General features: G+C 54.7%; 58 protein-coding genes and 1 pseudogene (1 of these 59 running past the window's edge). 23 read left to right on the forward strand and 36 right to left on the reverse strand.

Annotated features, from left to right (window positions below):
* The 3 genes from NUX24_RS08345 to yjiA all read left to right on the forward strand — a co-directional run.
* Nucleotides 1-1,725 (forward strand): carbon starvation CstA family protein (locus NUX24_RS08345; RefSeq protein WP_257830879.1); only part of this gene is annotated, 1,725 nt, incomplete at its 5' end.
* Nucleotides 1,726-1,790: 65 nt separating this feature from the next.
* Complete coding sequence (locus tag NUX24_RS08350) at nt 1,791-1,994, forward strand: YbdD/YjiX family protein (protein WP_003856610.1); 204 nt, start codon at nt 1,791-1,793, stop codon at nt 1,992-1,994.
* A gap of 10 nt (nt 1,995-2,004) precedes the next feature.
* The gene (gene yjiA / locus NUX24_RS08355; protein ID WP_257830882.1) at nt 2,005-2,958 is read left to right on the forward strand and encodes a GTPase; all 954 of its coding nucleotides are present in this window, start codon (nt 2,005-2,007) and stop codon (nt 2,956-2,958) included.
* A gap of 62 nt (nt 2,959-3,020) precedes the next feature.
* On the opposite strand, the gene NUX24_RS08360 is transcribed toward yjiA, so the two are convergent.
* Nucleotides 3,021-4,379: an esterase-like activity of phytase family protein gene (locus NUX24_RS08360; RefSeq protein WP_257830884.1), complete on the reverse strand. Its 1,359-nt coding sequence runs from the start codon at nt 4,377-4,379 to the stop codon at nt 3,021-3,023.
* A gap of 411 nt (nt 4,380-4,790) precedes the next feature.
* Here NUX24_RS08360 and NUX24_RS08365 point away from each other — a divergent pair, with 411 nt between their 5' ends.
* Nucleotides 4,791-5,336, forward strand: coding sequence for a YfaZ family outer membrane protein (locus tag NUX24_RS08365; RefSeq protein ID WP_047651642.1), 546 nt, complete (start codon nt 4,791-4,793; stop codon nt 5,334-5,336).
* Between the two features lie 54 nt (nt 5,337-5,390).
* Here the strand turns inward: NUX24_RS08365 and NUX24_RS08370 are convergent, their stop codons facing one another.
* A complete protein-coding gene (locus tag NUX24_RS08370; RefSeq protein WP_257830887.1) occupies nt 5,391-6,761 on the reverse strand; it encodes an NAD-dependent succinate-semialdehyde dehydrogenase in 1,371 nt (456 codons plus the stop codon).
* A gap of 151 nt (nt 6,762-6,912) precedes the next feature.
* On the opposite strand from NUX24_RS08370, the gene NUX24_RS08375 reads away from it, so the two are divergent.
* The 3 genes from NUX24_RS08375 to NUX24_RS08385 are packed head-to-tail and all read left to right on the forward strand — an operon-like array spanning nt 6,913 to nt 9,632.
* Nucleotides 6,913-7,656, forward strand: coding sequence for an AraC family transcriptional regulator (locus tag NUX24_RS08375; protein ID WP_257830889.1), 744 nt, complete (start codon nt 6,913-6,915; stop codon nt 7,654-7,656).
* Nucleotides 7,657-7,703: 47 nt separating this feature from the next.
* Nucleotides 7,704-8,357 (forward strand): LysE family translocator, encoded by a 654-nt coding sequence (locus NUX24_RS08380; RefSeq protein ID WP_257830890.1) that lies wholly within the window; start codon nt 7,704-7,706, stop codon nt 8,355-8,357.
* Nucleotides 8,358-8,360: 3 nt separating this feature from the next.
* The gene (locus tag NUX24_RS08385) at nt 8,361-9,632 is read left to right on the forward strand and encodes a DUF445 domain-containing protein (RefSeq protein WP_257830892.1); all 1,272 of its coding nucleotides are present in this window, start codon (nt 8,361-8,363) and stop codon (nt 9,630-9,632) included.
* On the opposite strand, the gene NUX24_RS08390 is transcribed toward NUX24_RS08385, so the two are convergent.
* The 6 genes from NUX24_RS08390 to NUX24_RS08415 all read right to left on the reverse strand — a co-directional run bounded on the left by NUX24_RS08390 (nt 9,629) and on the right by NUX24_RS08415 (nt 14,955).
* On the reverse strand, nt 9,629-10,705 hold the full coding sequence (locus tag NUX24_RS08390; protein ID WP_047651646.1) for a DUF2955 domain-containing protein: 1,077 nt from the start codon (nt 10,703-10,705) through the stop codon (nt 9,629-9,631). The two genes, NUX24_RS08385 and NUX24_RS08390, sit on opposite strands and share 4 nt — an antisense overlap.
* Complete coding sequence (locus NUX24_RS08395; protein ID WP_257831150.1) at nt 10,695-11,762, reverse strand: HlyD family secretion protein; 1,068 nt, start codon at nt 11,760-11,762, stop codon at nt 10,695-10,697. Before NUX24_RS08395 ends, NUX24_RS08390 begins: the two co-directional genes overlap by 11 nt.
* Nucleotides 11,759-12,229, reverse strand: a complete 471-nt coding sequence (locus NUX24_RS08400; RefSeq protein WP_047651649.1) for a MarR family winged helix-turn-helix transcriptional regulator — start codon at nt 12,227-12,229, stop codon at nt 11,759-11,761. The genes NUX24_RS08395 and NUX24_RS08400 overlap by 4 nt, the downstream gene beginning before the upstream one ends.
* 147 nt (nt 12,230-12,376) lie before the next feature.
* Entirely contained in the window at nt 12,377-13,072 is a 696-nt protein-coding gene (locus tag NUX24_RS08405; protein WP_257830896.1) for a helix-turn-helix transcriptional regulator, read from the reverse strand.
* Nucleotides 13,073-13,140: 68 nt separating this feature from the next.
* Entirely contained in the window at nt 13,141-13,464 is a 324-nt protein-coding gene (locus NUX24_RS08410; RefSeq protein WP_257830898.1) for an antibiotic biosynthesis monooxygenase, read from the reverse strand.
* A 75-nt stretch (nt 13,465-13,539) separates the two neighbouring features.
* Entirely contained in the window at nt 13,540-14,955 is a 1,416-nt protein-coding gene (locus NUX24_RS08415; RefSeq protein ID WP_257830900.1) for an aldehyde dehydrogenase family protein, read from the reverse strand.
* Nucleotides 14,956-15,055: 100 nt separating this feature from the next.
* Here NUX24_RS08415 and NUX24_RS08420 point away from each other — a divergent pair, with 100 nt between their 5' ends.
* On the forward strand, nt 15,056-15,958 hold the full coding sequence (locus NUX24_RS08420) for a LysR family transcriptional regulator (RefSeq protein ID WP_257830902.1): 903 nt from the start codon (nt 15,056-15,058) through the stop codon (nt 15,956-15,958).
* Here NUX24_RS08420 and NUX24_RS08425 read toward each other — a convergent pair.
* Nucleotides 15,945-16,424 carry a carboxymuconolactone decarboxylase family protein gene (locus NUX24_RS08425; protein WP_014882392.1) on the reverse strand — a complete coding sequence of 160 codons (480 nt, stop codon included), beginning with the start codon at nt 16,422-16,424 and terminating at the stop codon, nt 15,945-15,947. The genes NUX24_RS08420 and NUX24_RS08425 overlap by 14 nt on opposite strands.
* 102 nt (nt 16,425-16,526) lie before the next feature.
* Between NUX24_RS08425 and NUX24_RS08430 the strand changes: the two genes are divergently transcribed.
* Complete coding sequence (locus NUX24_RS08430) at nt 16,527-17,915, forward strand: PLP-dependent aminotransferase family protein (RefSeq protein WP_257830906.1); 1,389 nt, start codon at nt 16,527-16,529, stop codon at nt 17,913-17,915.
* A 41-nt stretch (nt 17,916-17,956) separates the two neighbouring features.
* Here the strand turns inward: NUX24_RS08430 and NUX24_RS08435 are convergent, their stop codons facing one another.
* Entirely contained in the window at nt 17,957-18,118 is a 162-nt protein-coding gene (locus tag NUX24_RS08435; protein WP_193805122.1) for a DUF1127 domain-containing protein, read from the reverse strand.
* Between the two features lie 176 nt (nt 18,119-18,294).
* Between NUX24_RS08435 and NUX24_RS08440 the strand changes: the two genes are divergently transcribed.
* Nucleotides 18,295-19,710 (forward strand): PLP-dependent aminotransferase family protein, encoded by a 1,416-nt coding sequence (locus tag NUX24_RS08440; RefSeq protein ID WP_257830910.1) that lies wholly within the window; start codon nt 18,295-18,297, stop codon nt 19,708-19,710.
* Between the two features lie 98 nt (nt 19,711-19,808).
* Here the strand turns inward: NUX24_RS08440 and foxA are convergent, their stop codons facing one another.
* The gene (gene foxA, locus NUX24_RS08445; RefSeq protein ID WP_257830912.1) at nt 19,809-21,899 is read right to left on the reverse strand and encodes a ferrioxamine B receptor FoxA; all 2,091 of its coding nucleotides are present in this window, start codon (nt 21,897-21,899) and stop codon (nt 19,809-19,811) included.
* 139 nt (nt 21,900-22,038) lie between these two features.
* Nucleotides 22,039-22,992: an AraC family transcriptional regulator gene (locus NUX24_RS08450; RefSeq protein WP_257830914.1), complete on the reverse strand. Its 954-nt coding sequence runs from the start codon at nt 22,990-22,992 to the stop codon at nt 22,039-22,041.
* Between the two features lie 258 nt (nt 22,993-23,250).
* Between NUX24_RS08450 and NUX24_RS08455 the strand changes: the two genes are divergently transcribed.
* Nucleotides 23,251-23,436 carry a hypothetical protein gene (locus tag NUX24_RS08455; RefSeq protein WP_042717348.1) on the forward strand — a complete coding sequence of 62 codons (186 nt, stop codon included), beginning with the start codon at nt 23,251-23,253 and terminating at the stop codon, nt 23,434-23,436.
* Between the two features lie 38 nt (nt 23,437-23,474).
* On the opposite strand, the gene NUX24_RS08460 is transcribed toward NUX24_RS08455, so the two are convergent.
* On the reverse strand, nt 23,475-24,596 hold the full coding sequence (locus NUX24_RS08460) for a cupin domain-containing protein (RefSeq protein ID WP_257830919.1): 1,122 nt from the start codon (nt 24,594-24,596) through the stop codon (nt 23,475-23,477).
* Between the two features lie 135 nt (nt 24,597-24,731).
* On the reverse strand, nt 24,732-25,334 hold the full coding sequence (locus NUX24_RS08465; RefSeq protein WP_024909504.1) for an ATP-dependent Clp protease proteolytic subunit: 603 nt from the start codon (nt 25,332-25,334) through the stop codon (nt 24,732-24,734).
* Between the two features lie 88 nt (nt 25,335-25,422).
* On the opposite strand from NUX24_RS08465, the gene NUX24_RS08470 reads away from it, so the two are divergent.
* Both NUX24_RS08470 and NUX24_RS08475 read left to right on the forward strand, forming a co-directional pair.
* Nucleotides 25,423-25,818: a VOC family protein gene (locus tag NUX24_RS08470; RefSeq protein ID WP_214577121.1), complete on the forward strand. Its 396-nt coding sequence runs from the start codon at nt 25,423-25,425 to the stop codon at nt 25,816-25,818.
* 124 nt (nt 25,819-25,942) lie between these two features.
* Nucleotides 25,943-27,190, forward strand: a complete 1,248-nt coding sequence (locus NUX24_RS08475) for a hypothetical protein (RefSeq protein ID WP_257830925.1) — start codon at nt 25,943-25,945, stop codon at nt 27,188-27,190.
* Between the two features lie 41 nt (nt 27,191-27,231).
* On the opposite strand, the gene NUX24_RS08480 is transcribed toward NUX24_RS08475, so the two are convergent.
* Together NUX24_RS08480 and NUX24_RS08485 are read right to left on the reverse strand one after the other, a co-directional pair.
* Nucleotides 27,232-28,626 carry an MFS transporter gene (locus tag NUX24_RS08480; RefSeq protein ID WP_257830928.1) on the reverse strand — a complete coding sequence of 465 codons (1,395 nt, stop codon included), beginning with the start codon at nt 28,624-28,626 and terminating at the stop codon, nt 27,232-27,234.
* 62 nt (nt 28,627-28,688) lie between these two features.
* Nucleotides 28,689-29,765, reverse strand: coding sequence for a cellulase family glycosylhydrolase (locus NUX24_RS08485; protein WP_257830930.1), 1,077 nt, complete (start codon nt 29,763-29,765; stop codon nt 28,689-28,691).
* A 185-nt stretch (nt 29,766-29,950) separates the two neighbouring features.
* Between NUX24_RS08485 and NUX24_RS08490 the strand changes: the two genes are divergently transcribed.
* Nucleotides 29,951-30,958 (forward strand): LacI family DNA-binding transcriptional regulator, encoded by a 1,008-nt coding sequence (locus NUX24_RS08490; RefSeq protein WP_257830932.1) that lies wholly within the window; start codon nt 29,951-29,953, stop codon nt 30,956-30,958.
* Here NUX24_RS08490 and fosA read toward each other — a convergent pair.
* The gene (gene fosA, locus NUX24_RS08495; protein ID WP_257830934.1) at nt 30,944-31,369 is read right to left on the reverse strand and encodes a FosA/FosA2 family fosfomycin resistance glutathione transferase; all 426 of its coding nucleotides are present in this window, start codon (nt 31,367-31,369) and stop codon (nt 30,944-30,946) included. The genes NUX24_RS08490 and fosA overlap by 15 nt on opposite strands.
* A 199-nt stretch (nt 31,370-31,568) precedes the next feature.
* Between fosA and trpS the strand changes: the two genes are divergently transcribed.
* Nucleotides 31,569-32,570, forward strand: coding sequence for a tryptophan--tRNA ligase (trpS, locus tag NUX24_RS08500; RefSeq protein WP_257830937.1), 1,002 nt, complete (start codon nt 31,569-31,571; stop codon nt 32,568-32,570).
* An 86-nt stretch (nt 32,571-32,656) separates the two neighbouring features.
* Here the strand turns inward: trpS and NUX24_RS08505 are convergent, their stop codons facing one another.
* The 3 genes from NUX24_RS08505 to NUX24_RS08515 form a co-directional block, all read right to left on the reverse strand.
* Nucleotides 32,657-32,920: a hypothetical protein gene (locus tag NUX24_RS08505; protein ID WP_096927824.1), complete on the reverse strand. Its 264-nt coding sequence runs from the start codon at nt 32,918-32,920 to the stop codon at nt 32,657-32,659.
* Nucleotides 32,895-33,425, reverse strand: coding sequence for a DUF2778 domain-containing protein (locus tag NUX24_RS08510; protein ID WP_023295850.1), 531 nt, complete (start codon nt 33,423-33,425; stop codon nt 32,895-32,897). The genes NUX24_RS08505 and NUX24_RS08510 overlap by 26 nt, the downstream gene beginning before the upstream one ends.
* A gap of 167 nt (nt 33,426-33,592) precedes the next feature.
* Nucleotides 33,593-34,060: a type I toxin-antitoxin system SymE family toxin gene (locus NUX24_RS08515; RefSeq protein ID WP_257830941.1), complete on the reverse strand. Its 468-nt coding sequence runs from the start codon at nt 34,058-34,060 to the stop codon at nt 33,593-33,595.
* A 300-nt stretch (nt 34,061-34,360) separates the two neighbouring features.
* Between NUX24_RS08515 and NUX24_RS08520 the strand changes: the two genes are divergently transcribed.
* On the forward strand, nt 34,361-35,230 hold the full coding sequence (locus NUX24_RS08520; RefSeq protein WP_257831152.1) for a phosphorothioated DNA-binding restriction endonuclease: 870 nt from the start codon (nt 34,361-34,363) through the stop codon (nt 35,228-35,230).
* A 296-nt stretch (nt 35,231-35,526) separates the two neighbouring features.
* On the opposite strand, the gene NUX24_RS08525 is transcribed toward NUX24_RS08520, so the two are convergent.
* The 12 genes and pseudogenes from NUX24_RS08525 to NUX24_RS08580 all read right to left on the reverse strand — a co-directional run bounded on the left by NUX24_RS08525 (nt 35,527) and on the right by NUX24_RS08580 (nt 42,081).
* Nucleotides 35,527-35,898, reverse strand: a complete 372-nt coding sequence (locus tag NUX24_RS08525; protein WP_257830943.1) for a toxin — start codon at nt 35,896-35,898, stop codon at nt 35,527-35,529.
* A gap of 38 nt (nt 35,899-35,936) precedes the next feature.
* Nucleotides 35,937-36,302 carry a type IV toxin-antitoxin system YeeU family antitoxin gene (locus NUX24_RS08530; RefSeq protein ID WP_257830945.1) on the reverse strand — a complete coding sequence of 122 codons (366 nt, stop codon included), beginning with the start codon at nt 36,300-36,302 and terminating at the stop codon, nt 35,937-35,939.
* Between the two features lie 28 nt (nt 36,303-36,330).
* Nucleotides 36,331-36,549 (reverse strand): annotated as a pseudogene (locus NUX24_RS08535) (DUF987 family protein); the annotation flags it as partial.
* Nucleotides 36,546-37,088: a DNA repair protein RadC gene (gene radC / locus NUX24_RS08540; RefSeq protein WP_169330390.1), complete on the reverse strand. Its 543-nt coding sequence runs from the start codon at nt 37,086-37,088 to the stop codon at nt 36,546-36,548. The gene radC and the pseudogene NUX24_RS08535, both read right to left, overlap by 4 nt.
* A gap of 12 nt (nt 37,089-37,100) precedes the next feature.
* Complete coding sequence (locus NUX24_RS08545) at nt 37,101-37,544, reverse strand: antirestriction protein (RefSeq protein WP_001093282.1); 444 nt, start codon at nt 37,542-37,544, stop codon at nt 37,101-37,103.
* Nucleotides 37,545-37,574: 30 nt separating this feature from the next.
* Nucleotides 37,575-38,396: a DUF932 domain-containing protein gene (locus NUX24_RS08550; RefSeq protein ID WP_257830950.1), complete on the reverse strand. Its 822-nt coding sequence runs from the start codon at nt 38,394-38,396 to the stop codon at nt 37,575-37,577.
* A 98-nt stretch (nt 38,397-38,494) separates the two neighbouring features.
* Entirely contained in the window at nt 38,495-38,725 is a 231-nt protein-coding gene (locus NUX24_RS08555) for a DUF905 domain-containing protein (protein ID WP_063925496.1), read from the reverse strand.
* Nucleotides 38,726-38,796: 71 nt separating this feature from the next.
* Nucleotides 38,797-39,246, reverse strand: a complete 450-nt coding sequence (locus tag NUX24_RS08560) for an IrmA family protein (RefSeq protein WP_257830953.1) — start codon at nt 39,244-39,246, stop codon at nt 38,797-38,799.
* Nucleotides 39,243-39,695 (reverse strand): YfjS/YafY family lipoprotein, encoded by a 453-nt coding sequence (locus NUX24_RS08565; RefSeq protein ID WP_241515461.1) that lies wholly within the window; start codon nt 39,693-39,695, stop codon nt 39,243-39,245. The genes NUX24_RS08560 and NUX24_RS08565 overlap by 4 nt, the downstream gene beginning before the upstream one ends.
* Before the next feature lie 36 nt (nt 39,696-39,731).
* Nucleotides 39,732-40,301: a hypothetical protein gene (locus NUX24_RS08570; protein ID WP_000722972.1), complete on the reverse strand. Its 570-nt coding sequence runs from the start codon at nt 40,299-40,301 to the stop codon at nt 39,732-39,734.
* The gene (locus NUX24_RS08575) at nt 40,301-41,005 is read right to left on the reverse strand and encodes a YafY family protein (RefSeq protein WP_000083853.1); all 705 of its coding nucleotides are present in this window, start codon (nt 41,003-41,005) and stop codon (nt 40,301-40,303) included. Before NUX24_RS08575 ends, NUX24_RS08570 begins: the two co-directional genes overlap by 1 nt.
* A 200-nt stretch (nt 41,006-41,205) precedes the next feature.
* On the reverse strand, nt 41,206-42,081 hold the full coding sequence (locus NUX24_RS08580) for a GTPase family protein (protein WP_169330393.1): 876 nt from the start codon (nt 42,079-42,081) through the stop codon (nt 41,206-41,208).
* A gap of 652 nt (nt 42,082-42,733) precedes the next feature.
* On the opposite strand from NUX24_RS08580, the gene NUX24_RS08585 reads away from it, so the two are divergent.
* From NUX24_RS08585 to NUX24_RS08595, 3 genes are all read left to right on the forward strand, one after another.
* On the forward strand, nt 42,734-43,417 hold the full coding sequence (locus NUX24_RS08585; RefSeq protein WP_000141342.1) for a hypothetical protein: 684 nt from the start codon (nt 42,734-42,736) through the stop codon (nt 43,415-43,417).
* A gap of 260 nt (nt 43,418-43,677) precedes the next feature.
* Complete coding sequence (locus NUX24_RS08590) at nt 43,678-44,295, forward strand: hypothetical protein (protein WP_000741681.1); 618 nt, start codon at nt 43,678-43,680, stop codon at nt 44,293-44,295.
* Nucleotides 44,296-44,468: 173 nt separating this feature from the next.
* Nucleotides 44,469-45,197: a DUF2971 domain-containing protein gene (locus tag NUX24_RS08595; RefSeq protein WP_049023534.1), complete on the forward strand. Its 729-nt coding sequence runs from the start codon at nt 44,469-44,471 to the stop codon at nt 45,195-45,197.
* Nucleotides 45,198-45,575: 378 nt separating this feature from the next.
* Here NUX24_RS08595 and NUX24_RS08600 read toward each other — a convergent pair whose 3' ends face one another.
* A complete protein-coding gene (locus tag NUX24_RS08600) occupies nt 45,576-46,493 on the reverse strand; it encodes a hypothetical protein (RefSeq protein WP_257830962.1) in 918 nt (305 codons plus the stop codon).
* A 415-nt stretch (nt 46,494-46,908) separates the two neighbouring features.
* Between NUX24_RS08600 and NUX24_RS08605 the strand changes: the two genes are divergently transcribed.
* From NUX24_RS08605 to queD, 4 genes are all read left to right on the forward strand, one after another.
* Nucleotides 46,909-47,487, forward strand: a complete 579-nt coding sequence (locus tag NUX24_RS08605) for an inovirus-type Gp2 protein (protein WP_241515494.1) — start codon at nt 46,909-46,911, stop codon at nt 47,485-47,487.
* A gap of 107 nt (nt 47,488-47,594) precedes the next feature.
* On the forward strand, nt 47,595-47,801 hold the full coding sequence (locus NUX24_RS08610) for an AlpA family transcriptional regulator (protein ID WP_241515502.1): 207 nt from the start codon (nt 47,595-47,597) through the stop codon (nt 47,799-47,801).
* Nucleotides 47,802-47,917: 116 nt separating this feature from the next.
* A complete protein-coding gene (locus tag NUX24_RS08615; RefSeq protein WP_374693103.1) occupies nt 47,918-48,244 on the forward strand; it encodes a putative zinc ribbon protein in 327 nt (108 codons plus the stop codon).
* A gap of 299 nt (nt 48,245-48,543) precedes the next feature.
* The gene (gene queD / locus NUX24_RS08620; protein ID WP_169330404.1) at nt 48,544-48,906 is read left to right on the forward strand and encodes a 6-carboxytetrahydropterin synthase QueD; all 363 of its coding nucleotides are present in this window, start codon (nt 48,544-48,546) and stop codon (nt 48,904-48,906) included.
* Between the two features lie 56 nt (nt 48,907-48,962).
* Here queD and dpdD read toward each other — a convergent pair whose 3' ends face one another.
* The 3 genes in view from dpdD to dpdJ are tightly spaced (each overlapping or abutting the next) and all read right to left on the reverse strand, a layout consistent with a single transcriptional unit that may run on beyond the window.
* Complete coding sequence (gene dpdD, locus NUX24_RS08625; RefSeq protein WP_169330405.1) at nt 48,963-51,218, reverse strand: protein DpdD; 2,256 nt, start codon at nt 51,216-51,218, stop codon at nt 48,963-48,965.
* Nucleotides 51,215-51,757: a phospholipase D-like domain-containing protein DpdK gene (dpdK, locus tag NUX24_RS08630; RefSeq protein WP_001097549.1), complete on the reverse strand. Its 543-nt coding sequence runs from the start codon at nt 51,755-51,757 to the stop codon at nt 51,215-51,217. Before dpdK ends, dpdD begins: the two co-directional genes overlap by 4 nt.
* Nucleotides 51,754-55,136 carry the 3' portion of a protein DpdJ gene (dpdJ, locus tag NUX24_RS08635; protein ID WP_257830968.1) on the reverse strand. The gene runs 1,147 nt beyond the window's last position, so the window shows 3,383 of its 4,530 coding nt (coding positions 1,148-4,530); the start codon falls outside the window, past its right edge — the gene reads right to left on this strand; the stop codon is at nt 51,754-51,756. The genes dpdK and dpdJ overlap by 4 nt, the downstream gene beginning before the upstream one ends.

Here is a 55,136-nt window from a genome sequence, read left to right on the forward strand (position 1 = left end):
GGGGTCTATCTGCTGGTGACGCTGCTGTCGCTGGGCGTGGTGGCGCGGCCTGAGCTGGCTGAAATGCGTAACCCGTCAATGGCAGGCCTGATGGTGAAAATGCTCGGCCCCTGGGGCGACGTGGTGAAAGCGCTGGCGGAAAGTCCGTGGGGTGTCTTCACCGTCTGCTCAACCGTGCCGATTGCGTTGTTCATGGGTATCTACATGCGCTTCCTGAGACCGGGACGCGTAGGTGAAGTGTCGGTGATTGGTATCGTGCTGCTGGTGGCCTCCATCTACTTCGGCGGCGTGATTGCGCACGACCCGTACTGGGGCCCGGCGCTGACCTTCAAGGACACCACCATTACCTTCGCGCTGATTGGCTATGCGTTTATCTCCGCGCTGCTGCCGGTCTGGCTGATTCTGGCCCCGCGTGACTACCTCGCGACTTTCCTGAAAATCGGCGTTATCGTCGGTCTGGCGATCGGCATCCTGGTGATTAACCCGGACCTGAAAATGCCTGCGGTAACCCAGTACATCGACGGAACCGGCCCGCTGTGGAAAGGCGCCCTGTTCCCGTTCCTGTTTATCACCATCGCCTGCGGTGCGGTCTCCGGCTTCCACGCCCTGATTGCGTCCGGTACCACGCCTAAGCTGCTGGCGAACGAGAAAGACGCGCGTCTGATCGGCTACGGCGCGATGCTGATGGAGTCCTTCGTGGCGATCATGGCGCTGGTTGCAGCCTCCATTATCGAACCGGGTCTCTACTTCGCGATGAACACCCCGCCTGCAGGCCTCGGCATCACCATGCCAAACCTGCACGAGATGGGCGGCGACAACGCGGCGCTGATTATGGCGCAGCTGAAGGACGCCAGCGCACACGCGGCGGCGACCGTCAGCTCCTGGGGCTTCGTGATTTCGCCAGAGCAGATTATGCAGACGGCGAAGGACATCGGCGAACCGTCCGTGCTGAACCGCGCCGGTGGTGCACCGACGCTGGCCGTGGGTATCGCACACGTATTCCACAAGGTGCTGCCGTGGGCGGACATGGGCTTCTGGTACCACTTCGGTATTCTGTTCGAAGCGCTGTTCATCCTGACCGCGCTGGACGCCGGTACCCGTGCGGGCCGCTTCATGCTGCAGGACCTGCTCGGTAACTTCGTGCCGTTCCTGAAGAAAACCGACTCTCTGGTAGCGGGCATTCTGGGTACGGCGGGCTGCGTAGGCCTGTGGGGCTACCTGCTGTATCAGGGCGTTGTCGACCCGCTCGGCGGCGTGAAGAGCCTGTGGCCGCTGTTCGGTATCTCTAACCAGATGCTCGCAGCCGTTGCTCTGGTGCTCGGTACCGTGGTCCTCGTGAAGATGAAGCGCACCAAATACATCTGGGTAACCGTTGTTCCTGCGCTGTGGCTGCTGCTCTGCACCACCTGGGCCCTTGGCCTGAAGCTGTTCAGCGCCAACCCGCAGTTGGAAGGCTTCTTCTTCATGGCTAACCAGTACAAAGAGAAGATTGCCGCAGGCGGCGCGGATCTTACCGCGCAGCAGATTGCCAACATGAACCATATCGTGGTGAACAACTACACCAACGCGGGTCTGAGCATTCTGTTCCTGGTGGTGGTGTACAGCATCATCTTCTACGGCATCAAAACCTGGCTGAACGTGCGCAACGCCGACGGCCGTACGGATAAAGAAACCCCGTACGTGCCGGTGCCGGAAGGCGGCGTGAAGACCTCTTCACACCATTAATCCAGCCTGTAACCGTAGGCCCGGTATGCGTAGCGCCACCGGGCTTTTTCTTATCAGGACACCTTATGTTTGGTAACTTAGGCGAAGCCAAAAAATACCTCGGTCAGGCGGCGAAAATGCTGATTGGCATTCCGGACTATGACAACTACGTTGAGCATATGAAGACCAACCATCCGGATAAGCCGTACATGACCTACACCGAATTCTTCCGCGAGCGGCAGGAAGCGCGCTACGGCGGAAGTGGAGAAGGCGGCGTCCGCTGCTGCTAAAGGAGAGACCATGACCCCGATTGCCGTTACCCTGCTGACCGGTTTCCTCGGCGCCGGTAAAACCACCCTGCTGCGCCACATCCTGAACGAACAGCACGGCTTCAAAATCGCCGTCATCGAAAACGAATTTGGCGAAGTCTCCGTAGACGATCAGCTGATCGGCGATCGCGCCACCCAGATCAAAACCCTGACCAACGGCTGCATCTGCTGCACCCGCTCTAACGAGCTGGAAGATGCCCTGCTGGACCTGCTCGACAGCCGCGACCGTGGCGAGATCGACTTCGACCGTCTGGTGATCGAGTGCACCGGCATGGCCGACCCCGGCCCGATTATTCAGACCTTTTTCTCTCACGAGATCCTCTGCCAGCGCTACCTGCTGGACGGCGTGATTGCCCTGGTGGATGCGGTCCACGCCGACGAACAGATGAACCAGTTCACCATCGCCCAGTCTCAGGTGGGCTACGCTGATCGCATTCTGCTGACCAAAACCGACGTGGCGGGCGAAAGCGAAAAACTGCGCGAGCGCCTGACGCGCATCAACTCCCGCGCGCCGGTTTACACGGTGACGCATGGCGACATCGATCTGTCCCAGCTGTTCAACACCAACGGCTTTATGCTGGAGGAGACCGTTACCGCGAAACCGCGCTTCCACTTTATGGGAGACAAGCAAAACGACGTGGCGTCGATAGTGGTGGAGCTGGACTACCCGGTGGACATCAGCGACGTGTCCCGCGTCATGGAGAACCTTCTGCTGTCGTTTGCCGACAAGCTGCTGCGCTACAAAGGGATGCTGTGGATTGACGGCGAGCCGAACCGCCTGCTGTTCCAGGGCGTGCAGCGCCTGTACAGCGCCGACTGGGACAGACCCTGGGGCTATGAAGCGCCGCGCAGCGTGATGGTGTTTATCGGTATCCAGCTGCCGGAAGAAGAAATACGGGCGGCGTTTGCAGGGCTGAAGAAATAACCGCACCGAACATCCCCTCTCCCCTATGGGGAGAGGGCTAGGGTGAGGGGTAAGCCCTGGTATTATTTCACCGCCTCCGGCACCGTCACAATCCACAGCTCGCTGTCCGACTCCGGCTTCTTCAGCGGCTTCACGCTGAGCGTGGTTTCCACCGGCTTATCATCCAGCGTCAGCTTGCCTTCCGCGTTCACCCGATAATCCTTGAGCTTCTTGCCCTCGACCGGGTTTTGCATCGCCACCTTCACGCCAAAGTCATTATCGTTCGCCACCGCAAACGTTTTGCTGTCGATCAGCGCCAGCCCTTCGGCCTTCTCCTGCTGCCAGCCCAGCGCGCGCAGGTCGACAACCTGCGTTTTTGCAGCAAGCGTTATGCCCCGCTGCGCCAGGGTTTTCTCATCATCAAACTCCGGGTATTCGCCCGGCTTGTCGAAGGCGGTCAGGTCGCTCGCCTTGCTGAGATCCACCTTGTAAATCAGGTTACGCATGCCGTCGTTTTTATCGCTTCCCTGCTCAATCAGCAGGATGTGCTGGTCATCGAGCGCCACGATGTCGCCGATTTTGGCGTCGCTGTTTTTGCTGTAGGCCGCGCTGTCGATGGGGTAACCGTACATCGCCGTTTTGCCGGTCGCCGGGTCGAAGCTCACCAGACGGGTAAACAGCGCCTGCTTTTTGCTCTTACCGTCGATATCCAGCGTGCTTTGCACGGCGGCGATAATCCGCCCGTCCGGCATGCGGGTCAGGCCTTCAAAGCCCCGATTCGCCTGGCGCCATTTGATAATGTTTGGCAGACCGCCCGCGATGGATTTCTCCCCTTCCGCGGCCTGCGGCCCGTGGATCGCCAGGATCTTCCCTTTGCTGTCGACGTTAATCAGGAACGGGCCATACTCGTCGCACAGCCAGTAGCCGCCTTTGCCGTCCGGGGTGATGCCTTCTGTGTCCAGGCCACGGTTGTCACCCTTCAGGATCTTGAGGGTGTCGCTGAACGCCACTTCATTGGTGGAACCAATCACGCCGCTTTGCAGCGGCAGACCGTTGATCTCGCCTTTATCATCATGCAGCGGGCGGGCATCGACAGCCTCCGCTTTGCCGTTCTGAACGCGGATGGTCATCAGCAGCGGCGCGAAATCTGGCGTGACAAATATTTTGGCTTCGTTTTTACCCATTTTTGGCGCATCGGCGTTTGGACCGCGATCGGTCACGGTCGCAAAGATCAGGGCGTCGCCCTGCTTGCCGGTAAACAGCAGGCCGGAGCCAATGCCCACGGGGAGTCCGTTCGGAAAGGCGCTGGCAAACGCGCCGCTGTAGCTCACGTGGGAGCCTTCAGGGAAGCTGACGACATAGCGCTCAGCAGTAGGCTGCGCCGCCAGGCCAGAGAAAGAGAGCGCACAGCCGATTAGCACAGGAATAATTTTTCTTTTCATATTGTTAGCATCCAGTTAGTGAAGCCAACAACGTAAAGAATAAACGTGTCAGAAAAATGACATGGAAGGGACACTGACCAACGCAGCAGCACGTATATCCCTCTTCAGAAATGTAAACTTACGTCTTTATCTATGACAACTGAAACATTTTTGGAAATTATTAGAAACTTAATTAATTCATCTCAAAGGGCTTTTTTCCCCTCGTTCAAACCTCGTTTAGCAAACTCTTTAAACTTTTACTAAACGCGAATTTAATTGCTATTGACGGTTCGCCAAACAAACAATTCAGTAACAGATAAAAACTAAATAACTAACAAAATCAGCATAAAACCACGACATGCATCACATTTGCAGTCATAAACATCACTTGTTAAGGTGCCCTCAGATTAATTTAATGACGAGGAAAAACTCATGAAAAAGCTTAACGTTCTCATCCTTTCCGCTCTGACCGCTGTCTCTGGCTCCGCACTGGCGATGGGTGGCAGCATTGAGCAGGGTAAAAACTTTACCAACCTGAATGTGGAAATGGGTAAATCGACCTCCGGTCTTTACACCGAAGGTAACTGGCTTAAAAACACCGATGACGGAACCCAGACCGGCGGCGTGGGCGCAGGCTACAACCTGGAAGTGGGCCCGGTCATGCTGAATGCAGGTGCGAAAGCGATCTACATCGGCCCGAAAAAAGGCGATAACGGCGTGGCGTTCCCAATCGGCGGCGGCGTGAACGTGGCACTGACCGACAGCATCAACGTCTTCGGTGAAGGTTACGTTGCGCCAGACGGCCTGAACAACAGCGTGAAAAACTACGTGGAAGCTAATGGCGGCGTAAGCTGGACCCCAATCAAACCGGTTACGCTGAAAGTGGGTTACCGCCACGTGAGCGTTGACGGCAAAGACGGTCGTCCAAACCACACGCTGATCGACGGCGCATACGTGGGCGGCGGCGTGAGCTTCTAAGCCGACGAACAAACAAAAAAACCTGCCAGATGGCAGGTTTTTTTGTCTCGGGTATTACTTGTGTACCACCACCAGCTTCTGGTTCACAAACTCTTTGATCCCCAGGTCCGACAGCTCGCGTCCGTAGCCCGATCGCTTCACGCCGCCGAACGGCAGCTCTGGTGCGGTATCGGTAAGCCAGTTGATATACACCATCCCGGTTTCAATCCGTGACGCCATTTTCTTCGCGCGCTCGATATTCTGACTAAATACCGCGCCGCCCAGGCCGTAGTGGGAGTCGTTCGCCAGCGCGACCGCCTCGTCGTCGCTTTTCACCACGTACATCTGCGCCACAGGGCCGAAAAACTCCTCGAAGTACGCCGGGTTATCGCGCGAGATATTCGTCAGGATCGTTGGTTCGAAGAAGCTCCCGTCGCGCTGAACCGGTTTGCCGCCATAGTGCAGCGTGGCACCGTTTTTCACCGCCTCGTTAACCTGTTTGGTTAGCGTTTCCAGAGCATCTTTAGACGACAAAGGCCCCAGCGTGGTGCTTTCCTCCAGCGGATCGCCAATCTTCACCTGCTTAAATGCCTCGGTGAATTTGCTCAGGAAGGCATCCGCAATCTTTTCATGCAGGATAAAGCGCTTCGCCGCGGTGCAGACCTGCCCGGCGTTGTTGAGCCGCGCGTTAACGCCAATTTTCACGGCCTTCTCAAGGTCTGCGTCATCCAGCACCACGAAGACGTCGTTACCGCCCAGCTCCAGCGTAGATTTCTTGATGTGCTTCGCCGCCTGCGCGGCCACCACGCTGCCCGCCTTTTCGGAGCCGGTTAATGCGGCGCCCTGCACGCGATCGTCGGCAATGATGTTCGCCACCTGCTCGGACGAAATAAACAGGTTGGTCCACGCCCCTTCCGGCGCGCCCGCCTCGCGCACCAGATGGGCAAAGGTCTCGGCGCAGTGCGGCACGATGCTGGCATGCTTGGCGATGACAGGGTTACCCGCCGCCAGGTTCGGCGCCAGAACGCGCATCAGCTGGTAATACGGGAAGTTCCACGGCTCGACGGCCATCAGCACGCCGATGGGGTGATGCTCAACCCACGCTTCCCCAAGCTCCGAGTCGTACTTCACCGGGGCCAGGAACCGCTTCGCGTTATCGGCGTAGTAGCGGGCTATTTGTGCGCACAGCTTCACCTCGCCGCGGCTCTGTTCGATGAGCTTACCCATCTCCTGGCTGGCGATTTTAGCCAGATCCTCCACGCGCTCGTCGATCAGATCGGCAAGCTTATGGAGCACCGGCAGGCGCTGGCTGATATCGCCTTTCGCCCACTCCGAATGGTAAAGCGCATCGGCCGCCCTGAGCGCCGCTTCGATATCCGCGTCGGTATGTGAGGGGTATTCTTTGATGAGCTGGTTAGTGGCAGGATTTACTGTCTGATAAGCCATGTCGAATCTCCTTGTTTTACCGCTTAGGGTATTAAGGGTAGTCAACATGACTGACCGTGGGCGTAAAGTTGGGTATATCCGGAAGGTTCTTAATGAAGCGCTGCCGGACGGTTCGCTGACGTGGTATAAAAAACCTTCAGAAGGAGCGCCCATGACCGATACCCGACACGTCCGTCAGACATTTCACCGCGCCTCAGGCCTTGAGCTGCGCAGTACCTGGCAGAGTACGCAGGCGTACAAACGCCATAGTCACCCTCAGCTTTCCATCGGCGCGATTGTGGAGGGCCAGACCTGCTGCGTGTGTCACGACAGAGATTACATCCTTAACCCCGGGGACCTCATCGTGATCCCGGCCTGCGCGCCGCACAGCTGTAACCCCGTCGCCGGGCAACCGCGCAGCTACCATATGCTCTACATCGACACCGGGCTTCCGCTGGCGCTACAGGTGATTCGTAGCCCAACCCTTTTTGCCCATTACCTGGACGTTGTCGAGAGCCTGTCTCAGGCATCACTGGAAACGCTGCTTTCTGCCCTTCCCCGCGCCGCGGATAACGCTGACGCGCTTCGCGCAACCAGCCAGCAGATTCAGCAGGCGTTTCTTTCCGATATCACCTGCCCGCCTTCCCTCGACGAGCTTGCTCAACGCTTCTCGCTGCGCAAGGAGACGCTGATTCGCACCTTCCGGCAGGACACCGGCCTGACGCCGGGCAGCTTTCTCAACATCTCCCGCGTGGAGTTCGCCAAAGCGCGGCTGCGCGCCGGGGATGATATTGCCGACGTTGGCTACCAGAGCGGCTTTGCCGACCAGAGCCATTTTCATAAGACCTTCGTCAGCTATACCGCCGCCACGCCGCGCCAGTACGCCACCGGCCGATCAATATCTGACAATAAATAGGTTCTGCAGCGCTGTAGCCTGACCTCGGATTATTAACCGAGGTCGCTATGGAACTGTTATTCCCTTCCGCTTTTCTCGCGCTGGCGCTGGCGCATTTTGTCGCCCTGTTAAGCCCGGGCCCGGATTTCTTCCTGCTGGTGGGCTACGCCGCGCGCTACCGACTGCGGGGTAGCGCCGGATTGTGCGTCGGCATCGCCGCGGGCAACGGGCTGTATATCTTACTGGTGATTATCGGCTGGAGCGCGCTGCGCCAGTTTACGTGGCTGTTTACGCTTATCGAGCTTTGCGGAGCGCTGTACCTGCTGTGGATCGGCTCACATCTGATTCGCAGCCGCCAGCAGGCGCTGGCGCTGAATGAAACCCACCAGCGCTGCCCTTCGCTGCGCAGACAGATCCTGCTGGGGCTCGGTTCGGCGCTGTTAAACCCGAAGAACGCGCTGTTCTATCTGGCGCTGATGACTGCGCTACTGGGGCCGGACGTCACGCTGCTTCAGCAGGCGACCTGCGGCGTCTGGATGGTGATGGTGGTGCTGGCGTGGGATTTAGCGCTGGTGTCGCTGTTGGGGCTGCCCGTGGTTCAAAAGAAGCTCAGCCGTTCGCTGTGGTGGATTGAGCGCACGGCGGGAGTGGTGCTGATGGGGTTTGGCGGGTGGGTGCTGTGTCGGTTTTTGCACTTTCCCCCCGCTTGCCTCTATCCTTAACCCATGGAAAAAATAGCTGAACTCAAACGCGCCAAGATGCTGGCGCTGTCGCTGCTGCTGGTTGCCGCCGCGGCCTTTATCACCACCCTGTTCCTGCCGCAGACCTTCTGGGTGCGCGGCGTAGAGGCCATTGCCGAGGCGGCGATGGTCGGCGCGCTGGCAGACTGGTTTGCCGTGGTTGCGCTTTTCCGCCGGGTGCCCATTCCGTTTATCTCGCGCCATACGGCGATTATCCCGCGCAATAAAGACAGAATTGGCGACAATCTCGGCCAGTTTGTGCAGGAGAAGTTTCTGGATACCCAGTCGCTGGTTGCATTGATTCGCCGCTATGAACCTGCGCAGATGATCGGCGCCTGGTTCAGCAAGCCCGACAACGCCCAGCGCGTCGGGCTGCACTTGATGCAGGTGATGAGCGGTTTTCTCGAACTCACCGACGACGGACGCATTCAGCGCCTGCTCAAACGGGCGGTGCATAAGGCCATCGACAAGGTCGATTTCACCGAAACCAGCGCCGTGATGCTGGAGAGCATGACCAAAAACAACCGCCACCAGGTGCTGCTGGATGCCATCATCAACCGCCTGATTACCCTGATTCAGCGGGAAAGCACGCGGGACTTTATTGCCGATCAGATTGTCCACTGGCTGAAGACCGAGCATCCGCGCAAGGCGATGGTGCTGCCCACCGAGTGGCTGGGCGATCAAAGCGCGGAGATGGTATCGAACGCGGTGAACACGCTGCTGGACGATATCAGCCACGACCGCACGCACCAGATCCGCCAGGCGTTTGACCGCGCCACGCTGAAGCTTATCGACAACCTGAAAAACGATCCGGAGATGGCGGCAAAAGCCGACAACATCAAGCACTACCTGAAAAACGACGAGGCGTTTAACCGCTATCTGGGCGAGATGTGGGCCGACCTGCGCCAGTGGCTGAAGGCGGATATGCAAAGCGAGGACTCGCGCGTGAAGCAGCGCATCGCCAACGCCGGGCTGTGGTTTGGCGAAACGCTGTCTAACGACGCCAGCCTGCGGGCGTCGCTGAACGAGCATCTGGAGCAGGCCGCGCACCGCCTCGCGCCGGATTTCGCCGCGTTCCTGACCCGCCACATCAGCGACACGGTCAAAAGCTGGGATGCCAAAGACATGTCCCGCCAGATTGAGCTGAATATCGGTAAAGATCTGCAGTTCATCCGCGTCAACGGCACGCTGGTGGGCGGAACGATTGGCCTGATTCTGTTTTTACTCTCGCAGCTGCCTGCCGTGCTGGGGCATTAATCCGCCCTGGGCGGCGCGATGACGTAGCGCGTCGCCTCGAAGCGGTTGAGGATCAGGTGCACCAGAAAGACCATCGTCAGCGTCGCCACCAGCGAAAAGGTGACGGAGGTGATGCGATAGAGATCGCTGAACACCAGGTCAGTGTCCGGGTGCATGTTCTGCCCGAACATAATGCCGATGGTGGTGATACTGGAGAACCCTACGCCCGCCCCCACCTTTTCCATCACGTGGAGTCGTGCGCCAAACGCCAGCCCGAGGCCGATCAGCGGCATCATCAGCAGCATATGGCTGCTGTGATCGTAGAGGATCAGCTGCACCACCAGAATGTAGAGACAGCCCAGCACCACGCCGACCACGCGCCAGATCGAGCTCATCACCGAACCGCGATAGTGCATGGGGAACAGGATCAAAATCCCCGCCATTAGCGCCGAAAGCGAATCGCTTAGGTCGCTAATCTGAAACACCACGAATATCAGCGTCGCGACGGTGCCGGAGAGCAGCGACTCGTGGCGCACCCGGGCATCGTCTTTCTCGATCAGCGGCGGCGGCCTGCGGGGCTCCACGTCCGGCAGGAGATAGTTCATCAGCGCGCTCAGGCACACCGCCATCACGCTCGCTTCGATGTTGGAAAACAGCAGCGTGTGCCAGTTGGTCGTGGGGTAGCTCATAAAGTTGAGCATCACGCTCTGGCACACCACGCCCATTGAGCCAAACAGGAACAGCGGCCCTTTGCTCATAAAGCGAAAGCGCATCACGTACAGGGCAAACACCACCAGCGTCATGATGACCGGCCATTGCGACAGATAGCCGATGATGAAGATCATTTCGACACAGTTTAACGCGGCGCTGAAGATAAACTGCTTCGCCACGTGGCGGTTAAACACCGGTACCAGCGACAGCAGCATGATCGGATAGACCACAAAAAACACGCCGTAGCTGGTGTTGTAAAAGCTGGAGATGCTCAGCGCAATCATCCCGGCAAAGACGATGCGCAGGGTCTGGCGAAAGTCGTTTGCCGTATAGACGATGTTGCCGTGCGGGGTAAACACCCGCGCCAGGGTGCTAATAGACATAGTGAAGCAGGCTCACCAGGTGGATCTGCATCCCCGAGAAGAAGCGCGCAAACGGCCCTTCGCTGTTGTAGAGCTGCACGGTAGCGCGCGCGCCGGTCGGCAGATGCTTCGGCAGCGGCTCATCCAGCGTCACGTGAATGCGCATGCGCTGGGCGTCACGCACCCAGCGGTTGGAGGTTTCCGGCTCGGACAGTTGACCGTTAACGGCCTCCTGACCCGCCAGTATCCCCGCGTCGCTGCTGGTCACGTGGGCGCGGAAAACGTGCCCCGGGAAGGCGTCAAACACCACGGCCGCATCGGTGCCCTGATGGGTATGGCGCAGGCTTTTTTCGCGAAAATCGGCCACGATATCGGTCTGGTTGTTCACCAGCGCCAGCGCGGCGGAACCGGAAGAAGCGTAGAAGCCGGGGCTCAACTGCAGGTTGCTGACCGTGCCGTCCGCCTGGGCGTAAACCTTCGTCCAGCCAAGGTTAAGCTCTGCCTCATCCAGCGCGTTGCGGTATTTTTGCAGCGTCACGTTGCGGTGCTCGTCCCGCTCGCCGCGCTGGATGTGCAGGTTCTGGATGTTGGCCTGAATTGAGCTGACGGACTGTTCACTGCTCTGCCAGGTCGTGCGCACCTTATCCAGATCGGCCTGCGAGACGTTCTGCAGCGTGCTCAGCTTCTGGTAGCGGTCAAAGGTCACTTTGTCGTTACGCGCGGTCAGCACGGCGGTTTTCAGGCTGGCCTGCGCGGCGGCGATCTGCGCGTCCAGCTGTTCATTGGACAAGCGTGCCTGCTCGAGCGCGATTTGCGCCGCTTCCACCTTATTGCGAAACGGCGTGTCGTCGAGCTCAAACAGCAGATCGCCTTTCTTCACCTGGCTGTTGTTGTGGACATGTACCGCCGCCACGTAGCCGGAGACGCGCGGAGAAACCGGCGTCACCACGCGCATCACGGTGGAGTCCGGCGTCAGCGGGATCCAGATATCCGCGACGATAAAATAGACAAACATCAGCAGGAAAGAGGCAATACTCACCCTTACCCAGCGGGCAAACTTTTGTTCAGGGGTCATTATTTTTCGGTCTTGTTATCTTCTTCGCGGATTGTCCGCAAATTGCAGGCGAATTGATTCAGGGTGGCGCTGAAAATGTCGATATGTTCGGGCGCGATGTTTTGCGATACGCGCGCCTGATAGGTCTCAATCACCTGAGTGAGCCGTTTTAATATGGCTTTTCCCTCAGGCGTCAGCGTCAGAAGCCGGATGCGCTTGTCATAAGGCGATACGGCGCGCAGCAGGTAACCCTGCTTTTCCAGCTGTGTCAGGGTGCGCATCAGCGGCGGCAGTTCGATGCCCTGCACCTCCGCCAGCTCACTCATCGAGACGTTATCCCCGAGCTGATGAAGCTGCATCATCACCGTCCAGCTCGACTGGGTTAACCCGGTATCGAGAATGGCGTCGTCGATCACCGCACGCCACTGGCGCACGATCATCGCCATCCGCATGCCCATTGGCCTGCGGCTAAACAGCTCTTCTTCGCTCATAGGGAAACCTCTCGTCACACGCAGGCAAGATAATAGTTATCAGGGTAACTATCAAGAAACGAGAGGCGAAAGAGCAGGAATTGCGAAACGACGTCTCCCTCTTCCCGTGGGAGAGGGGCGGAGTGAGGGCTTCAGCCCGCAGCGAATTTAACGGCTAAAAAGTCTCTTAACAGCAGCCCTACCTGAAGCCGTCACCACCACCTCCCTGTATCCCGCCACCCGCTGGATCCAGCCTTTATTTTCAAGATGGTCGAGCAGCGCCGCGCCCGCCTCACCGCCAAGGTGAAACCGCCGTTCGCTCCAGTCCAGGCAGGCGCAGCAGGCCTTCCGGCGCGGATGAGCGCTTAACGAAATGCCGAGCTTCAGGAACTGCTCCCGGCCATACAGCGTGAGCACTGAACCGTCAGCCTCCAGCCAGCCTTCCGCCTGCATGAAATCATAGATTTGCACCGCAATCCTTCCGGCAAGATGGTCGTAGCAGGTTCGGGCCTCGCGCATGGCTTTCGGCGCGGTAGTTTCCGGCGGGGTGATGCGGCTCCAGGAAAGCCCCATCATCTGCTCCACCAGCTCCGCCACGTCGTGCCCCGCCAGACGATAATAGCGGTGCCGTCCCTGCGAAAGACAGGCGATCAGTTGCCCCTCCACCAGCCGGGCGAGATGACCACTGGCGGTCGACGGCGCAACGTCTGCCGCCGCGCTCAGCTCGGTGGCCGTCCACGCCCGCCCGTCCATCAGCGCACACAGCATCTTTACGCGCGACGGATCGGCCATTGCGGCCGCCACCGCGGCAATGGCCTGTTCCAGCGCCGCGCCGTTCTCAGGAGGTAGGCTCGTTTTTAACATGTGTCGCCCAGGGTTCGGTGATCTCTGCGGCCAGCTTATCATTATCCGTCGGCAGAATGAGGTCAACGTCATACATTCGCGTGCCCTCCGGTTTCGGAACTGTACTCCCGCACCAGCTGCGCTACCCGAATGCGATAGTACGCGAAAATCGACTCCCGCCCTTCGGCCTGCGCTGCCTGATGGAAAACGTTCTGCTTCCAGCGGCGGACGGCCTCTTCATCCCGCCACCAGGAAAGCGACAGGATTTTGCCGTCGGTCATCAGGCTCTGGAACCGTTCGATATCAATAAAGCCGTCGATGTCCGCCAGCAAAGGTTTGAGTTCGGCGGCGAGCTGCAGATAGCGCGCCTGATGGGCAGGCGCGGCTTCGGCTTCGAAAATGACTGCAATCATGACGGTCTCTCCATAGTGATGTTGAGGAGAGAATGCAGGATGGATAAGCACAATGCTTCGGTAAAGAGCGAAGTTTTAGCCCACAATCGACCTCGGCTCCATAAACGCCCGAATCCCCCACTCGCCCATCTCGCGCCCCACGCCGGAGTGCTTAAACCCGCCGAACGGCGCTTTCGGTTCATGGGCAAGCGTGTTCACCAGCACGCGACCGGAAACAATCTGCTGCGCCACGCGTCGCGCGCGGTCCACATCGCCGCCCAGCACCATCGCGCTCAGGCCGTAGTCGGTGTCGTTGGCAATGGCGATCGCCTCCGCCTCGTCACGATAAGGGATCGCGCACAGCACCGGGCCGAAAATCTCGTCACGGGCGACCGTCATCCGGTTGTTCACGTCGGCAAACAGCGTCGGGCGCACAAACCAGCCGTCCTGCGTGCCTTCCGGCCGCCCTTCGCCGCCCGCCAGCAGGCGTGCGCCCTCTTCGAGACCTTTACGGATATAGCCCTGCACCCGATGCCACTGCTTCTCGCTGACCATCGGGCCGACGTCCGTCGCGCTATCGCGCGGATCGCCGGATTTCACCGCCGCCACGGCATGCGCCAGCGCGGCTTCGATCTCCGCCTTGCGCGCCTGCGGCACCAGAATGCGCGTTCCGGCCACGCACGCCTGCCCGCTGTTCATAAATCCGGCCTGAATCACCACAGGGATCGCCTGCGCCAGATCAACATCATCCAGCAGGATCGTCGGCGATTTACCGCCTAACTCCAGGGTAACGCGCTTAAAGCTCTCCGCCGCGTTGCGCAGGATCGCCTTGCCGGTATTCGTCGAGCCGGTAAACGAGATTTTTGCCACGTCGGGATGACGGCTGAGGATCTCACCTACCGCCTCGCCGCGCCCGGTGACGATGTTAAACACGCCCGGAGGCAGCGCGGCATCGCGCAGCGCTTCGGTGATAATCCGGGTTTGCAGGGCGCTCATTTCGCTCGGTTTGATGACTGCCGTACAGCCCGCCGCCAGCGCGGCCGCCAGCTTGCCGCAGATAAACCCCGCGTCGCTGTTCCACGGCGTGATAAGCCCGGCCACGCCAAGCGGCGTCATCTGCACCGTCGCTGCGCCTGCGGGGATGACGAACTCAAACGCCTCCAGCGCCTCAATGGCCTGAGCAATCACCTCCGCCGGATAGCTGGCCATCCACGCCGAGCGCGAGGCGGGCGCGCCGTACTCTTCAATGACCGCTTCAAGCAGATCGTCATGGCGTGCGGCCACGGCGGCGTGCATACGTTTTAGCGCCGCGATGCGTTCCGGCTTTGTGGTCTGCGACCACGCCGGAAACGCCGCTTTCGCCGCCGCAATAGCGCGCTCCGCGTCAACCTCATCCGCCAGACGAACCTGGCCGATGACCTGCGCCGTCGCCGGGTTGTACAAATCAAACCACTCGGTGCCATGCGGGGTAACAAATTCGCCGTTAATAAAGATCTGTTCGATGATGTGCATATAAACCTCCTCAGGCTATGTGAGCACAGTCTGTCACGGCTTCTCCGTTGCGATAATCCACGCTATGCTGCAAGGGTTGTTTCGATTTTCAGGATAATCTATGCATCGTTCAGGTCTGACAGAACTGGAAGTGGTGATGGCCGTCGTGCGGCGCGGCAGCTTTCGCGGCGCGGCGCAGGAGCTGGGAATGTCCGCCACGGCGGTAAGCAACGCCATCGCCGGGCTGGAGAGCCGCCTTGATACCCGACTCTTTAACCGCACCACCCGCAGCGTGGCGCTCACCGACGCCGGACAGCGCTACGTGGCGCGTATCGGCCCGGCCCTGCAGGAGATCCGTCTCGCCAGCGAAGAGATCCACAGCGACACCGGGGAACCCGCCGGCACGCTGCGTCTGAACGTGCCGAACCATATCGGCACCCTGTTTCTGGACCAGCTGCTGATCGACTTTATGATCCGTTATCCCAAGATGCGCGTAGAGACGGTCAGCGAAGCGCGGATGATCGACATCGTCGCGGAAGGCTACGACGCGGGGATCCGCCTTGAGGAGTCCGTGCCGCAGGACATGATCGCCGTGCCGCTGACCGGGGAGATCCGCCAGCTGGTCACCGCCACGCCGGGCTATTTTGCCCGTCACGGTATTCCGCAAACGCCGGACGATCTGCTGCAGCATCAGGGGATCGGCATGCGCATGGCCCACGGCGGGATCTACCGCTGGGAGCTGGCGCGTCGGGGTGAAACGTATGCCCTTGCCGTGCCGCCGCGCTTTGCGACGTCCGATCTGTTTGCCTCGATCCGTGCGGTAAAAGCGGGATTAGGGGTGGGATTTTTGCCGGAACTGTATATCCGGGAAGAGCTTGAGCGTGGAGAACTGGTGAGCGTCCTGAACGACTGGGCGCAGCCCTTTGCCGGACTGCGCCTGTACTACCCTGGCCATCGCCACGTTCCGCCAGGGCTACGGGCGCTGGTGGCAACGATCCGCGAGCGCGGGATTATTCCAGGTTAGCTTTGTTTAGCCCATAAGCCGCGTCCAGCGAGCCCGGCGCCATGCGGGAGGTGATCCCCAGACGGTTCCAGGCGTTGATCGCCACGATAGCGAAGTTCAGCTCTGAAATCTCCACGTCCGAGAAGTGTTCCGCCACGCTGCGGTACAGCGCGTCGCTTACCCCGTGAACGCCAATCTGAGTCAGCGCTTCGGTGAAGGCCAGCGCGGCTTTCTCGCGGGCGCTGAAGAGCGGGGATTCGCGCCAGGCCGCCAGATGGTACAGGCGCAGCTCGCGCTCGCCGGCGATTTTGGCCTCTTTCGAGTGCATATCCAGGCAGAAGGTGCAGCCGTTCAGCTGCGATACGCGAATGTCGATCAGGTGCTTCAGCGCCGGGTCGATGGAGGTTTTTGCCACCTCCATGCTCAGGGCAGACAGCGCGTTGGCGAGGGCGGGTGTAACTTTGTGGTGGTTAACGCGAGTGCTCATTGTCTTTCCTCTTTTTTGTGCGGCATGTGTCATGCGATTAGGCAAATCTACGCCGTTCATGACATAGTAAAAAGACACAAAAAGCGTGAAATGAGGTAGGACATGAAGCCGGGCTATCACGAGATTTATTCCCGCTATCGCGACAACATCACGCGCGGCGTGCTGAAGCCGGGCGACAGGGTGCCTGCTATCCGCGTGCTGGCGGAAGAGCTGAAGGTGGCGCGTAAAACCGTCGAAACGGCGTATGCCATTCTGACGGGGGAAGGGTATCTGGTGAGCCAGGGCGCGCGCGGCACGCGGGTGAATCCGGATCTTCTGCTGCCCGCGCAGAACGCCTCCGCGGAACAGCCCACCGGCACGCTCCCGGCATCGCTCATCAGCCAGCGGGAACGAGCTGGGTTTCTGCGTCCCGGCATCCCTGCCCTCGACAGCTTTCCGTATAAAAAATGGCTGCTGCTGGCAGGCCAGGCGACGCGCGCCATGCGTCAGGAGGAGATGCTCAACCCGCCGGTGCTAGGCTGGTATCCTCTGCGCCAGGCCATCGCCAGCTATCTCAACATCTCGCGCGGGCTCTCCTGCAGCGCCGAGCAGGTGCTGATCACCAGCGGCTACAGCGGCAGCCTGCGGTTGATCCTCGACACGCTTGCCAGCCGCAGCGACAAGGTGGTGTTTGAAGATCCGGGCTATTTTATGGGCCAGCAGTTGCTCAAGCGGATCGTGCCGCGCCTGCACACGGTACCGGTCGATCGCTGCGGTATCGACACGGAATACCTGCTCCGTCACCATCGCGATGCGCGTTTTGCCATCGTCACCCCGTCGCACCAGAGCCCGCTGGCGGTCACCCTCTCGCTGCCGCGCAAGCAGCAGCTGCTCGACTGGGCCAGCCAGAACGAGGCGTGGATTATCGAAGACGATTACGACGGGGAGTTTCACTACACCCGCAAGGTGCTGCCGTCGCTGAAAAGCCTGGACCAGCACGACCGGGTGATTTTTATGGGCACCTTCAGTAAAACCATCATGCCGTCGCTGCGCATGGGCTACGTGGTGATGCCCGCCAGCACCGTCGGGGCCTTTACCGACTGCGCGGACATTACCACCAGCGGCCAGCCGGTGCTGACGCAAAAGATCCTCACCGCGTTTCTCAACGAAGGGCATTTTTTCCGTCACCTGAAAAAGATGCGCGCGCTGTATCAGACCCGCCGCGACTGGATGATTGCCGCCCTGCGCGAGGTGTATGGCGATCTGTTTTTCACCGAGCAAAACGACGGCGGGATGCATATCGTGGCGTTCCTGACCAAAGGCAGCGGTGACCGGGAGATCGCCCGCTGCTGGCAGGAACAGCAGCTGCAGGTCAATGCGCTTTCGGAGTGGTATCGCGGGTCGGGCAAACGCTACGGGCTGGTGATGGGTTATAACAACGTGCGGTCGTATGAAGAGGCGGTGGAGTTGCTGGAAAGGCCGAAGCGGCAGACGCTTGCGCTGTTGAGCTGAACATCGCCGGGTGCGCTACGCTCGCCCGGCGATGACGTGGCTCATACATCATATCGCGACAACCCGACGTCCTTGAGCTGCTCGTCGCTCATCCGGCTCAGGATGCGGCGGGTGCGGTTGATGCGATACCAGTTGCAGATCGTTTTGCCGATCCAGACAAACACGACAAACGGACGTTTTGAACGATTTTCGTAGAATTCCATGATGCTCTCCTCGCTGTACCAGTGGGGTTATCATCCTGGAAATCGACCTGTGCAATACAGACTCAAAAACACCTTTTGTTTAACATACAGATCCGCTAAAACAGTATCTGCATGCCAATTTTTACGGCAATCTGTACTGGTTTTACAATCTGTATGGTGAAAACAAAGGATACAGCATGACGCGCTATCAACATCTGGCCAACCTTCTGGCAGAACGCATTGAACAAGGGCTGTATCGCAGCGGCGAACGTCTGCCGTCGGTGCGCACGCTGAGCCAGGAGCACGGCGTGAGCATCAGCACCATACAGCAGGCCTATCAGATCCTTGAAAATCTCCAGCTGATCACCCCTCAGCCACGCTCCGGCTATTTTGTCTCACAGCGCAAGGCCCAGCCGCCGGTTCCGGCCATGACGCGCCCGGTGCAGCGCCCCGTGGACGTTACCCAGTGGGATGAGGTGATGATGCTGCTGGACGCCCGCGCCGACAAAGAGATGATTTCGTTTGGCGGCGGCTCGCCGGACATTAACCAGCCGAGCCTGAAGCCCCTGTGGCGCGAGATGAGCCGCATCGCGCAGCATAACCCTGCCGAGATGCTGAGCTATGACGTGCTCGACGGCCGCCTGGAGCTGCGCGAGCAGATCGCCCGCCTGATGCTGGACGGCGGCTCGACCGTGGCAGCGAACGAGATTGTCATCACCAATGGCTGCCACGGCGCGCTGTCGATTGCCCTGCTCTCGGTGTGCAAGCCGGGAGATATCGTGGCGGTGGAGTCGCCGTCGTTTCACGGCACCATGCAGATGCTGCGCGGGTTTGACATCAAGGCGATTGAAATTCCTACCGATCCCGAGACCGGGATCAGCATCGAGGCGTTAGAGCTGGCGCTGGAGCAGTGGCCGATCAAGGCCGTTATCCTGGTGCCCAACTGCAATAACCCGCTCGGGTTTATCATGCCGGAAGCGCGGAAAAAGCAGGTGCTGGCCCTCGCCCAGCGGCACGATATCGTGATTGTCGAGGATGATATATACGGCGAGCTGGCGGCGGAGTACCCGCGCCCGCGCACCATTCATTCGATGGATATCGACGGCCGCGTGATCCTCTGCAGCTCGTTTACCAAAACCGTGGCGCCGGGCCTGCGCGTCGGCTGGATTGTGCCAGGACGCTACTACGACCGGGTGATGCACATGAAATACGCCGCCGGTGGGTTTAACGTGCCGGGCACGCAGATGGCGGTGGCAGCGTTTATTCGCGACGGCCATTACCATCGCCACGTGCGCCGTATGCGTCAGATTTACCAGCAGAATATGGAAACCTACACCTGCTGGGTGCGGCAGTATTTTCCGGCAGAGATTTGCGTCACGCGCCCGCAGGGCAGCTTCCTGCTATGGATTGAGCTGCCGGAAAACGTGGATATGGTGTGCGTCAGCAAGCAGCTGTGTCGGCTGAAGATTCAGGCCGCGGCCGGGTCGCTGTTTTCCGCCTCCGGGAAGTACCGCAACTGTCTGCGGATCAACGTGGCGCTGCCGCCAACGGACAAAAATCGCGAGGCGCTGAAGAAGATGGGTGAAGCGATTGTGATTGCGATGGAGGAGTAGTGCGGTTTTTTGCCGGGTGGCGGCTTCGCCTTACCCGGCCTACATCTTATCGCCCGTAGGCCCGGTAAGCGAAGCGCCACCGGGCGCTGGCTAACGGCTCAGAACTTCCACGAAACGCTGCCCAAGATGCTGCGTTCTGCGCCAAAGTAGCAGTAGGAAAGCGAGTTACACGCCGCCACGTACCGCTTGTCCGTCAGGTTGTTGACGTTCAGCTGCGCGCTGACCCCCATCAGCCCAATCTTTGACAGGTCGTACCCCACCACCATATCAATCAGCGTATACGACGGCAGCGTATGGGTGTTCTGACGATCGCTGGTGACGCCGTTCACATAGCGTACGCCAGAACCCACGGTCAGGCCGTCAAGCGGACCCGTTTTGACGTCGTAGCTCAACCAGGCGCTGGCCATGTTACGCGGGGCATAAACCGCGCGTTTTCCCTGCTCTTCCGGGCTACTTTTCTTATAGCGAATGTCGGTATAGGTATACGCGGCCTGCATGCGCAGGCTGTCCGTCAACTGTCCAATCGCTTCCAGCTCAACCCCTTCGGACTCAATTTCGCCGATCGAACGGTACGGATCGGTTGGCTCCTCCTTGGTGGCGATGTTCTTCTGATTGATACGGAACACCGAGGCGCTGAACTGGCTGTTCATCCCCTCAGGCTCATATTTCACCCCGGCTTCCCACTGCTTGCCCTTCATCGGCTCCAGGATATTGCCCTGCTCGTCTGCAAAGCTGGTCGGCGTAAAGGCGGTTGAGTAGCTCACGTAGGGTGCCACGCCGTTATCAAACAGATACAGCAGCGCCGCGCGACTGCTGACGTTGTGCTTATCCAGATCGCTGCGGGTATGGTTAAAGCTGTCGATATTCGACACGCTGACCCGGTCGTAACGCCCGCCTAGCGTCAGACGCCAGCGATCCAGGGACATCTGATCCTGCAGGTAATACCCCGTCTGGCGCAGCTTGTGCTTTTCCTGGCTGTACTGCGTAATATAATCCGGCTTCGCGCCATAGACCGGATTGAAGGCGTCGATCGGCGGAAATCCGCCGTAATAACCCGTCACGTTATTCGTGCGATCCTGGTAATCCATCCCGATCAGCACGCGGTGGTTCACCGCCCAGGTGTCAAAGCTGCCGTCGATCTGGTTATCCAGCGTGATGGCATTCATCTTCTCGTCGGATCCCGAATAGCCGCGGTTAAGCTCGGTTTCATTCAGCCAGCCTGCGGCATAAACCTGGTTCAATTCCACTTTGGTATGCGCATAGCGCAGCTTCTGACGCACCGACCAGCCGCTGTCAAACATGTGCTCAATGTTGTAGCCCACCATGTTTTCACGACGATCGTATTTGTCATAATCATCCTCGCCTTCAAAGAAGGTGTTGGAGATTTTCTTGCCGTAGTGCGGTACGACAGTCCCTTCATACGGCAGGCCCGAGTGGCTGCCGCCTTCCGGATCGCGGTGCAGATAGGCCATCAGTTCCAGACGGGTATTGTCAGTGATGCGCCAGGTCAGGCTCGGCATCAGCGCGTAACGCTCTTCCTTCAGCGGATCGAATTGGGAATCGGCATAGCGGGTCATCCCGCTGAGGCGCACCGCCACGCGGTCGTTATCGTCAACCGCACCGGTGACGTCGAACATCGCCCCGCGCTGGTTATTGTTCCCGGCGAACAGCTTGATCTCCCCGCCCGGATCGAACGACGGTTTACGGGACGTAAGAGCCACAATCCCACCCGGCGATGAGCGCCCGTACAGCACGGAGGCCGGGCCGCGCACAACTTCTACGCTCTCAAGGAACCAAGGATCGATCGCCAGCGAGCTGTGGGAGTTGGTGTCTCCCATCATCTTCAGGCCATCGAGATAGATGTTATCCAGGCTGCCGTCGGAGAAGCCGCGCAGCACGATATAGTCGAAGCGGTTTGAGGCACCGATCTGATTACTGTAGACCCCCGGCGTGTAGCTCACCGCCTGACGCACGCTGGTTGCGCCCTGCTCCTCGAACTGCTCGCGCGTGACGATAGATACCGACTGCGGGGTTTCGATATCAGGGGTTTCAAGCTTAGTGGCCGCAGACTGCATTTGCGACGTCACCACCACTGTATCCGTTTTTTGGGCATCCTGCGCCAGCGCAGGAAAAACGACACTTCCGGTAACCCATCCCACCAGCAGTGCCAGACGCGTTTTAGCAAACATAACTCTCTCCAGAGATAATTCTTATTGTTAATAAGAATTATTACCTTTTTGAGAGAGCAAACGGCTATGCGTGCCGCCAGGTTACCTATGCGCGATGACAAACCGCACGGGAAGCGTTAGCAGGAAAGGGAAAAGTGCATTACTGCGTTTTACGTACCTCACCGGGCGAAATACCGTAGCGGCGACGATATGCGGTAGAGAAATTTGTGGCATGCTGGTAGCCGCACATCCACGCCGCCTGCTGTACGCTATAGCCTTCCAGCAGATAGCGCCGGGCCAGCGCGAGACGACAGTCGCGGAGATAATCAAACAGCGTGCAGCCATAGCGCTGGCGGAACTTGCTGCGCAGGCTGCTTTGGCTCATTGCCGCGAGGGCGGCTAGCTCGGCAAGGGAGTGATTCTGCTCAGGCGACTGTTCCAGCATGCACCGTACGCGTTCCAGACGCGCATGCTCCGGTCGACAGGGACGGTGTTGCTGGTACTGATTCAGGCCATGGCCAAGCAGCTGATACATCAGCCCCTCTAGCAGCAGTCTGCGTGATAACGCGCATACGCCCTGCTGCTGTGCATGCTGAATGCCGGAGAGCACGAATCCGGGAACGTGCCAGACAACGGCAGGCGCATTCCGGCTTTGCCACTCCAGCAGCAATGTTTCCAGCAGGCTTTCACGCCTGGCGTCATTCGGGTACACGCCAAACGAGAGCGTCTTCAGGGTACTGTCCGCATCGTGCCGCGCGCTCATAATCTGCTCTTCACTGAGGCAGGCGCTGAAGGCCATACCCGACCGCACGACATACTCGTTACCGCGGAGCGTTAGCGTGACGCACCCTTCCAGCACGACCAGCATATAGAGCGGGCTCCTGTGGCGAGAGGTCGTTTCGTAAGGTTGTAACACGCGAACGTCGGAGTGGGTCAGGGAAACGCCCGAGGAGAGCGTCATCTCTTCCACGTCCCCCTGGAGAACGGGACTGCGGGTGGCGACTGCATCTTTTAGCTGGGGAAAACGATAGTCGATGCCATAGCGCTCGCCGAATAGCTGAAAATCCTCAACAAAAAACAGGCGTTTCGCTGATGTATTTTCACTCTGGAGCATAATGCCACGCCTGCATGGGGAAAAGGACAGGTCAAACAGTACCATTCACAGGGGATGGCGGCAATCTCTGGGCTTAACGGGATTATGCACCCGTATAAGTCGAAAGATTATTACTGCCCATAAGGAAGAAAATATCCCCTTTTCATTTTCGTACCCGTTGAAAATGAGAGAAATAAAAAATTAAGAATGAGATGAATTATTACCGGATGGTTATTTCTCTTTCATAATTAAATTAACGCAACCAACGAGGAGGTATTTATGACGATTCGCAATAATCGGACAGAAATTTCACTGGCTCTTGGTGAAGCGGTATTAGACATCGTCCAGAAAGGCCATGAAGTGTCGCGAGCAAATCTGGCGCAGGCGATGAAAATAAAAGCTGAAAAAGAGCGCGATGACGAACGACTTCTGAACTACTGGAAGGCGTGTAATATGCTGGTCTAAACGAGGCGGCGTTGAGCCTCACTCAACGCCGCCCTCCACTACTCGTCGAAGTACCAGTACCCCTGGTTAATCAGCCCGGTAAGCTCTTCAACAAACGCCGGGTTTTTCAGCGCATCGCCCAACTCGGCCAGACCGAGTTCGGTGTAGCGGCACAGCGCATCCGCGCCCTTCGCGTCTACCGTCTCCAGCTGTTCGCTGTTGATAAAGAAGCTACCGTTAACGTTCAGCACGCGCAGGCCACTCAGGCGAGACAACGTTTCGCCGCCCTGCAGCGCGTCCAGCACCTCTTCCGGCGCGTACGGCGGCTCGGCGGCGGCGATATCAAGCTCGTGGCGCGGCGTCGAGACAAAGCTACCGAACCACTTCGTGAAATCATCAGGCTTACCGATCATGTCGATCATCATCTGACGAATGCGATCGAGCTCGTACTGCTCCACGCGGCCCGGGTGTTCGCGACAGGTCAGATCCGGATCGCTGTAGTGCTCGCCGCCCAGATCGTTTTCCAGCGCATAATCGGCGAAGCTGCTGATCAGATCGCGACCGTTCGGCCCTCGGAAACCGACGGAGTAGTTGAGCGCCGTCTCATGGGTAAAGCCGTCGTGCGGGAATCCAGGCGGGATGTAGAGGATATCGCCCGGGGCCAGATCCTCGTCGATAATCGGCTCGAACGGATCCACGTGCAGCAACGCCGGATGCGGGCAGAACTGACGCATCGGCAGCTTGTCACCCACGCGCCAGCGGCGGCTGCCCATCCCCTGAATGATAAACACGTCGTACTGGTCGATATGCGGACCCACGCCGCCGCCCGGCACGGAGAAGGAGATCATCAGGTCATCCAGACGCCAGTCCGGCAGAACGCGGAACGGACGCACCAGCTCCGCTGCGGGCATATGCCAGTGGTTCACCGCCTGCGCCAGCAGCGACCAGCCGGTTTCGCCCAGATCGTCAAAGTGCTCAAACGGACCATTGCTGGCCTGCCATTTGCCGTTGAAATGGCTCACCAGACGGCTATCGACTTCCGGCTCCATCGCCAGCCCTGCCAGCTCGTCCGGGGTAATCGGGTCGACAAAGTTCGGGAAGGCATTTTTCAGCACTACGGGTTGTTTTTGCCAGTATTTCTCAAGAAATTCCGGCCAGTTCAGGTTCAGTTGATACGCCATGGGTAGCACCAGTGAGAGGGGAAACAGGCGCGATTATAGGCAAGAAGGCGGAGGGGGAACTTGTCATGGGTCAAACGAGGGCGTGTAGGTCGGGTAAGGCGAAGCCGCCATCCGACTCAAACACGCCGCGAAAACTTAATCCAGCTTCAGCTCGTCATAATGGGTAATCAGTTTGCCCACGATGCCGTAGTCCAGCGCTTCTGCCGGAGACATCCAGAAGTTGCGATCGGTGTCTTTTTTCACTTTTTCCAGCGGCTGGCCGGTCGCGTCGGCGATCAGCTTGTTCACGCGATCCAGCATGCGGATGATCTCGCGCGCTTCGATCTCAATATCCGTTGCCTGACCGCGCACGCCGCCCAGCGGCTGGTGGATCATAAAGCGGGTATTTGGCAGCGAGTAGCGGTGCTCTTTCTTCGCCGCCAGGAAGATGGTGATCCCGGCGCTCGCCACCCAGCCGGTGCCGATGACGTGCACTTCCGGGCGGATGAACTTGATGAAGTCGTGGATGGTATCGCCCGCTTCCACGTGGCCGCCCTGGCTGTTGATGTACAGCTTGATCGGATCGTTGCTGACGCTTTGCAGCAGGATCATCTGGGTGATGACCTTCTGCGCCAGCTCCTGGTTGATCTCACCGGAGATCACAATCGAACGGGACTCCAGCAGTTTTTGCTGCAGAGCGCCCGCGCCGTTTGACCCTTCCGCTTTTTCCTTGTCGCTTTCTTTCAGTGTGTAGTGCATTGTTATGTCCTCAGCTTGTAGCGCTCAAAACCAGAGTGTAGCCTGTTTTACCGGTGAAAGTCCTCACAGACAAATAACGAGAGAGCTGATGAATATTGCCCATGTCGCACTCTGGACCCGCAGCCTGAACGCCCAGGTTCAGTTCTGGGAAACGGTTTTTAATGGCCGCAGTAACGAACGCTACGTCAGTAAAAATCGTCCCGGTTTCGAATCACACTTTATTACGCTGGATAACGGGCCGACCATCGAGCTGATGACGCTGCCGGATCTGCCGGATGCTCCTGCCCACCCGGAGTTTATCGGCTGGGCGCATATCGCCATCAACGTCGGCAGCAAAGCGCAGGTCGACAGCATGGCCGAGCGGGCGCAGGCAAACGGCACGCTGCTCAGCGCACCGCGCATGACCGGAGATGGATTTTATGAAGCGGTCATTGCCGATCCGGACGGAAACCGGATTGAGCTTGTGGGTGAGTCCACCGGTTAAGCGATCGTCACTGTTCTGTACAATGCAGAAAGGAAACGCCCTCGATTTTTATCACATATTTTGGGGGCTGGAAATTAAGGCTTATCACGTCTTATGATGCCCCTAAACAAAGGGGGCATCCAGGATGAAGGCCGATTTTCTAAAAATCATTAACCGTAAAATTTTCATTGCCATTATAACCTCGTCCACTTTCGTGACAGGGTGTACATTTAGCGTCATATGGTTCTATCTCGCTAACATTGATCGGCTGGATATACTTTATGATGCGCTGAGCGTGACTAGCGCCCTCGGCATTATATTTGGTTTCACTCTGCTTTCCCTGTTCGGCTTCAGTATCGTTATATTTATTTCGTCTTTCTTACTGTATTTAATCTTCTTATCGAATGAACAATCCTTAAAGCATTATGATGGTTTACCCTCACGACTCGCGAATGTGAGTCTGGTAAATAGCATCATGATTTGCATTGTGTTTATCAGTAGCATTAGTGTTTATTATTTTCTTAACTGGAACGGACCTGGAGTTACAATAGTGGCAATCGGTCTGCTTCTGTTAACGACATGGAGTATGTCGAGATGGCAAATTTTCACCCCTGCGTATGTTAAAATTGATGACACGCTGGAAAAGAAATACCTTAAAACATGGCCGATTAAGTTCGGGTTACCTGCGTTATTGCTCATTCCTGCGTGTGTTCAAGTCCTCCCTCTTCTGTTCGTGACCAGCCAGCTTGATTTTAACAGTGAAACGAGCATGCTCGCGCAATTAGCCATTTTCACCGGCCTGTCAGTGGTCCTGGCCGTGGTCGGCATTTTCCCTGGGATGATCCTCGTAAGTGAACAGAAAAACATCATCCAGATGATAACCACAATAGTGATTGTCATTCCGGCCCTAGTGTTTCTGATGACGATTTTCTTTAGACCCACTCCGAACTTGATTATCAACATGACCCTCAATCTTTCAGGCATCAGTGACTGGCGTACTCACCAGTATTACATCGAGACACAGACGCATCCACACGCCATGTTTGACGGAGCAACGTGGAACACCCGTTACTATAAAGATATCCCGTCAAGATTTTTTATCACTGGGGTAAATATCTTTTCACTGGGTAATATACAGCTCATATGCCCAGACCAGATTAACGCAGCAAGATCGGCAAGTCTGAAAACAACGGCGGATGATTTCGAGGCTTATGATCTCCGTATTAAAGCGCTGAAGCGAACAGCCATGAAATGTATCCCATTCAAAAAAGAACAGATCCATCAATGGGATTCACCGATCTCCGAACCTGTATTTTATCAAAAAGTAAAATCGACAAGCAGTAATAGCATTCTGGATCTCCTGAAGGAGATAAAACCGCCACACGCATCGTAATATAAGAGACCAGACACCTGCCATGCCGGTGTCTGGCAGCATTAATTTACCTGCATAGGACGAAGGCCCTGCTCTTCGCTACCCCGCTCCCCTTCCCTAATCAACCTGCGCGCCGCCAGCAGCCGACAAATCTCCGCGTGCTTCTCCTCGGTAAAGGTAAAGCGCGACATAAAGCCCATTCGGATCAGCGACCCTATCGCTGGCAGCAGACAAATCCCGAAGAACAGCCCCGACAGCACGCCTTCGCTCTGGATTTGCGCCTGCGGCACGTAGCCGATCATCGTCAGAAACACGCCGATTAACCCGCCGCCCACCGCCACCGACATCTTGCCGGTAAAGGTCTGCCCGGAGAAGGTGATCGCCGCGCAGCGCTTGTGGGTGTGGTACTCCGCGTACTCGATGGTGTCGGCAATCATCGACGAGGTGAGGATGTTGGTCATCATCACGAACAGCGTGCTCAGGCCGAGCAGAATAAACAGCATCGTCACCTGCTGATACCCGACAAACCACATCACCACGCGCACCGCCACGTCCAGCCCGCAGAGGATCATAAACAGCTTCCGCTTCTGCATCCGCCTCGTCAGCATCGGCGCGACCAGGCACAGCACCGCCGCCACGATCCCCATCACGCCAATCGCCATCTGCAGGCTGCCGTCGCCCAGGTTGTTGATAAAGAAGTAGATATAGAGACCGCCCGCCACGTTGTGGAACACGCAGAAAAAGAACGACAGCAGGACGATAAACAGCGGCTTGTTCTGGCGCAGGTTGTGGAAGGTATCGCGAATGGTCACCTTTTCCGGGCTCGGCGGCACGCGCTCTTTGATCTGCATAAAGCCGTTGAGCATCAGCGGCAGGCCCACCAGCATCATCACCAGCGCCGCCATAAAGTAGCCTTTGTCATTGCTGTACTGTGCAAAATAGGCCGCCAGCTTCGGGAAGAAGATGTTGGCGCAGGCAATCCCCGCGTTCACCCCGAGCATCGCCGCCGTTACCGCGCGGGTGCGCTGCCCGGAGTCGTTGGTCATCACCGACGACATCGACCAGAACGGGATATCGGAGATGGCGTACAGCGTCCCCCACAGGATGTAGGTCACCCCGGCGTAGAGGATTTTGGTGGTCATGTCCGCTTCGATTTTATAGAACGACAGCAGCGTGACGCCGGTGATCAGCAGCGGGGCGATCAGCAAAAAGTGGCGAAACTTGCCGAACCGGCTGTTAATGGTGTCCATAATGCTGGCAAACAGCGGATCGTGAACCGCGTCCCAGGCGCGGGCAATCAGGAAGATGGTGCTCGCCGCCAGCGCCGAGATCCCCAGCACGTCGGTGTAAAAATAGTTAATAAACGAACCCACTAAACCAAAGCTAAAACACTGACCTAAACCATAACCAAAATAGGACCACAGCTCGCGAGACGGTATTTTCATTGTCGTTGCCATTGTTAAATGCCTGCCTGGTTGCCCGGCGGTGGTCCACCGGGTCGATATTATTAGCCCTTAACTTACGGGGCGATCTTGCGCAGCTGCTGCATTAATGCAATTTCACGGCGCGAGAACGGAATGCCGTTCTCCTCGAACACGTCGTGGAACCAGAGGCGGCAGTAGTCCGTGGACTCCTTCATCACCACCGGCCACGGCAGCCACGTCTGGGTTTTGCCGCGCACCAGCCCCCACTGGTACGGCGCGACCTTCGCCGCGTACATCAGCGGGAGCTGCTCTTCGATGGTGCTGCCCACGTGGCGCGCCAGCCATTCGGTGCAGAACAGCGGGCGACCGAGCTTTTGCAGCTGCTGAATAATCGCCGTCATGCGGCCGGTGTGGGTGTAGGCGTGGAAGCTCACCACGTCCGAGAGCGCCAGCGCGGTCTGGTCCAGCGGATGCTGAAAGAACGTCTCGCCCTCCTCTTCCGGCGGCAGGCGCCACGCGCAGACGGTGAGCGGCTGGGTTGGATCCTCCTCACGCACCCACCGGAACGCCAGCTTCATTAACTCGTGCGCGCAGGTCTCCAGCTTCGCGTCGTACTGCACCTCCTGCGTGCCGGTGGCGAAAATGCCGCGGTTGCCCGGCTCGTTATAGAGATCCCACAGCAGCACGCGCTTATCCTCGCGGAACTGGCGGACAACGTCGCGGATATAGCGCTCAATGTCTGCCCAGCAGTCAGGATCGCACACCCTGTCGCGCCCCGGACTCGCCGCCGCCTGGCTGTTGTGCTTGCCCGGCACGGGCGGCTTTTGCGGGCCGAGGTACGGCTCGTCGCCGGAGAAGCCGCAGTCGTCCATCAGGGTCAGCATGGTGCTGAAGCCATGACCGTCGGCCATCGTCAAAAAGCGATCGATGCGCGCCATCAGCCCGTCGCGGTCGTGCTCCCAGACGATAAACGGCAGGTTGATGCGCAGCGTGTTATAGCCCGCCTCCACCGCCCAGCCCAGCTCGCGGTCGATGGTTTCGGCATCGAAGGTTTCAGCCTGCCAGATATCGGTCCAGTTCACCGCCGTCGACGGCAGATAGTTAAACCCGCACAGCCAGCCTTTTTGCTGATACCACGCCTGTGCCTGCTCCCTACTCCACTGCTCTTTCATTACGCGTCCTCTTACTGATAATATTTAGCTAATAAATATTAGTTGCAGGATAAATGCGCAAATCATGGCGTGAAGAAAAGCGATGCCCCTCACAAAGTTCACGCTTCGATGAATGAGAAACGTGATCGACGGCGCGTAAGCGTGCGGTTAGGGTATGATGCGAAGTCGCGAAAGGGAGAGGACGGATGAAGCGAAAAACAAAAGTGACGATGAACGATATTGCGCGGGCGGCGGGCGTGTCGCAGGCGACGGTATCGCTGGTGCTTAACCAGTCCCGCAACATCAAGCTCAGCGACGACACCCGCCAGCGGGTGATAAGCGTGGCTACCGAGCTCGGCTACGACCGCCTCCCCGCCGTTCACGCCCCGCGCAACCAGGAGGAGATCGCCCTGCTGGTGAGCTCCATGCAGAGCTTCGACCCGTTTATCGACGCCATCAGCCAGGCGCGGGAAGCGGCGTGGCGCAACGAGACCCTGCTCACCGTCTACGACTATGGCGACGACATCGAGCTGGCGCTAAACATCATCCGCCAGCTGGAGAAGCGCAACTGCATCGGGATTATTCTCGCGTCTCCGGTCACCACGCTGGTAGACATGACGGCGTTTCAGGACTGCACCCGCATCCCGCTGGTGCTGCTCAACCAGCGCGACCCCGGCTCGCCGCTGCTGCCGTCGTTTATCCCGGACGACTACGCTAACGCCTTCCAGGTGACTAAACACCTCATCACCTGCGGGGCCACGCGCATCGCCCACATCACCGGCGAGAGCTGGATGGAGGCCTCGCGCCAGCGTCTGGCGGGCTACCAGGCGGCGCTGCAGCAGGCCGGACTCGCGTGCGACGACGACCTGGTGCGGCAGACCAACTGGCAGTTCAGCGAGTCCTTTACCGCGACGGCTTCGCTGCTGGAACTGGCCGAGCGCCCGGACGCCATCTTCTGCGCCAGCGACTGGCTGGCGATCGGCTGCTATCAGGCGCTGGCGGTGAACGGCGTGCGCATCCCGCAGGATATGCTGCTGGCGGGCTACGACGACCAGAAGATTTCCGAACAGCTCACCCCGCCGCTGACCAGTATCCAGTTACCCTACAGCGAGCTGGGACGGCTGGCGGTGGAGTACCTGTGCAATCAGGAAGATGCCGCCACGCACGTGACGCTGGCGGGCAGGCTGAAGGTGCGCGCCTCAAGCCTCGTCTGAGGTAAACACCATGCCCGCGTAGGGCTTCTCGCGACACGCCGCCAGCCGCGCGGCGAGGCTGCCCACGTGCAGCTCCAGCTTGTGCCCGTCCGGGTCGAGAAAATAGAACGACGCCCCCTCGCTTTTGTTCTGCTTCCAGACGGTGACGCCCGCCTGCTCCAGCCTTTGCGAGAAGGGTTCAAAATCTCCTTCCGCGACGGTAAACGCGTAGTGGGTGTAGTCGCTCTCCTGCGGCGGCACGTACTGGCGCGCCTCGTCGTACGACAGACAGACCCACAGATCGCCGCAGGTGAGATAGGCCCCGGTATTCCAGCGGGCGTGCAGGGTCAGGCCCAGCAGCTCGTGCCAGAAGGTGACGCTTTTTTGCAGGTCGCTGACCGCGAGGGTCAGATGGTTGAGAGATTGCAGCATGACGTGCCCTTTTGTTTTTCGCGCCGGACGTGATACGGTAAAAGCATGAACATAAACCACGCCGTGCTCACCGTAAACCGCTGGTGGCTGCCTTCTTAAAGGCGGCACGGAGTAGTTTTCCCCATTTTCAGATAGCCGCCGAAAGGCGGCTTTCTCACATCTAAGACCCCTTTCGGCATTACAACGTTAAGGAGTCCTTATGAACACGCAAACCATCCTCACCGGCGACCGCCCAACCGGCCCGCTGCACCTTGGCCATTTCGTCGGTTCGCTGCGCCAGCGCGTGGCGCTCCAGCAGACGCACAACCAGTTTGTGCTGATTGCCGACCTGCAGGGGCTGACCGACAACGGTAGCAACCCGCAGAAGATCCGCGACAACATCCCCGAAGTGCTGGCTGACTACCTCGCCGCCGGCATCGACCCGAACCTGACCACGATCTGCCTGCAGTCCGCCCTGCCCGCCCTCGCCGAGCTGACGATGCTGTATATGAACATTGTCACCGTCGCCCGCGTGGAGCGTAACCCGACGGTGAAAAACGAGATTGTGCAGAAGGGTTTCGCCCGCTCGCTGCCGGTCGGGTTTATGGCCTACCCCATCAGCCAGGCGGCGGACATCACCGCGTTTAAGGCCGAGTGCGTGCCCGTCGGCGACGACCAGCTGCCGATGATTGAGCAGACCAACGAGATTGTGCATAAGATGAACAGCCTGCTGCCCGCCCCGGTGCTGCGCCACTGCAAGGCGATGTTGAGCGACACCAGCCGCCTGCCCGGCATCGACGGCAGCGCCAAGATGTCGAAATCGCTGGGCAACACGCTGCACCTTTCGGCCAGCGAAGAGACGATCCATCGTGCGGTCAGCGCCATGTACACCGACCCGAACCACCTGAAGGTGAGCGACCCGGGGCAGATTGAGGGGAACGTGGTGTTTACGTACCTCGACGCGTTTCATCCGGACAAGGAGAAAGTGGCGGCGATGAAGGCGCGCTATCAGGCGGGCGGGCTGGGCGACCGGGCGTGCAAGAACGAGCTGGAGGGGTGTTTGCAGGAGCTGATTGCGCCGATGCGGGAGCGGAGGGCGATGTATATGCAGGATAAGGGCGAGCTGATGGCGATGCTGAAGCGCGGGACGGAGCGGGCGCAGGGGGTGACGCAGGAGACGTTGGGGGAGGTGAAGGTTGGGTTGGGGGTGCCGGTGTTTTGATGAGGTGAGTTGATTGAGGTTGGGCGGTGGAGTGTGGGATTGGCATTACGCCGCTTAATTGTTTTAGAAAGCGGCTGTGAAATATTTCATCCCTGCCTCAGATTGCATATCTTCCGAATGGCGAACATCAGTAGCGCGGTAACGACGACCATCATCCCACCCAACACCCACAGGAATGATGGGTCTGCTTCACCATCAGCAAACCCCAGACCGGTGCGATTTAAAAAATCATTGCTGGTTTGAGACAAGTAATCGAGCAAGCCTCCCAGAGGAAACAGGACGATAAAGAAGGAAGCAATGAGGCATGCCAGACCAATAAGGATATTATTTTTTAACTTTGCATGAAGCATAATCAGCCCTTCCTGTCACATCAATACGTCCATATGCCATCAACCCTTTACCACCAGGAACACGAATCTTCTTACGTGCAAGCAAAGATTGTCTGACCAGTTGAAAATCAGGGATATTATAGAACGTTATGCATCCCCACGACTCTCCCTCACCATTCGGCCTCAATGGATGAAGTCGAAATGAGCCTCTGTCGACCCCATTCACAAATACGTTATCAGCCATGGTCGAAGCATTAAACAAGCCGAACCATTCAGAATGATCGGTCCCGTTCTTGAAGTCTTTTACAAACCGCTCAACCCTATTAGCAATACTGCCTTCCGGTGCATCAACGATCCAGTACGTACCCACAGGTAATGCGGCATTCCTGATAAAGGCGCACTCTGCAATATTGGTTACGGGCTCTATCCCTGAAAAAACGGGAAACGTCCCAACACCATAAACGTGTAGTTTCAGCCTTCTTCCATCGGCTGAGACATCGTTGTAATCCATCCTACAAATCTGCATAGCAATCCTCCCTGTCGCTTTGCAGGGAATGTTACAACCGATTTATTGAGTGCACCAGCGGAGTTAGATAATTCATTTAAAAAAGGAAAAATACGGGCATGCTTATTCAAGCCCGTATTAATTTATCCTTTTACATGATCAATGTAGGGATGTTTTAGATATTATTCTTACTCTGCCAGACCATTTCCGCGCTTCACCATAGGTATATCTCCCGTATCATTTAGCGCCCCCGGAAACGTTTTTAACCACTGTGCAACTTTCTGTTTATTTATATTCACCACACTCATACCTTCCAGGCATCCCCATAATTCTCTTGTATGCTGTGGGGTAATCACAATGCAGTCTTTCATGGCGCGGATTTTCACTGGCATGCCGTTGATAAAGCCCGCGCGGGTTAACCACTCGCCGCCCAGGAGAAGGTATTTCATGTCTATGCGTGCATACAGTTCACAGCAGGCGGCACTGTCCTGCTGCGTTTCGGCGCGGGGATGGACGGGCGCCGCGTTGGGCGGGTTGCCGTGCAGACGGCGGGCGCTGTTTTTGCGTACCAGCTCGCGGTTTTCAATCATGCCGGTGAAAGCGTCTGATTCTGTTTTGCAAACAGTAAACTCTGGCTTAAAATTCGTCGCAGCCATTTTCAACTCCTTGTAAGTTGTTTGTGGTTAGCGGTATGGGGGTGTTGCAGCACCTTCATATCGCGAATTCTTCTTTAAATATATCTCGATACTTCCTTCGCCGTTCGGCGTAATTTATGGTGCTCATTATACAGGGCTGAATATAAATACAGCGGTTTTGGGTGGGGTAAATTTGGAATTTGCGAGGGGGATTCAGGAAATAGGGTTCTTTGCCGTAAAGTCATGTTTTTGTTGATTGCGGGTTGCCTGGTCTGGGTTTTGCGAGCATCATCGCAATTATTTACCTTCTTCCGTAACGCGATGGCTTCCAGCAAAACTCTCGAACAGGCAATTGCCGACATCACCATCTGGCGCAAAGGCGAACAGCGTGCGCCGCATAAACCTTTATTGCTTCTGTATGTGCTTGCGAACTATCAGCAGGGGCATGCGCGACTGTTTGATTACGGAACCGAGGTTCACGAGCAGCTGCTTAGCCTGTTAGAACGCTTTGGCCCACAGCGGAAGGCGCATTACCCAAATATGCCCTTCTGGCGACTCAAAGGGGACGGATTTTGGGATCTTCAGAACACTGAGTTCTGTTCGACCACTGGCAGTAAGCAACCGCCTGTTAAAGAACTTGTAGAACATAACGTCGCAGGCGGGTTTGATGAAGAACACTTTGCGTTGTTGAGTAAGAACAAAAATCTCATCGGCTCGCTGGCGCAGCAGATCCTTGAAGCACATTTTCCGGAAAGCATTCAGGAAGAGATCGCAGATGAGATGGGATTTGATATCCACCAGATCCGTAAGGTTCGCGATCCGCTGTTCCGCCAGCAGGTGTTGCGTGCTTATAACTATGAGTGCGCAATCTGTGGATTTAACATGCGGCATGATAACGCCTCCATTGGACTCGAAGCTGCGCATATCAAGTGGAAGCAGTTTGGCGGGCCGTGTGAGATCCCGAATGGACTGGCGCTGTGTGCGATTCATCATAAGGCGTTTGATAAGGGATCGATTGGACTAGATGAGAGTATGCGGGTGCTGGTGTCTGAGGCGGTGAATGGGGGCGGGATTGTTGGGCGGCTGTTCTGGGATTTTGCCGGGAAGCAGATTGCGCTACCAATGGTGAAAGGGAACTATCCAGGAGTGGGGTTCGTGGAGTGGCATCGGAGGGAGGTGTTTAGAGGATGAGTGCGAAGGCCGGACTCGCACATTAAAATTAACCCCTTGATTTAAAATCAACAAAAACAAACTCATTGTTTGTGTACCAACACAGATACCAACACATAAATTCATTGGATTTGGGACTCGAATCGGGGCAAAGCCAAGTGAACAAAAATCCCCCTAAGAGTAGATGATACAGATAAAGATGAGGAGCTGGCTTTAGCTTTGGCGAACTCCTCATCATCTTGTTACTGGTAGCTTCCCTACATTGGACAGCATTGTATCAATGTTGTCGATATCAACATTAATTGACTTCCCATTGTTTATAGCTCCTGATGATGGCCTGCCGTTACCCTGGTAATAGTTTTGTGACTGCTGTGTTTCATCAGACCGGAGGCTTTCCGGGCACGTAGAATATCGATACTGGTGATGAACGGTGACTTCTCCATGACAGAGCAATCATTACGGTCAATTCTTACCAGTTCATATTTTTCGACAAGAAAGTTCACCGCATCGCAGAGCGATACTCCAGCATCAATGTGTTCCCGTATGGTGGTTTCATTACTGAACGGAGTGTCATTCAGCGTCAGACCATAGTGCTGCGACAACAGATGAGTCAGTAACCGCTGCCAGATTTCAACGGGTGACAGACAGGTCTTAGCCGCCCGTATCGGGTGTGATGATAAGGTTTGCATGATGTTTACTCTGTAATGTTCAGGGAATAAGTGGTGATTTAATGCGGCTCAGTCTGGTCAGGATAAACAGCAATGTAGACATAGCCACATGAGCCGAGTGTATCGGCTTCACAGGTGAGTCCGTTGTGGCATAGCGTGACGCAGTTCTGATGCCGGGGAGAGAGTTCTCCGCTGGTGAGCATCAATTCCAACTGTTTGAGTATCAGTGGAAATGTCTGGTCGAGGCGCAACGCGTCATCGTTGCTGAAAGCACCATTAAACCCGGCGCGGTCATCGAGAAAATGCACCCGACTGCCTTCTTGTACCAGACGAGCTCCAAAACAGGGTGTAATAGCGCGTTTAAGTCCCCACTGCTGGCAGGCGGGATTCTCCGGTTTGGTACCAGATTCGGAATGATTGTTCATTATTGTTCCTAATTAAAGGTAAGGATAAATTGAGAGTGACGCTGCGAAGAATGACATAAGGACCATTACGGTCCTGACGGTGCTCAGCAAAGACGGCCAGAACGCCGCGTATGTCCGCCACCTCGCGGCCAGCATAATGGCAGATACTACCTGACCATTTATATTTGCCCGTACTGAAGCGAAACAGTCGGGATCCAGGATGTTGCCGGTACAGGGTCATTGCCTGGCGTTTGCTGATGATTTTCATATCCAGCCTCGCTCTGCGAACGACACAATGCCCTCTGAACCGATGACCAGATGATCGAGCGTGTTCACATCAACCAGTGCCAGCGCTTCTTTAAGCCTGCCCGTAATGTTGCGGTCGCATTGGCTGGGCTCCGGGTCACCGGATGGATGGTTATGCGCCAGTACGACAGCTGCAGCATTGAAGCGAAGCGCTGATTTCACTACCTCACGGGGATGGACTTGCACATGGTTAATCGAACCGGCAAATAGCGTTTCACTCTCCAGTAAACGATGCTGGTTATCGAGATAGAGCACCATAAACACTTCCCGTTCTTGTCCTGCCAGATGTAACCGAAGCCAGTCACGGGCAGCAGTACTGGAGGTAAAGGATATACCGGGGTGGCGCAGATATTTATCCAGCAGATTGATAGCCCGGCGAATGGTGCGTTGGGCATAGGGGGTTAATCCGGAGGTCGCGGGGAGCAAACAACCATGCTGGGTCATAATCGCCAGTGGAAAGAGTTCAGGCTGAGATGACAGCGGGGATAATGCGGTATTCATGTTCGGTATCCCTCAGTCGATGAGATGCATAATGGCGCTGCACTCTGGATGGTTCAGCACGTAGTCGCGTAAGCGATAATAGTGCTCAGTCATCGCGTCACACTCGGTGCGACAGGCGTGGTGATTGTAAGTCATCAGACAGGCGACCATCCCTGCAGCTTCACTGGTAAGCTCTGCGCCATTGCCGTTCATGCTGTTGAACAATGTCCACTTCTCATCGTGATCTGACTCGGGAGCCATAAAAGCGCCGCGGTTGCTGAGTGTCGAAAAGCGCCAGATACCACCTTGGTAATCGGAACACAGCCGATCCATCCAGGCAAAGATTTGGGGCTCAAGCGTTATCCATTGCGGGATGGTGCCAAAGTGCTGTGGCCAGAAGCCAATGCGTAACTCGTCAGGGACCGCTGAGGCAGTAATTACGGTATGCTCCTCGAACTGATGATTTTTTGTATTCATTAAACTATCTCCTTATACCGGAACTGTTGTTTAACGCCCGAAAAATTCGAGCATGTTTTCTGCCATAACCCACAGGGCGCGATTGAGCTTCACATCGCCGTCAATGCCGGTAACGGCACGGGTGCGGCTGCTTTTCCCCTGTGCGGTTCGCCCTGACAGACCTCCTTTCATCAGGTTCTCCTGCACGCGCTGGTAGACAGTCCACAGGTCATCGCCGTAGTCCTCCCGACGACGCGGAGTCAGCAGCTGCGATACCGTGACCGGCTGGTGGTCTTCGCCAAAGCGATATTTCAGCGCGGCATTCGCCAGTGCGTGACGGGCTGGTGCTGGCAACACCAGTGACTGCATTGCATCGCGTTTCTCATCCACTCGGTCAAAGACACCGAGCACTTCGTAAGCCCCTTCAATCACCTTCTCGGCGACATTACCTTTATGCGGTACCCGCACTTCTCCGAATGACTGGCCGCAGACCAGGCCGTTGGTACAGACGCCACGAAACAGCCCCGGCAGCATCTGGTAGCTTGATGAGCCGTCATGGCTGTTAAGTAGAATGATTTTCGGCACCTGATGCCCGGTCAGTTGCCCGTCGCGACGCAGTCGAAGCATGTGCTTGGTGTGCTCCCGCCTGCTCTGGTCGCGAACTTTTGTCTGGCAGGCAAAGAACGGCTCAAAGCCTTCACTCTGCAGGCTTTCGAGGATGGTGATGGTCGGGATGTAGGTGTACCTGTCTGAACGAGATTCATGTTTGTCACTCCCGAACACGCTGGGGACATGACTCATCAGCTCTTCGTAGGTTAGAGGCCGGTCACGTCGTATCTGGTTTATACGGCCAAAGCGGCTGGCTAATCGCATGGGTAACTCCTTATGCAGTGGGTAAAAAGACAAAAGGCCACACTTCCCGAAAGAGGTGTGCCCTGACTTTGTTTGTATCGGTGATGTGCTGGTGGTGGTTATGCAGGAAATTTGCGGATGCCATAACGAGTGATATACCGGTTCAGCCAGTAACCGGCATCCGGCTCAAAGTTCCAGGCTCGCCAAACCATGCAACGCTCATGACGGATAACCAGACGGAAATGCGTACCCTGGTCGTCCTCTATAGCAATGTTGGAATATTGAGCCGCAACCGCCTCTGCCTGCTGGCGCGAAAACGGTCCCTCTGGTAGTTCAGTGAGTTCAGGCATACAGGCTCCTTAAAACAAAAAGCCCCTGTGGCATAAGCGACAGGGGCTGAATCAAACGGGTAAAGAATTGGCTAAGACGCCTTACCTCCGACAACCGTGACTTGCAGCGGTTGGTAATACTGCGGGTCGAAAACAGACAGTGGCAGGTCAATCTGGTAACCATTACGCTCTTCCGTTGCCTTCATGATTTCGACAGAGCTGAGGTTTTCCACGCATTCGTTCTCCAGCGAGGCTTCCTGAGAGCGAGTCGCATCGCTCTCACCAAATGCAGCCACCGCCATATTCCCCTTAACCAGCGTGTTTCCCCCTTTGTCTTTCAGACGTAGGGAGAGCGTCAGAGGCCCAACCCCCTCACCACTGCCGCCGTTGTCCAGGCGAAACTGCCACACGCAGACATTGCCCGGCACCCAGACCATGTCTGTGTTGCGGATGCTGATGTAACGCTGTTCTTCGGCCTGAGCCGGTGAAAGCAAACAAAGGCTCAGAGCGAAAACTGAGATAACGCCTTTCAGCTTCTTCATGGATTTTTCTCCTGATTCTCCGGCAGATAGAGTTTCCCCATTTCCTTGCCATCGTGCGAATACACCACCGATTTTTCACCCGTGTAGCTGTCGGTTTCAATCCGGAAGCTCAGGGTGATATTGTCCGCAAGACACAGGGCAGCAATCAGAGGCTGCACCGTTTTCTGCTGCATATCCGCAATGTAGTAATAATTGCCTGACTCACAGCCTTCCGGCGACTGGTTGGTTTTCATCACCGTATATTGCGGTGTGCCGAAAGCATCCTTCTTTACCCATTCCTGGGCAATATCGGATTTATGCGAGACAACCTTGCTGAACGGTGGCGGAGTCAGGTCCTTAAAACTTGCTATCGTATTCACACCCGCATCTTCCTTGCGGTCGCAGCCAGAAACCCCCATGGCACCGATAACCATCAAAACAGTGAGAACAGGTCGATACAATTTCTTCATGGTGCAGATTCCTTATTAATCGTCCGTTCCTTGGCTTCAGCAATTGCCGGTGCTCCGGCACAACTCTGCCAGACTCTGTTGAGCTACCCACTGCTGCAGTTTCTGCTCTGAGGCAGAACGCTTCGCCGCCAGGGCAGCTTGCTGCTGTTTGTTGACACAGTTTTCCGGGAATGCGGCAAGCACCTGGTTGCTGTGAGGTACATCAGCCAGCCCCAGCTGATACTGGGTGTCGATGATAGTGAAGTAACACCCTTTCCCCTGGTCTTCACTCTGATAGACCGAGGTCAGATCGGAGTAATAACCGCTGGCAGGTTTCAGATTCAGCTTGCGCACGGTATGCGTTTTCTTATCGGCGAGAAAATATACACCGCCACCACGCTGACGCAGCAGGAATTGCCTGGTCCAGGGATAATTGCCAATCACACTGGCCTGATAGAGCGTATTGTTCAGCGCGTCGTTGTCCATGCCATCTGCTGATTTCCAGCCATCCGCCTGCATGTACTGCCAGAATTTGACGGTACCCACGACAGTTTCAGCAGACGCCGGAAAGGTAGCGCCTGCGCAGAGACTGACGGCCAGCGCCGTTGTAGTCAGTATTTTCTTCATCATGATTCCTTATGAGGTAAAAGACCGTCGCCGGTTCTGGCGAGCAGTGAGTGAAAAACGTGAAAATGGGGAAGAGCTCTGAGGAATTCCGGTTCGGTGAGAACGTTGCGAATCTGAAGGTTGGGCACGAACAGTTCCGGGTGCAAGGTAACTGCATGGATATCATTCAGCGGAAACACCGCCACTCGATGATGGTGCTCTCCAGTCAGATACCAGTGCCCGCCGCAGAGTACGAGGCGGTATGGTGCAAGCCTTGAGCAACGACAACCTTCAGCCAGCAGCGTCACGCGACGACGCTCTGATATGGCCCTTACAAGGCGTGTAAATATGCCTGGCCTGGGTGGCGACAATGACTCTGACTCTGCCCATATGAGACAAGGAGACTCACCGGGTCCACTTAACAGGGAACTGACCATGTGGTTATCCATGTCAGGAAACAGGGCCTCCACGCCTGACTGACGAGCAAAAGTCAGTACAGCCAGTTCGCGTTGATGGCTACCAGAGAGCAGACGACAGGTGCCGTCGCGATATTCCAGATCCAGGTACATCAGTCGCTCACGAAAATCCCGGCGGAGGGTGCGGATCGATACACCAAACTCTGCTGCAAGAAGGCCCATATCCAGTGTTTCGCCAGCAACAAGGCGACTGATAATGAGGGACAGCCGAACCGCCAGCCGCTCATGGCGACGCTCAGTCTGGGACATTAGATTTTCTCCATCCTGTTAACAGGCTGAAAATTAAGTGATTAGTGTAACGAAGGGGCCGGACAGGGTATGGACATGGGAAGGCGTATTTTTTCAGTATGTGGATTTCAGCCATGATGCGGCTTTGCGCCTAATCGATGGGTTAGTTGCTCATTAATTGAGCGCAGCAAGGACAGGGAGTGTCCGCCATAAGCGGTTTGTCATAAGAAAATCCAGTCCCAGACGGCACGGGCAACGGTTACCACGGCTTCCCGCACGGTTCGAATCACCGTTTTCAGTGGCGCAGGCAGGAATGACGATGACTCAGCCGTATCGAAAACACAACCCACAGCGTCACCGAAACTGTCACGGGCCTGCGACTTTACCGGCTCTGTGCAGAGTCTCCCGTGCAGTTGTGTCACCACCGGACTGGTGGCGCGGTCAGGCAGACAGCGCATCATGGTTGCCACCATATCCTCAATGCCCCATCCAGTGCTGGCGGACACCGCACAGACCGGATGATGCGGTTTAAACATCGCCATAATCGCAGCCTGCTTCGCTTTAAGATTTCCCTGTTGGTGTGTTGAAGGTTTGCTGGTGAGGGTATCCCATTCATGACAGGGTTCGATTTTGTCGGCCTGGTTAATCACAAACAGTACCTTTTGCCTGTAAGGTTGCATCACACCGTGCCAGGACTGCTCGTCCACGGTTAGTGCCCGATCATCGGCCTTAATGACCCACAACACCAGATCCAGTTCCGGCAGGATTCGACGGTACAGGGCACGGTATTCTTGATCCCGCCGCCCGTTTTCACCAACCCCCGGTAAATCGACAATCACCAGACTGTGACGACCGCTGCGCAACCGGAAGCGCAGTACGTCGCGAGTACAGGCGTTCACATCACTCACCGGGGACACCTCACCCCGGAAAAGTTCGTTGCAAAGAGAGGATTTACCTGTACCACTTTTGCCCATGATGCCAATTACCGGCTCGTAATGGGTCAGGTTCTGGATACGTTCAAGAATAAGCTGGCGAAGCGTGTGCGGAAGCGACGCGAGCGGTTGTTCAAGGGCCTGAAGGCCGTCAGGTTTATTCATACAGTAGTCTCAGCGTGAAAAATAAAAAACCCCGAGTTCCAGTCAGGAAAGCGGGGATTCACAGAGATAATATCTATCTGAAATTATTTTGAATTTTAGATTAATACACAAAGGACCTTGTGTAGCCCAGGACTAAACGAGATCCGCTTCGTGCCAGGAGCAGACATTGCCAACGTTATGACCCTCGATTACATCAAAGAGCCCTATAGCCGAAACCTGCACCATAGCCATCTCTGTAGAGTTCGTCCTAGGGGCTTTTAACAGACCTAGTTGTATGGATCGGAAGGAAATATTAAAGCTCAAGGCGTCAGTCCAGTGCTGTCCTGTTTGCTTACCACACAAAAGAGTACTGCTTGTACCTGCTAACTAATGGTATGCGGAGTGAGGGGGGCGGGTAGAACCAAAAGCACTTACTACGTGTGGCGCTCTCCTGGAAGAGGAGACGTCGAAGTGATAACGCTAACAACAGTCTTACTGGTGATGCAGATAATGCTAGCTGGTCTGGTTGCCATAAAGCAACTGACCGGACGCCCGTAAGGGATGGAGGAACTTGATTAAAGGCAGGGGGGTTACCTCCCCTGCCTTTTTTCGTTTCTGCACAAGTTAGCTCTGTTATTATAATCCTTACTCACACTGTAAGGACATAGTTCAAATGACTGAATGGCTTAATGCACATTTTGGTGCAGACGCAGCTACTTATCTTAGCTTATTAGTCGGCGTACTGGCACTGTTTGGTATTGGGGGCGGTGTTACATATAGAATCAGACAGCAAAACAACATTAAACAGAAGGCAAAGAAAACCGAGGGTGATGTGAACCAGGCCGGGCGGGATATTAATCAGACCACCAACGTTTACCACACATCCAATGAATCTGCTGAGGACCCTGTAAAAAAAAAGCAAGATGAACATGATCTGAAGATCATCGACCAGATCCTTGAATTGCTGCCTTATGAGGATACTACTCAATGGGTTGAGCAGAGCTACCTGAGCGGTATACGGCAAGATGTTTGCTTAAACATTGAAAAAGCTGAAAAATTTAGCGGTGAAAAGTATCGGTTATTCAATACTGAAGTGAATGGTGCGAAAGACGCTTTTTTGGACGCTATGACCGCATATGTAGATAGTACGCTACCGTTTATGAGTGTTGATTACCCGAACAGAAAGCCAGTGATGCTAAGCCTTCCCCATGACTGGAAGAGTAAGAGTGTTGAATCGGAGGCAAACTTCCGCTTTCATCAGCAAAATGTGCGTGAAACATCGGGGGTGATGATTGCGCGCTATGAGGATTTTGTCAGGACATTTAAGGCTCATGGATTCATAAGCGATAAACTGTAAAGGCGCAGTGGGTCAGCGAACACCGCAACGACAGAACCGCGTAAGCGGTAAAATCAGCTTGTTTACTGGCGAGTTTATAGCCGTCCCTCCGGGGCGGCTTTTTTATGACTATAATCGACAGAATCACCTGAACGTCCAGGTGGGTTTCCCTGACAGGACGTCAAGGAATGTTCGCTTTGTGCCAAGAGCGGACATAGCGTTTGAAAGGGTGTAACATACAGGCCTGTGAGAGCAACATTGTTTGGGATGAAACTTAAGAAATGGCAGCCACTTCTGATTCGTTGAAAAATATCATACCATTGATTACATTTGCGTTAGGTATTTTTGCTGTGCCTTTAGTAGAGTATCTTAAAGACAAAAGGAAAGCGAAAAGGGTAAAGAATAACTTCAGTTTAGAAATTGAAGATGAAATAAAAACATTGAAAAAAAACCTAAAAAAAATGGGTAAGGCATTGAAAGATGCAAAAAAAATGAAAATCGGCAACCCAGAGCAAGGTGATATACGTAGATACGCTCCGAGGTGCACACAGATCTACTTCATTGGTCAAGCTATGGAGTTTTCATTTGGAGAGTTTAATGAAAAACAAAGAAATTCAATTAAATCTTTCTTTGTTCAAATTGAAGCAATCAATGATTACATCAAGAGCATTAAAGTAATTAATATTGAAAACACTGCGATTGATGAATTGATTGATGACTACAAACGTTACTTACACACTGGTTCTTGCATGCTTAATACAATGCGAAATATTATAAATGATGTGAATTTAAACACCAGTGAAAACGACAATGATATTATTAATGGTGTTTTCAAAGAATTGGGAATCGAACTTTCTTATGAAGATATTAAAATAAAGAAAACAACAAACATTGCATAATGTTATATTTATTATTGAGTTTAGTGATTAATCTGGCCTCCAGACATTAAGCAGTTATGAAACTCAGTTCAATTGCATTAGTGGGAATACGTCCTTAAGTTTTTTTCTAAAAGATTCTCTCTGTATTTTTAATTGTATAACATACTAACCAACAGAACTAAAGGTCAATTTCAATGAGCTATAACAATCATATCAATTTAACAGATGAATTGTTGGATGAACCTATTTATAGAATTATGCCAATACATCGTTTTCTTCAATTGCTTGAAGAAAAAAAATTAACTTTAGTAAGACCAATAAAGTGGGATGATCCATTCGAGAATGCCTTATTAAATAGTACAATCGAAACTTCTGATGGGGAAACAGGCACATTCTCCGCAAAAGATTCTGTTTATGGTCAATGCTGGACATTTCATAGTGAAACTGATGCAATGTGGCGGATATATTCCCATGATAAAGATGGTGTAAGAGTTTCAACCACACCAAGGAAATTATTAACTGCACTTCAAACAGCAGAACCAACGCACCATAATTTAAAGTGTTTTATAGGCAAGGTTTCTTATCTTCCAGAAATCAATCTTCTAGAAAAGCTCATGTCAGTTAATTTATTAGATACTGATGGTTCAGGTATTGCTGAATCACTTTTATATAAACGTGTGGAATTTGAACACGAAAACGAAGTTCGTTTAATTTATTCTGGTGATGACAATGCAGTTAATAGTGATATTTTCCAATTTACAATTAATCCAGGCGAACTGTTAGATTCGATTCTCTTTGATCCAAGAATGGAGAAAAATTTAAGGCAAGCATACTTATTGGCAATTAAGGAAAAAGGTTTTAAAGCTGAAGTAAAAATATCTACGTTATACGATGCGCCTAAGGGACTGGTATTTAAATTATAGTGAAGTTAAAAAATAAAAGGAGGGTTGTTGCTCTCCTTTTTCCTATTCATAAACAGATGTTTTCTGAGTTTTGCAGATAAATTATTCTGCCTATTTAAGTATCACGCCAGCTTTCATACCCGGAGGGATAAGTTTCAAGAACTCTATGACTCTTAGGTTATTAATGTCCGCTGTTCGCTCAGAGCGGACCTTCAGATCAGCTAGCTTGCACGCTTCGAGCCAGAAGTAAACGTTCTAATTTTCATACCTCGACTATGTGCTCTGTACTTAACGGGACAAGGAGGAGATAGTGCGAGGACCCTAGATCGACTCAAAGGGTCGACTCAGATTCATCACTACAATGAGAAATCAGACGAAGAAACCACTGAGATCACAACGCTATTTAGCAGATCGCCGATAAGATTTTGATGCTTGCCAGGCATGTTTCATCTTCTCAATAAACTCCAGCTTCTCTTCAGGTTGGACGTTCCACACATCCATAGCCGCAATAATCATGTCATAACGCATGGACGTATTATAAGGGCGAAGATAGCCCGCTATTCGTTCTTTTCCTTTGAGATAGTCCCAGAGATAGACTAACTGAATTTCATCATGACGTGACATCCAGTCAAAATCTGTCAGAAAAAAATCATATTGCTCAAGCCAGCGCTCGTGCAGTTTTTTGAAATAAGAGATCTTATCTCCAAGTGAGCATGGAGCTCCATCAATGTATCTCATCACACCATTGATGAGTTCACGCTCAGTTACCGGGGTGGGGTTGTACAGATCGGTACTTGCTCCCGCGTTCAGATAAAATCGGGAGAAAACACGTTTCGGTTTTTTCGAGGCTGTGGCCTTTGGATTGGTTATCAGGTCCCAATCGATATCGTCCAGGTCGATATTCAAATTAGGGAAATCAAGATTTGTGAAGATATTATTATCCATTAAAAGAGAATTAAATCTTCCTGAACAACCGAGGTCATTCCCCAACCCACCAAGCGTCAGCCCTGCAGATAATACTGGGTATTCAAAAATATAATGGTGAGCAAACCACAATGCTCTTGGTGTACCTTTGAAACAATCAAAATAATCTTTATCAATCAGTAGCAACTCAGCCCATTCTTTAAGAGTTTTCCGGCCAACTTTGATCCTGTCCTGATCGCCCAGGAAATGCCGTTCAAGGATCTCAGAGATTAAACGTCGAAACTGATCCGGCGAATCATAAGTACTCCACTGTAAGGAGTAATCAGTGCTGGAAAGCGCACCAAGCATTTTTAGATACATTATCTCGTAGCGGATCATATCGTAATGCAACATCGTCTCTTCCCTCTAATTCTGGCTCCTGAACACAGATTAGCATGAGCATCTTTTATGTGGAGAGAGACGGGTCACAGGCTGAGGAATAACTGATTTACTACTGATATCCTACTGATTTTATTGTGATATTACTTTGACGTTTTACTGCATTATTCCTGTAGTTTTTACTCTACGAATCTCCTCTGTTCACCTCATTAGAATCCTCAAACAGCTGATATGAACATTTGGGTTTTTAGTATAATTAAGGGGCACTCCCTGTTTCTATACCGCCCTGTTCACAGCTCCTTCCCCCAACAAGCAACCCTGCCTGTATTGCCCCGGATACACAGCTCCCTGTATCTGCCGTATCCCCGCTTCTCTTAAAAATTACATCTCATCCCAATCCTTTGTACTCCACCTGACAAAGGATAAATCAATGCACACTCCTTACCCTTTTAATTCCAGATACACGATGAACTGGTTTCTACTGTCTCTGATCAATGACCACCTGAATCAGCTACTGAACCGATACTCCCGAATACAGGCACTCAGACTCGACCTGTTCTATCAGAAAGGTACAGAGCGCTATAAACGTCATTCATGGAATGAAACCGAGCGAGAGGTGCGCATGCTGGTTGAACGCACCCTGCAGCACACAAATCTGTCAGGATATTTCTGGGTACTGGAGAGCTCTGTAGACCACGGCTGCCATGCTCATATCGTGTTCTATCTCGACAGGCATCTTAACCAGGCTACCTACCCAATAGCTGAGAGAGTCGGAACAATATGGCGGGAAGTAACGCAACGAGAAGGCTATTACAACCGCTGCGAATACAAACCCACTTATGAAGTCAGTATTGATAAGCCAGTGAACTATGATGATACCGAAGCCATCGATAACCTGCGCTACATCATCAGCTACCTTGCCAAAGAAGAGCAAAAGCACGGTCATTATCATTACGGAGCCAGCGAGGTACCGCCACCCAGCGGACTGGGGCGTCCTCGCACGGTGTAACTCGCGTTCTGCACTTTTTTACGTATCAATCCATTGATGTGGAAGGGCTGGTGGTAACGAGCAATCAACCGCCAGCTCAGGATTATCCCACAATGGAAGACAGCAACATGACAGAACAAATTTCTTTGCTTGATGACCAGTTGGTGGATATGCGGTTCATCACGAAGCTTACAGGGCTTACGGACAAATGGTTTTACAAGCTAATTAAAGATGGTCTATTCCCGAAGCCAATCAAACTGGGTCGCAGCTCCCGCTGGCTTGAAAGCGAAGTGGAAGCCTGGCTACAGCAACGCATAGCGCAGTCCCGTCAGTAACCTGTCGAACGCAATCACATCTCCCCCTAATTTAAATCAACCAGTCGTATGACCCGCACTGCTGCCCTCCTCGGGACGGCTTACGCCTGCGTGTCGCATGGCACAGGACCAATACTATGACGATTTACGCCAAATGTTTTATTGCGCTTGACGCTAATAAGCGTCTCACGGGAGCAACCACTGGACAGCTTCACCCTTACGACAGCTACACCTGCCACTTCTGCGGCAGTAAGCCGCAATACCATCCTGAATACATCACCGAACGCCCGTGGTTTACACACTGGCACGGCGATCTAACAGAGAACGGGCGACAGCACTGCCCGTATGTAAATCCTGATTCGGGTGAAAGGCAATTAGCCAGACGGCTACAGCACTTCCTCCCCAATGCTATCCTCAGGGTCAGTAAAGCCGTCTGGCTCTGCGCACCATGCGAGACCAGTTAGTTACAGCCTGAGTTGTCGTAGTGGAGATTTCAGTTATCCAACTGAAATAGCGTCATGAGAATGCTGAAGCTCTTTTTTGCCGCCAATCTTTAAACTTACGTACGAAGCGGTGATATTAGTCGATGTAAGGCTGTGACTAGCGATAACGTCCAATTGAGTTGCATGCTCATCCTGCAAAGAGGCTCACAATCGAAAACAATCCGGTTTGGGTCGGAATACACAAGCGTGCTAATGCTCATTCTTAAATGCTAGGAAATCTTGCTTCTTATTGTTACTGTATAACAAAAAATGAGGTCACCATGAAAACTACGTTATACAAAGATTTCACATTTGAAGCCGCACACCGTCTTCCCAATGTTCCTAAAGGCCATAAATGCGGCCGCTTACACGGACACTCTTTTGTCGTGCGCCTTGAGATAACTGGTGAAGTTGATAAACACACAGGTTGGATTATTGATTTCGCTGAACTCAAGGCCATTTTCAAGCCGACGCTAGATCGCCTGGACCACTACTATCTCAACGACATCCCTGGCTTGGAAAACCCAACCAGCGAAGTACTCGCCAAATGGATATGGAGTCAGGTTAAAACACAGTTGCCAATTCTGAGTGCTGTCATGGTGAAAGAAACCTGTAGTGCGGGTTGCGTGTATCGGGGTGAATAGCCCGAGATTGAACTTAGCTGTGACGTTATAGGTTACAGCTAAGTTTTTTACCTTTACTACAATTTAAGATAACTACGTATGCAGTCCAGCATACTCGTACTGCCTTTTCCAGAAGGTTGCAATAATGGTTTATCCCCTCGCTCTTCCTTTATCGCGTAATAAGCAGAATGTTTAGAACTAAGCCAAGCAAAAATAAATACATCCGCTTCTCTAGCCAATGAACGCAGCATGGTTGAGCCGCCTTTATCGTTGTTGAGGCGAATATCGGCCTGAGGATAATCGGCTAGTAGTTGTTTTTTCACACGCTGTGCTACCGACTCAGTCAATGTATAAATGCCCACTACCTTGTCATTCAATGTTGATCCGACACGAACCTCATCATTTTTCTCCCCGCTGTCCTCTAAAATTTGTGGGGGAATTTCACAGACAAGTCCGCACTCACCAGCAAACTGAGCCAATAGGTTCCACTGCAATTTACTATAGCGGGCTGGGTTGCGGTAAAACATGTTGAGTACCAGATTGAATAATTGTTCTCTGGCAAGTTGGTCAGCAGTTGGGTAGACCAAGAACAGTTCCAGCAAATCCAGCCAGGCGCTAGCGCTGGTGGTACCTGAACTCTCGATCATCATCTGCAGGTTTTCTATTAGTTCGCGGTAATCGTGCGCATTACTATCGCCCTCTAAATAACCGCGTGTTAGATCACAGGCAGTAAAGATATCTTCGCGAGAACTATTGTCGTCCAGCGCCAATTGTTGCAGCAATGCTAACCGGACAGACTGCCAGGAAGCACTTGTTTGATGGTTATCCAGCCACTCGAGCAGTACTGGAATGGCATCGCGCAACACCATGCTGGCGCAGTTGTTGGTTTTATCCAGCAACGAAACAAATGCCTCGGGCTGGAAAGCCGCTGCGTTCCATTGGCCGCAGGCCTGTTCTACCGCTTCTATCGCCCCCGACCATCGAGGGTTATTTAAGACTTCCTTCAACCAGTCCTGCCAGTTATTGATACCTGCAGTATCATGTTCTGTTCGTTTGGATGGCAGCATCAACTGTAAGGCAGTGTAATAACGCTGGAAGGCCGGTTTCGCCAGTAACAAGTCGCGCTCTTGTTGAGCCAGTTGTTGCAGATAGCTTACAGCCTTCACAGCAGCTTCTGCACTGCCTATGACCCAAGCACATTGCAAAGCAATAGCTGCACCGCGAGCACTGACCGGTAGTAACAGTAATTCTTTCAGAACGCTTTCAGGATATTCATCGGCTCTGGCAAGCAATTCATCGGTGCTCGCCACCGGTAGCGAGGCCACAGCAACGGCCGGGAATGCTTCCAGCAACCGGCGGATCCAGTGCCGGTCATCGTCTGTTGCCCCCTTCATACCGGCAACCACTTGTTGTGCCTGTTCCCTCAGTCTTGCAGGATCACTTTGTGTGTCAGAAAGTAACCATAGTAGGATATTTTTGATCGCCGATGGCGTGTTTATACCCTGCGTCACTTGGAACAGGCGCGGTACGTTCTTCACCAGCAAAATATTAAATGCTTGTCGTTGGGCTGCGAGGTCGCTCAACTGCTCATACTTCAGCAGAAACTGCTGATAGAAAACCGTCATCACTTCTTCAGCCAACACCAACGGGTGCGGCATATCCAAGACCTGTCGCAACTGAGTCGAATCTAGCAGGCTTTTGGCATCACCTTCCAGAGCCATGCAGCGCAGTTCGATAAACAGTTCGTTAATATGGCCTATGCCACCAGCTTCACGTAGTTCCTGCAGATAGAGGCGAGTCTGCGGCACATCACGTCGACGCAAGGCGGCACGGACGTCACGCAGAATACGGCCACGCGGGCGTAGAAGTATGAGCTGGTGAATCGGGCGGCTGGCGAGTTGTTGGCGCAAGCGCTCAATGCCATTGAAAATCTCCGGGATCCTCGACTGAGAAAGCGAGCTAAATTTGTATACTCTATCGCTATAGTGGTCTATCAACGCTTTTTCCACCGGGTCGCTCGGATCCAGCATCGTGCGCTGGCGGTTAAAGTCAGACCACGAGGTGCCGACGTGCGCGTCTAATAACTCGCGCAACTCCGCATAGTCTCGTTCCTCATCGGCCATTGCATACCAAGTCACTTTATCGTTACTGCCCTTTACTACACGCGGCAGGATCACCGGGAAGCATCCGTTGCGGACATCGTTAAGCCAGGGGGTCAACCGCTGTTGGGTTGATGCTTCTAGCAGGCCACCCGCGATTTTTTCCCAAGAGATAATATTGTTTTCTCTATGGAAAAAGGCTCGCAGGAACTTTTCGCTATCAGCGCTGTTCATTGCACACCTCCCTGTGCCGGTTGGTAAAAGTCGTTAAATGCTAACAACGCCTGCACGATGGCGGTTTTGTCTGTGGTCAAGTTAATCTGTTCATCATTGATCACGATCCCGCCGATCGTCAGATTCATTGAACCGCTTAGGAAGAAATGATCTCCGAGGAACCCTTTGGTATGCAGTACCTCTTTCTGGCCAATGTACAGGTTATCCAGCATGCCGTAGTTGGCGACGCGTTCGGTTAACTGGCGGATAAAGCGTGCATTATGCTGGGTCTCGTTGGTCATCACTTTAAGCGTACCGCCGTTGGCTACCGCACGCGCCAGCAGTTCTGAGGTCTGCACCTGACGCTGTCCCCAGGCTGGTTCGAGGTAGTCGAAACGGCCGGTGCGATTATCCAGCAGGTCGAGGTCGGTGATCCACGGCGAGACTATCCACAATTCCGCGCTGGGCTGAGCGATCTCCGCTACCAACAAGGAGCTGAGTACATCAAGAACTTCACTCTGGCGTGAGGTTCTGGATTTAAAGATACGACGGGTATTCATTGGATCGCCTCCGGAATTTCAATCATGGCGAAGGTGTCATTGTTGTGGCGGCGCAGGGCACTGACGCGCGGGTAGAAGAACAACCCATACATTTCTACTGGGGTGACTAAAAGAGTAGCGATGGCCTCATTTATTGCATCGCCCGGTTCGGCTAGTAACTCGCATTTACCATTATTTTCCAGATGCTGGTGACACTGCTGCATCCAGTCTGGTTGGCTGAGCGCCACCTGAGCACAACTGTGCTGCACCACATGGGCCAGCAGGAGGCGCTCGGTTGGCCCGGCAAAGCTGTAAGGGTTGTACCAAGTTAGCCAGCTATCACGAATGGTATGGCCACGTGGCCACAGTAGGCCATTACAGGTATTTAAACGCCAACTCTCCAAGTTGTGCTGCCCTTGGCTAGCTTGTTGTAGTTGCTGGTCAAGCGCGCTGGACTGACTACAGGTAAAGGCATAGACACGCTGTGGTAGTTCAATACCCAGTCGCTGCTCCTGCTGTCGCCAATCCTGTTGCAGTTGCAGTAAAAAGACATCGCTGCTGGCATCGGTCCCCGGCCGTAATAGGCGGGTGTTGATCGCCGACAGGAAGCTGTGGCTGGTCATAAAGCCGCTGCGCTGCAATTCTCCCAGCAAGTTGCGCTGCGCCTGAACCTGGCTGGCATGATCGTTGGCAAGGCGCATTTCGTTCATACACGCAGGCAGGGATGATGTCGGGTTTACCATGGTTTGCAGCAGGTGCCAGACATTATTGTCCATTGTTTCGTAGTCGCCTGGACTGAGGTTAAAGTCTAGCAACTCGAAGAAACTGCGCGGATCTTCACGGTAAATCTGTTGGATCTTCTCAATGATACCGCCACCGCCCACGGTGGTTTCCGACAGCCAGATTTCGCGCTGGTCAGGCGCGAGCAGCGCAGTGCGCACCGGCCCACCGTTGAGGTCAAGGATTAGGTCGTTGTCGTCGGCATCTGGGCACAACTGCATAGCGGTTTGCAGCAGCGCCGCACCCAGTGTGTTGGTGAAGTTGAGGGTCAACCACTCCAACCAGGTGTTATCCAGCGGTTGCCACAGCAGTTCCACCCAGTCGGCAATTCTTGCCATCACCGGAGCTTGGGACAACAGTTCACGCAAGCTTTGCTGTAGATCCTGCTCTATCTCTTCACCGGTCTGCACATCATACAACGTCTGGAAGATTCGAGCAGGAACGTCAATCAAGGCGATCCCTGCGCTGTTGTGTTCCATTGCGCGGAACGCCTGCTCCGGGGTGCAGTTTTTCAATACTGCTTCGCTGCCAATACCTGCCAGGACAGTTTCTGCCAGCCAACCAACGAGGAAAGTATTAACACTGATTGCCTCGTCGTGGCTGACTTCATACAGGAAGCGCGCTGTGCGCAATCCGGCCACCAGTTCACGGTTGTTGCTGATGCTAGCGAGATCAAAATTAGGTAACCGACACTGGAATTTTATCGCATCTACCCACAGCGAGAAGCCAAACGCAGCGGGTTCGCCTTGGTGTTCAAATTTGAAGTCAATCTGCAGGTCTTCACGCTGGTCGCTGAATTTAATATTGGCACGTGATCCGGTGGCAAAGCGCACGGCTTCGATCGGACAGTGCTGCTGGTGGCTGTAAAACTCCACCTGCTGGAAAATATCCTGCCAGGCATTGTTGGATGGCACTTCCGCAGGGATGCCGTTCTGAGGTGGACGGATCTCGCTGTGCCAGTTAAGAAACGCGTTTGAGGTTTCACTCAGTTTAAGGTCATCTGGTGGCGTGCTGGCAGTCACTTCCCAGGCGCGGAAGCAAGGGATAACCTGCATGCCAGTGCGAGTGGTAATGTGACAATCGGGCATGGACTCCCGTTTGTCTGGCGGGCAGTAATCATCAATCGGGAATGGATGCGAACCATCTTTCAGCTCGAGTTTTTTCGGCACTAGCCAGTGGCATTCGCGAATGTTTTTGATGGCAAAGCGCTTGCTGATACGCCCCGGGGCAAAATCTTTCATCCCCTGCAAAATCGGCATGCTGTGCGCATCGGGTTCCTGACCGACTTCACCTAGCAGGTTAATCTGTAACTCCGGCAGGCAGAGGTCGTTAAACAACGCGGACGGTATAAAATCAGGCATCGGCGTGCTTTTGCGGCAGTTATCGGCCTGCTCAATGCCAAGGCGCGACCAGTTGGAGCGCAGTCTTCTAAGTACCGTAGGAAGAAACGCGGTCATAATCGCGCGTGGGGGTTGCCACAGCAATGACTGCAGCAGTTTTTCGTCCTTAATCCCCAGTGCTTCAGCCAACCATGAGTTAAACTCCTGCTGGGTTTTCTGGCTGTTCAGAAGGTCTTCAATCAGATCGGCCAGCTTTGACTGAGCTTCAGATGGCTTACCTTTGTCCTGCGGGACGGATAGGTCATCCCAGATACCACGATTCCACTGATTAAGATACTCGTTACGGCTGGAGAGCCAGTCCATAGTGGCAAAGGCCGCCTGCATACGCAGTACGTAACTGTTGCCGACCGGCAGTTGGCGCGCCTTTAGTACCGGCTCAAACAGGTTTTCGTAGCACTGAAATGCCATGCGATCACGGCCATAGTCGGACAGCACAACCACGGTCCACGGGCGCATGGTTCGTTGACGTCCAGCACGCCCTTTACGCTGCAGGAATTGGGCATTATCGCGCGGGGCTTTATGCTGGATAACGGCACCGACGTTCGGGTCGTTAAATCCGACCTCAAGTGACGCGGTAGCGACAATCAGATCCGCAGCATGGTCGACGCCAGCATCCTGCGAAGAGGTGCGCTTAACGTTGCTGCGGTCAGCAGAATCGAGTGTATGGCCAATCATTTTAGCCAACGGCCATTGCTGACCAAAGGTAAATTTCTCTTCATTTGGCGCATCGCCGCGCAGCATCGCCAGCGGTTCTTTTTTGGCATTGATATTGCCATTCGAGTAACGACCCTCGGCATCCAGTAGCTGGAAATAGAGGCGGTTAATGACGTCAATATCATCTGTAAATACAAAACTGCGCGTGCCGTACATACCGTTGCTGACCGGCACTGCGGCGTTGTCGAGCATACGCCTGGTTAGCATGGAGGCCTGAATGGTGGTGGACAAAAGGCTAGAGCGGGACGCCGGGTCGCCACGTAGAGCCAGCATATACTCCGCGCCCTCTGTCTCCATATCGTCTTCGATCGGACTAACTTCCGCCACTAGGTACTCTTCCAACCCGGTTAACGAAGCCATAAAGCGCGTCGCCTGCTCCAACGTTGCGGACAGTCCAACAAAGTGCGGTGTAGCACCGGAAAGATGCCGCCAGCGGCGGATCAGCATGCCGTTCTGTGCACCGCTGACGCCGGAATAGGTATGCACCTCATCAAGCAGCATCATCG

It is taken from the genome of Enterobacter sp. HG048 (assembly GCF_024702055.1).
Lineage (GTDB): Bacteria > Pseudomonadota > Gammaproteobacteria > Enterobacterales > Enterobacteriaceae > Enterobacter > Enterobacter dykesii.

What these genes read in the sequence shown, in the direction of transcription:
- NUX24_RS08350 (WP_003856610.1), top strand. Translation starts at nt 1,791, where the DNA reads ATGTTTGGTAACTTAGGCGAAGCCAAAAAATACCTCGGTCAGGCGGCG.
- yjiA (WP_257830882.1), top strand. Translation starts at nt 2,005, where the DNA reads ATGACCCCGATTGCCGTTACCCTGCTGACCGGTTTCCTCGGCGCCGGT.
- NUX24_RS08360 (WP_257830884.1), bottom strand. Translation starts at nt 4,379, where the DNA reads ATGAAAAGAAAAATTATTCCTGTGCTAATCGGCTGTGCGCTCTCTTTC.
- NUX24_RS08365 (WP_047651642.1), top strand. Translation starts at nt 4,791, where the DNA reads ATGAAAAAGCTTAACGTTCTCATCCTTTCCGCTCTGACCGCTGTCTCT.
- NUX24_RS08370 (WP_257830887.1), bottom strand. Translation starts at nt 6,761, where the DNA reads ATGGCTTATCAGACAGTAAATCCTGCCACTAACCAGCTCATCAAAGAA.
- NUX24_RS08375 (WP_257830889.1), top strand. Translation starts at nt 6,913, where the DNA reads ATGACCGATACCCGACACGTCCGTCAGACATTTCACCGCGCCTCAGGC.
- NUX24_RS08380 (WP_257830890.1), top strand. Translation starts at nt 7,704, where the DNA reads ATGGAACTGTTATTCCCTTCCGCTTTTCTCGCGCTGGCGCTGGCGCAT.
- NUX24_RS08385 (WP_257830892.1), top strand. Translation starts at nt 8,361, where the DNA reads ATGGAAAAAATAGCTGAACTCAAACGCGCCAAGATGCTGGCGCTGTCG.
- NUX24_RS08390 (WP_047651646.1), bottom strand. Translation starts at nt 10,705, where the DNA reads ATGTCTATTAGCACCCTGGCGCGGGTGTTTACCCCGCACGGCAACATC.
- NUX24_RS08400 (WP_047651649.1), bottom strand. Translation starts at nt 12,229, where the DNA reads ATGAGCGAAGAAGAGCTGTTTAGCCGCAGGCCAATGGGCATGCGGATG.
- NUX24_RS08405 (WP_257830896.1), bottom strand. Translation starts at nt 13,072, where the DNA reads ATGTTAAAAACGAGCCTACCTCCTGAGAACGGCGCGGCGCTGGAACAG.
- NUX24_RS08410 (WP_257830898.1), bottom strand. Translation starts at nt 13,464, where the DNA reads ATGATTGCAGTCATTTTCGAAGCCGAAGCCGCGCCTGCCCATCAGGCG.
- NUX24_RS08415 (WP_257830900.1), bottom strand. Translation starts at nt 14,955, where the DNA reads ATGCACATCATCGAACAGATCTTTATTAACGGCGAATTTGTTACCCCG.
- NUX24_RS08420 (WP_257830902.1), top strand. Translation starts at nt 15,056, where the DNA reads ATGCATCGTTCAGGTCTGACAGAACTGGAAGTGGTGATGGCCGTCGTG.
- NUX24_RS08425 (WP_014882392.1), bottom strand. Translation starts at nt 16,424, where the DNA reads ATGAGCACTCGCGTTAACCACCACAAAGTTACACCCGCCCTCGCCAAC.
- NUX24_RS08430 (WP_257830906.1), top strand. Translation starts at nt 16,527, where the DNA reads ATGAAGCCGGGCTATCACGAGATTTATTCCCGCTATCGCGACAACATC.
- NUX24_RS08435 (WP_193805122.1), bottom strand. Translation starts at nt 18,118, where the DNA reads ATGGAATTCTACGAAAATCGTTCAAAACGTCCGTTTGTCGTGTTTGTC.
- NUX24_RS08440 (WP_257830910.1), top strand. Translation starts at nt 18,295, where the DNA reads ATGACGCGCTATCAACATCTGGCCAACCTTCTGGCAGAACGCATTGAA.
- foxA (WP_257830912.1), bottom strand. Translation starts at nt 21,899, where the DNA reads ATGTTTGCTAAAACGCGTCTGGCACTGCTGGTGGGATGGGTTACCGGA.
- NUX24_RS08450 (WP_257830914.1), bottom strand. Translation starts at nt 22,992, where the DNA reads ATGCTCCAGAGTGAAAATACATCAGCGAAACGCCTGTTTTTTGTTGAG.
- NUX24_RS08455 (WP_042717348.1), top strand. Translation starts at nt 23,251, where the DNA reads ATGACGATTCGCAATAATCGGACAGAAATTTCACTGGCTCTTGGTGAA.
- NUX24_RS08460 (WP_257830919.1), bottom strand. Translation starts at nt 24,596, where the DNA reads ATGGCGTATCAACTGAACCTGAACTGGCCGGAATTTCTTGAGAAATAC.
- NUX24_RS08465 (WP_024909504.1), bottom strand. Translation starts at nt 25,334, where the DNA reads ATGCACTACACACTGAAAGAAAGCGACAAGGAAAAAGCGGAAGGGTCA.
- NUX24_RS08470 (WP_214577121.1), top strand. Translation starts at nt 25,423, where the DNA reads ATGAATATTGCCCATGTCGCACTCTGGACCCGCAGCCTGAACGCCCAG.
- NUX24_RS08475 (WP_257830925.1), top strand. Translation starts at nt 25,943, where the DNA reads ATGAAGGCCGATTTTCTAAAAATCATTAACCGTAAAATTTTCATTGCC.
- NUX24_RS08480 (WP_257830928.1), bottom strand. Translation starts at nt 28,626, where the DNA reads ATGGCAACGACAATGAAAATACCGTCTCGCGAGCTGTGGTCCTATTTT.
- NUX24_RS08485 (WP_257830930.1), bottom strand. Translation starts at nt 29,765, where the DNA reads ATGAAAGAGCAGTGGAGTAGGGAGCAGGCACAGGCGTGGTATCAGCAA.
- NUX24_RS08490 (WP_257830932.1), top strand. Translation starts at nt 29,951, where the DNA reads ATGAAGCGAAAAACAAAAGTGACGATGAACGATATTGCGCGGGCGGCG.
- fosA (WP_257830934.1), bottom strand. Translation starts at nt 31,369, where the DNA reads ATGCTGCAATCTCTCAACCATCTGACCCTCGCGGTCAGCGACCTGCAA.
- trpS (WP_257830937.1), top strand. Translation starts at nt 31,569, where the DNA reads ATGAACACGCAAACCATCCTCACCGGCGACCGCCCAACCGGCCCGCTG.
- NUX24_RS08505 (WP_096927824.1), bottom strand. Translation starts at nt 32,920, where the DNA reads ATGCTTCATGCAAAGTTAAAAAATAATATCCTTATTGGTCTGGCATGC.
- NUX24_RS08510 (WP_023295850.1), bottom strand. Translation starts at nt 33,425, where the DNA reads ATGCAGATTTGTAGGATGGATTACAACGATGTCTCAGCCGATGGAAGA.
- NUX24_RS08515 (WP_257830941.1), bottom strand. Translation starts at nt 34,060, where the DNA reads ATGGCTGCGACGAATTTTAAGCCAGAGTTTACTGTTTGCAAAACAGAA.
- NUX24_RS08520 (WP_257831152.1), top strand. Translation starts at nt 34,361, where the DNA reads ATGGCTTCCAGCAAAACTCTCGAACAGGCAATTGCCGACATCACCATC.
- NUX24_RS08525 (WP_257830943.1), bottom strand. Translation starts at nt 35,898, where the DNA reads ATGCAAACCTTATCATCACACCCGATACGGGCGGCTAAGACCTGTCTG.
- NUX24_RS08530 (WP_257830945.1), bottom strand. Translation starts at nt 36,302, where the DNA reads ATGAACAATCATTCCGAATCTGGTACCAAACCGGAGAATCCCGCCTGC.
- radC (WP_169330390.1), bottom strand. Translation starts at nt 37,088, where the DNA reads ATGAATACCGCATTATCCCCGCTGTCATCTCAGCCTGAACTCTTTCCA.
- NUX24_RS08545 (WP_001093282.1), bottom strand. Translation starts at nt 37,544, where the DNA reads ATGAATACAAAAAATCATCAGTTCGAGGAGCATACCGTAATTACTGCC.
- NUX24_RS08550 (WP_257830950.1), bottom strand. Translation starts at nt 38,396, where the DNA reads ATGCGATTAGCCAGCCGCTTTGGCCGTATAAACCAGATACGACGTGAC.
- NUX24_RS08555 (WP_063925496.1), bottom strand. Translation starts at nt 38,725, where the DNA reads ATGCCTGAACTCACTGAACTACCAGAGGGACCGTTTTCGCGCCAGCAG.
- NUX24_RS08560 (WP_257830953.1), bottom strand. Translation starts at nt 39,246, where the DNA reads ATGAAGAAGCTGAAAGGCGTTATCTCAGTTTTCGCTCTGAGCCTTTGT.
- NUX24_RS08565 (WP_241515461.1), bottom strand. Translation starts at nt 39,695, where the DNA reads ATGAAGAAATTGTATCGACCTGTTCTCACTGTTTTGATGGTTATCGGT.
- NUX24_RS08570 (WP_000722972.1), bottom strand. Translation starts at nt 40,301, where the DNA reads ATGAAGAAAATACTGACTACAACGGCGCTGGCCGTCAGTCTCTGCGCA.
- NUX24_RS08575 (WP_000083853.1), bottom strand. Translation starts at nt 41,005, where the DNA reads ATGTCCCAGACTGAGCGTCGCCATGAGCGGCTGGCGGTTCGGCTGTCC.
- NUX24_RS08580 (WP_169330393.1), bottom strand. Translation starts at nt 42,081, where the DNA reads ATGAATAAACCTGACGGCCTTCAGGCCCTTGAACAACCGCTCGCGTCG.
- NUX24_RS08585 (WP_000141342.1), top strand. Translation starts at nt 42,734, where the DNA reads ATGACTGAATGGCTTAATGCACATTTTGGTGCAGACGCAGCTACTTAT.
- NUX24_RS08590 (WP_000741681.1), top strand. Translation starts at nt 43,678, where the DNA reads ATGGCAGCCACTTCTGATTCGTTGAAAAATATCATACCATTGATTACA.
- NUX24_RS08595 (WP_049023534.1), top strand. Translation starts at nt 44,469, where the DNA reads ATGAGCTATAACAATCATATCAATTTAACAGATGAATTGTTGGATGAA.
- NUX24_RS08600 (WP_257830962.1), bottom strand. Translation starts at nt 46,493, where the DNA reads ATGTTGCATTACGATATGATCCGCTACGAGATAATGTATCTAAAAATG.
- NUX24_RS08605 (WP_241515494.1), top strand. Translation starts at nt 46,909, where the DNA reads ATGCACACTCCTTACCCTTTTAATTCCAGATACACGATGAACTGGTTT.
- NUX24_RS08610 (WP_241515502.1), top strand. Translation starts at nt 47,595, where the DNA reads ATGACAGAACAAATTTCTTTGCTTGATGACCAGTTGGTGGATATGCGG.
- NUX24_RS08615 (WP_374693103.1), top strand. Translation starts at nt 47,918, where the DNA reads ATGACGATTTACGCCAAATGTTTTATTGCGCTTGACGCTAATAAGCGT.
- queD (WP_169330404.1), top strand. Translation starts at nt 48,544, where the DNA reads ATGAAAACTACGTTATACAAAGATTTCACATTTGAAGCCGCACACCGT.
- dpdD (WP_169330405.1), bottom strand. Translation starts at nt 51,218, where the DNA reads ATGAACAGCGCTGATAGCGAAAAGTTCCTGCGAGCCTTTTTCCATAGA.
- dpdK (WP_001097549.1), bottom strand. Translation starts at nt 51,757, where the DNA reads ATGAATACCCGTCGTATCTTTAAATCCAGAACCTCACGCCAGAGTGAA.